General features: G+C 66.7%; 50 protein-coding genes and 2 pseudogenes (1 of these 52 only partly in view). 27 read left to right on the plus strand and 25 right to left on the minus strand.

Going from position 1 to position 56,862, the window contains the following annotated elements; all coding sequences use genetic code 11:
- Window positions 1–381: 381 nt before the first annotated feature.
- The 4 genes and pseudogenes from KY389_RS15855 to KY389_RS10965 all read right to left on the minus strand — a co-directional run.
- Window positions 382–789 (minus strand): annotated as a pseudogene (locus KY389_RS15855) (hypothetical protein); the annotation flags it as partial.
- A gap of 185 nt (window positions 790–974) precedes the next feature.
- A complete protein-coding gene (locus KY389_RS15650; protein WP_281426529.1) occupies window positions 975–1,484 on the minus strand; it encodes an aldose epimerase family protein in 510 nt (169 codons plus the stop codon).
- Between the two features lie 46 nt (window positions 1,485–1,530).
- Entirely contained in the window at window positions 1,531–1,818 is a 288-nt protein-coding gene (locus tag KY389_RS15655; protein WP_219831000.1) for an aldose epimerase family protein, read from the minus strand.
- A 211-nt stretch (window positions 1,819–2,029) separates the two neighbouring features.
- Window positions 2,030–2,974: a DMT family transporter gene (locus KY389_RS10965; protein ID WP_343222942.1), complete on the minus strand. Its 945-nt coding sequence runs from the start codon at window positions 2,972–2,974 to the stop codon at window positions 2,030–2,032.
- A gap of 533 nt (window positions 2,975–3,507) precedes the next feature.
- Here KY389_RS10965 and KY389_RS10970 point away from each other — a divergent pair.
- The 8 genes from KY389_RS10970 to KY389_RS15660 all read left to right on the plus strand — a co-directional run bounded on the left by KY389_RS10970 (window position 3,508) and on the right by KY389_RS15660 (window position 12,768).
- Window positions 3,508–5,265 carry a sensor histidine kinase gene (locus tag KY389_RS10970; RefSeq protein ID WP_219831001.1) on the plus strand — a complete coding sequence of 586 codons (1,758 nt, stop codon included), beginning with the start codon at window positions 3,508–3,510 and terminating at the stop codon, window positions 5,263–5,265.
- A 4-nt stretch (window positions 5,266–5,269) separates the two neighbouring features.
- Window positions 5,270–6,577, plus strand: a complete 1,308-nt coding sequence (locus KY389_RS10975) for a sigma-54-dependent transcriptional regulator (RefSeq protein ID WP_219831002.1) — start codon at window positions 5,270–5,272, stop codon at window positions 6,575–6,577.
- A gap of 192 nt (window positions 6,578–6,769) precedes the next feature.
- Window positions 6,770–7,726: a TAXI family TRAP transporter solute-binding subunit gene (locus KY389_RS10980; RefSeq protein ID WP_219831003.1), complete on the plus strand. Its 957-nt coding sequence runs from the start codon at window positions 6,770–6,772 to the stop codon at window positions 7,724–7,726.
- A 63-nt stretch (window positions 7,727–7,789) separates the two neighbouring features.
- Window positions 7,790–9,901: a TRAP transporter permease gene (locus tag KY389_RS10985; RefSeq protein ID WP_219831047.1), complete on the plus strand. Its 2,112-nt coding sequence runs from the start codon at window positions 7,790–7,792 to the stop codon at window positions 9,899–9,901.
- The gene (locus tag KY389_RS10990; RefSeq protein ID WP_246588077.1) at window positions 9,901–10,269 is read left to right on the plus strand and encodes a DUF1850 domain-containing protein; all 369 of its coding nucleotides are present in this window, start codon (window positions 9,901–9,903) and stop codon (window positions 10,267–10,269) included. The genes KY389_RS10985 and KY389_RS10990 overlap by 1 nt, the downstream gene beginning before the upstream one ends.
- Before the next feature lie 411 nt (window positions 10,270–10,680).
- Complete coding sequence (locus KY389_RS10995; RefSeq protein WP_219831004.1) at window positions 10,681–12,153, plus strand: phospholipase D-like domain-containing protein; 1,473 nt, start codon at window positions 10,681–10,683, stop codon at window positions 12,151–12,153.
- 81 nt (window positions 12,154–12,234) lie between these two features.
- Entirely contained in the window at window positions 12,235–12,585 is a 351-nt protein-coding gene (locus KY389_RS11000; RefSeq protein WP_219831005.1) for a hypothetical protein, read from the plus strand.
- Window positions 12,586–12,633: 48 nt separating this feature from the next.
- Window positions 12,634–12,768 carry a hypothetical protein gene (locus tag KY389_RS15660; protein ID WP_281426530.1) on the plus strand — a complete coding sequence of 45 codons (135 nt, stop codon included), beginning with the start codon at window positions 12,634–12,636 and terminating at the stop codon, window positions 12,766–12,768.
- A gap of 6 nt (window positions 12,769–12,774) precedes the next feature.
- Here KY389_RS15660 and KY389_RS11005 read toward each other — a convergent pair whose 3' ends face one another.
- The 16 genes and pseudogenes from KY389_RS11005 to KY389_RS11075 form a co-directional block, all read right to left on the minus strand.
- Complete coding sequence (locus KY389_RS11005) at window positions 12,775–13,509, minus strand: sulfotransferase (protein WP_219831006.1); 735 nt, start codon at window positions 13,507–13,509, stop codon at window positions 12,775–12,777.
- A 66-nt stretch (window positions 13,510–13,575) separates the two neighbouring features.
- Window positions 13,576–14,757 (minus strand): polysaccharide pyruvyl transferase family protein, encoded by a 1,182-nt coding sequence (locus KY389_RS11010; RefSeq protein ID WP_219831007.1) that lies wholly within the window; start codon window positions 14,755–14,757, stop codon window positions 13,576–13,578.
- 1 nt (window position 14,758) lies between these two features.
- Window positions 14,759–16,036, minus strand: coding sequence for a glycosyltransferase (locus tag KY389_RS11015; RefSeq protein ID WP_219831008.1), 1,278 nt, complete (start codon window positions 16,034–16,036; stop codon window positions 14,759–14,761).
- Window positions 16,033–17,598 carry a hypothetical protein gene (locus KY389_RS11020; protein WP_219831009.1) on the minus strand — a complete coding sequence of 522 codons (1,566 nt, stop codon included), beginning with the start codon at window positions 17,596–17,598 and terminating at the stop codon, window positions 16,033–16,035. The genes KY389_RS11015 and KY389_RS11020 overlap by 4 nt, the downstream gene beginning before the upstream one ends.
- A gap of 34 nt (window positions 17,599–17,632) precedes the next feature.
- Complete coding sequence (locus KY389_RS11025) at window positions 17,633–18,187, minus strand: hypothetical protein (protein WP_219831010.1); 555 nt, start codon at window positions 18,185–18,187, stop codon at window positions 17,633–17,635.
- 13 nt (window positions 18,188–18,200) lie between these two features.
- Window positions 18,201–20,825: a glycosyltransferase gene (locus KY389_RS11030; RefSeq protein WP_219831011.1), complete on the minus strand. Its 2,625-nt coding sequence runs from the start codon at window positions 20,823–20,825 to the stop codon at window positions 18,201–18,203.
- Window positions 20,822–21,804 (minus strand): annotated as a pseudogene (locus tag KY389_RS15415) (DUF6212 domain-containing protein). Before KY389_RS15415 ends, KY389_RS11030 begins: the two are co-directional and overlap by 4 nt.
- Window positions 21,753–22,127, minus strand: coding sequence for a hypothetical protein (locus tag KY389_RS15420; protein ID WP_246588079.1), 375 nt, complete (start codon window positions 22,125–22,127; stop codon window positions 21,753–21,755). The pseudogene KY389_RS15415 and the gene KY389_RS15420 overlap by 52 nt, the downstream one beginning before the upstream one ends.
- A gap of 406 nt (window positions 22,128–22,533) precedes the next feature.
- Entirely contained in the window at window positions 22,534–24,006 is a 1,473-nt protein-coding gene (locus tag KY389_RS11040; RefSeq protein WP_219831012.1) for a mannitol dehydrogenase family protein, read from the minus strand.
- A gap of 71 nt (window positions 24,007–24,077) precedes the next feature.
- Window positions 24,078–25,082: an ABC transporter ATP-binding protein gene (locus tag KY389_RS11045; protein WP_219831013.1), complete on the minus strand. Its 1,005-nt coding sequence runs from the start codon at window positions 25,080–25,082 to the stop codon at window positions 24,078–24,080.
- Between the two features lie 9 nt (window positions 25,083–25,091).
- On the minus strand, window positions 25,092–25,922 hold the full coding sequence (locus KY389_RS11050; protein ID WP_219831014.1) for a carbohydrate ABC transporter permease: 831 nt from the start codon (window positions 25,920–25,922) through the stop codon (window positions 25,092–25,094).
- 12 nt (window positions 25,923–25,934) lie between these two features.
- Window positions 25,935–26,807 (minus strand): carbohydrate ABC transporter permease, encoded by an 873-nt coding sequence (locus KY389_RS11055; RefSeq protein ID WP_219831015.1) that lies wholly within the window; start codon window positions 26,805–26,807, stop codon window positions 25,935–25,937.
- 131 nt (window positions 26,808–26,938) lie between these two features.
- A complete protein-coding gene (locus KY389_RS11060; protein WP_219831016.1) occupies window positions 26,939–28,255 on the minus strand; it encodes an ABC transporter substrate-binding protein in 1,317 nt (438 codons plus the stop codon).
- A gap of 107 nt (window positions 28,256–28,362) precedes the next feature.
- Window positions 28,363–29,334 (minus strand): sugar-binding transcriptional regulator, encoded by a 972-nt coding sequence (locus KY389_RS11065; protein ID WP_219831017.1) that lies wholly within the window; start codon window positions 29,332–29,334, stop codon window positions 28,363–28,365.
- Window positions 29,331–29,984: an HAD family hydrolase gene (locus KY389_RS11070; RefSeq protein ID WP_219831018.1), complete on the minus strand. Its 654-nt coding sequence runs from the start codon at window positions 29,982–29,984 to the stop codon at window positions 29,331–29,333. The genes KY389_RS11065 and KY389_RS11070 overlap by 4 nt, the downstream gene beginning before the upstream one ends.
- Window positions 29,985–30,019: 35 nt before the next feature.
- Window positions 30,020–30,712, minus strand: a complete 693-nt coding sequence (locus KY389_RS11075) for a hypothetical protein (RefSeq protein WP_219831019.1) — start codon at window positions 30,710–30,712, stop codon at window positions 30,020–30,022.
- A 438-nt stretch (window positions 30,713–31,150) separates the two neighbouring features.
- Here KY389_RS11075 and KY389_RS11080 point away from each other — a divergent pair, with 438 nt between their 5' ends.
- The 11 genes from KY389_RS11080 to paaZ all read left to right on the plus strand — a co-directional run bounded on the left by KY389_RS11080 (window position 31,151) and on the right by paaZ (window position 42,691).
- The gene (locus KY389_RS11080) at window positions 31,151–32,455 is read left to right on the plus strand and encodes an AAA family ATPase (protein ID WP_219831020.1); all 1,305 of its coding nucleotides are present in this window, start codon (window positions 31,151–31,153) and stop codon (window positions 32,453–32,455) included.
- Window positions 32,452–33,561 (plus strand): ParB/RepB/Spo0J family partition protein, encoded by a 1,110-nt coding sequence (locus KY389_RS11085; RefSeq protein ID WP_219831021.1) that lies wholly within the window; start codon window positions 32,452–32,454, stop codon window positions 33,559–33,561. Before KY389_RS11080 ends, KY389_RS11085 begins: the two co-directional genes overlap by 4 nt.
- Before the next feature lie 297 nt (window positions 33,562–33,858).
- Window positions 33,859–34,701: a PaaX family transcriptional regulator C-terminal domain-containing protein gene (locus KY389_RS11090; protein WP_246588080.1), complete on the plus strand. Its 843-nt coding sequence runs from the start codon at window positions 33,859–33,861 to the stop codon at window positions 34,699–34,701.
- A gap of 145 nt (window positions 34,702–34,846) precedes the next feature.
- Entirely contained in the window at window positions 34,847–36,052 is a 1,206-nt protein-coding gene (gene pcaF, locus KY389_RS11095; protein WP_219831022.1) for a 3-oxoadipyl-CoA thiolase, read from the plus strand.
- A 14-nt stretch (window positions 36,053–36,066) separates the two neighbouring features.
- Entirely contained in the window at window positions 36,067–37,053 is a 987-nt protein-coding gene (paaA, locus tag KY389_RS11100; protein ID WP_219831023.1) for a 1,2-phenylacetyl-CoA epoxidase subunit PaaA, read from the plus strand.
- A 58-nt stretch (window positions 37,054–37,111) separates the two neighbouring features.
- Window positions 37,112–37,396, plus strand: coding sequence for a 1,2-phenylacetyl-CoA epoxidase subunit PaaB (gene paaB, locus KY389_RS11105; protein ID WP_219831024.1), 285 nt, complete (start codon window positions 37,112–37,114; stop codon window positions 37,394–37,396).
- The gene (paaC, locus tag KY389_RS11110; RefSeq protein WP_219831025.1) at window positions 37,396–38,253 is read left to right on the plus strand and encodes a 1,2-phenylacetyl-CoA epoxidase subunit PaaC; all 858 of its coding nucleotides are present in this window, start codon (window positions 37,396–37,398) and stop codon (window positions 38,251–38,253) included. The genes paaB and paaC overlap by 1 nt, the downstream gene beginning before the upstream one ends.
- Window positions 38,254–38,257: 4 nt before the next feature.
- Window positions 38,258–38,776, plus strand: coding sequence for a 1,2-phenylacetyl-CoA epoxidase subunit PaaD (paaD, locus tag KY389_RS11115; RefSeq protein ID WP_219831026.1), 519 nt, complete (start codon window positions 38,258–38,260; stop codon window positions 38,774–38,776).
- Between the two features lie 12 nt (window positions 38,777–38,788).
- A complete protein-coding gene (gene paaE, locus KY389_RS11120) occupies window positions 38,789–39,865 on the plus strand; it encodes a 1,2-phenylacetyl-CoA epoxidase subunit PaaE (RefSeq protein ID WP_219831027.1) in 1,077 nt (358 codons plus the stop codon).
- Complete coding sequence (locus KY389_RS11125) at window positions 39,855–40,604, plus strand: Phenylacetic acid catabolic protein (protein ID WP_219831028.1); 750 nt, start codon at window positions 39,855–39,857, stop codon at window positions 40,602–40,604. Before paaE ends, KY389_RS11125 begins: the two co-directional genes overlap by 11 nt.
- Before the next feature lie 32 nt (window positions 40,605–40,636).
- Window positions 40,637–42,691 carry a phenylacetic acid degradation bifunctional protein PaaZ gene (paaZ, locus tag KY389_RS11130; RefSeq protein ID WP_219831051.1) on the plus strand — a complete coding sequence of 685 codons (2,055 nt, stop codon included), beginning with the start codon at window positions 40,637–40,639 and terminating at the stop codon, window positions 42,689–42,691.
- Window positions 42,692–42,736: 45 nt separating this feature from the next.
- Here paaZ and KY389_RS11135 read toward each other — a convergent pair whose 3' ends face one another.
- The 4 genes from KY389_RS11135 to paaG all read right to left on the minus strand — a co-directional run bounded on the left by KY389_RS11135 (window position 42,737) and on the right by paaG (window position 46,003).
- A complete protein-coding gene (locus tag KY389_RS11135) occupies window positions 42,737–43,336 on the minus strand; it encodes a TetR/AcrR family transcriptional regulator (RefSeq protein ID WP_219831029.1) in 600 nt (199 codons plus the stop codon).
- 108 nt (window positions 43,337–43,444) lie between these two features.
- Complete coding sequence (paaK, locus tag KY389_RS11140) at window positions 43,445–44,755, minus strand: phenylacetate--CoA ligase PaaK (protein ID WP_219831030.1); 1,311 nt, start codon at window positions 44,753–44,755, stop codon at window positions 43,445–43,447.
- Between the two features lie 32 nt (window positions 44,756–44,787).
- Complete coding sequence (gene paaI, locus KY389_RS11145) at window positions 44,788–45,213, minus strand: hydroxyphenylacetyl-CoA thioesterase PaaI (protein WP_219831031.1); 426 nt, start codon at window positions 45,211–45,213, stop codon at window positions 44,788–44,790.
- Window position 45,214: 1 nt separating this feature from the next.
- On the minus strand, window positions 45,215–46,003 hold the full coding sequence (gene paaG, locus KY389_RS11150) for a 2-(1,2-epoxy-1,2-dihydrophenyl)acetyl-CoA isomerase PaaG (RefSeq protein ID WP_219831032.1): 789 nt from the start codon (window positions 46,001–46,003) through the stop codon (window positions 45,215–45,217).
- Between the two features lie 149 nt (window positions 46,004–46,152).
- On the opposite strand from paaG, the gene paaN reads away from it, so the two are divergent.
- The 7 genes from paaN to KY389_RS11185 are packed head-to-tail and all read left to right on the plus strand — an operon-like array spanning window position 46,153 to window position 54,223.
- Complete coding sequence (paaN, locus tag KY389_RS11155) at window positions 46,153–47,766, plus strand: phenylacetic acid degradation protein PaaN (protein ID WP_219831033.1); 1,614 nt, start codon at window positions 46,153–46,155, stop codon at window positions 47,764–47,766.
- A 24-nt stretch (window positions 47,767–47,790) separates the two neighbouring features.
- Window positions 47,791–48,927, plus strand: a complete 1,137-nt coding sequence (locus KY389_RS11160) for an ABC transporter substrate-binding protein (protein ID WP_219831034.1) — start codon at window positions 47,791–47,793, stop codon at window positions 48,925–48,927.
- 52 nt (window positions 48,928–48,979) lie between these two features.
- A complete protein-coding gene (locus KY389_RS11165) occupies window positions 48,980–49,852 on the plus strand; it encodes a branched-chain amino acid ABC transporter permease (protein ID WP_219831035.1) in 873 nt (290 codons plus the stop codon).
- 2 nt (window positions 49,853–49,854) lie between these two features.
- Entirely contained in the window at window positions 49,855–50,811 is a 957-nt protein-coding gene (locus KY389_RS11170) for a branched-chain amino acid ABC transporter permease (protein WP_219831052.1), read from the plus strand.
- Window positions 50,808–51,590 (plus strand): ABC transporter ATP-binding protein, encoded by a 783-nt coding sequence (locus tag KY389_RS11175; RefSeq protein ID WP_219831036.1) that lies wholly within the window; start codon window positions 50,808–50,810, stop codon window positions 51,588–51,590. Before KY389_RS11170 ends, KY389_RS11175 begins: the two co-directional genes overlap by 4 nt.
- The gene (locus KY389_RS11180) at window positions 51,577–52,278 is read left to right on the plus strand and encodes an ABC transporter ATP-binding protein (protein WP_219831037.1); all 702 of its coding nucleotides are present in this window, start codon (window positions 51,577–51,579) and stop codon (window positions 52,276–52,278) included. The genes KY389_RS11175 and KY389_RS11180 overlap by 14 nt, the downstream gene beginning before the upstream one ends.
- A 1-nt stretch (window position 52,279) precedes the next feature.
- The gene (locus KY389_RS11185; RefSeq protein ID WP_219831038.1) at window positions 52,280–54,223 is read left to right on the plus strand and encodes a 3-hydroxyacyl-CoA dehydrogenase NAD-binding domain-containing protein; all 1,944 of its coding nucleotides are present in this window, start codon (window positions 52,280–52,282) and stop codon (window positions 54,221–54,223) included.
- Here KY389_RS11185 and KY389_RS11190 read toward each other — a convergent pair.
- Window positions 54,213–54,650, minus strand: a complete 438-nt coding sequence (locus KY389_RS11190; protein ID WP_219831039.1) for an Lrp/AsnC family transcriptional regulator — start codon at window positions 54,648–54,650, stop codon at window positions 54,213–54,215. The genes KY389_RS11185 and KY389_RS11190 overlap by 11 nt on opposite strands.
- A 128-nt stretch (window positions 54,651–54,778) precedes the next feature.
- Between KY389_RS11190 and KY389_RS11195 the strand changes: the two genes are divergently transcribed.
- Window positions 54,779–56,862, plus strand: the 5' portion of a protein-coding gene (locus tag KY389_RS11195; RefSeq protein ID WP_219831040.1) for an indolepyruvate ferredoxin oxidoreductase family protein. Its footprint extends 1,336 nt past the window's final position; the window shows 2,084 of its 3,420 coding nt (coding positions 1–2,084); its start codon is at window positions 54,779–54,781; the stop codon falls past the right edge of the window.

The raw sequence follows: 56,862 nt of genomic DNA on the forward strand, positions 1-56,862 counted from the left end.
CACACCGCAGCGGCCGCCTAACCATGAGCCCGGCAACGCTGCCCCGACCCGATTTCAACATTCATCGGGACATCCCCTTCCTCGTCTCGGTCCTCGATCAGCTGAGGTGATGCAGAAAGCCGCACTCGCGGGCTCCGAAGCCAACATCGCAAACCGTGAAATACCAGTCGCAACAACTGCGCCATCATGTGTCTGAAGGTAGCCGTTCGGTCTGACCACGACGCCTGGCGAGGAGCGCGGGCTTGCCCGCACGAAACCCTCCGGTGGGGGGCGACCGAGCCAGGGCCCGCGGGGCCCGAACGGCAGGTGGGCACGGATCGCGTTCACGGTCTGGGCCTGCTGCCTCACAAGAAAGTCCCGTGCCTTGTGCTCCAGCAGCGCCGCCTGCCGCTCGGCCGATTTCACCGGCACGAAGCGCATCGTCGGCCGCGTGACCGCCTCGCAGATGGCTTCGGCATCGTTCGTCGGCTTGCGCGGCTGCACCGCAGCCACGGTCCTCCTCACCATCTATCTTCCCGCGCGTCACGGACCCCGATATCCTGGTCGTCGATAACGGCCCGGAACTGCGCGGGCGGGCGCTGGATGGATGGACCGATGATCACCGCGTCCAGGGTTAGCGCCCGAACACGCCTCTATCCCGACAAGGCACGGCCCGAGACGTGCGAAGACCCCCAGCACCTGCGACCGGCGCAGCCGACGGCGGACGATCATGCGCCTCTCTGCATCGACGCCGTGCATCTGGAAAACGCCCTTGGCCAGATCGAGGCAAAGGGTGACAGGCTGATCCATGGATCGCCCCCTCAGGGGAATGCTCCGCGGCGCCCACCCCGGCACATCGCGATGCCGCAAGCGGGGCCATCCACATCATCAATGGCGCTTGCGCCTCACCCGCTTGTCCGTCCAAGCCGCTTCGTCCGGCGCGCCACGCCATCACCATGGTGTCCACCATCGGTGGTGGACACTGTCCGGCTATCTCAGCCCGTGGCGGAGCGGTCAGGCCGGGCGGTTAGGTCGAGGCCAAGCAGCAGGGAAGCTTTCGTCCGGCAGGCTGACAGGGCCACCCGGATGGAGAGGTTTTCCGTGCGCGCCGGCCGTCGATGTCTGTTCTCCCGAGTTCCGAGGCGGCTGCGCGGGCAGCGAACGAAGTGACCTAAGTGTGCGCCAGCACGGCCTTCCGGGCGCGGCGCCATGCTCGCCCGAACCAGGTGCCGTTCACGGCGGTCAGGCGGGGCGGGACCGTGCGACGGACAGAAATTGTGATCCAGCCCCCTGGCCTCGCCCCCCAATCTGTCGGCGCGGAAATCCAGGGGCGTGCCGGCGAGGTGCAGGATCCGGCCGTCGGGGATGAACTGCGCATCGACGGGCAGGTAATCCTCGGCCACGATCCGCAGGTGGTAGCCCCGGATGTCGCCCTGACCGTCAAGGTCGAAATAGCCATGGTGGGTCAGGCTGCACGGGGTGGCCTTGTCCGTTCGCGCCGACAATGTGACGCGCAGCGTCCGGTCGGTCAGCGCGATGCCCGCGGTGATGTCAAGCGGCCCGGAAGGCCCATAATCCGTCGGGCAGAGACAGGCACAGCGTGACCGAGGCGGGCTCCAGCGCGCTGATCAGCCAAAGCATCGTATCGGTTCCCTCGCTGTCGCCATGCAACATGCGGCGGCCGAGGAAATTGGCGTCCAGTGCGTGGCTCTGGCCGTCCAGGACCACCCGCGCGCCGCCGATGCGGTTGGCATAGCGGCCGACGATGGCGCCGATAGAGCGGCCGCGCCCCAGATATTCCGCGGGCGTGGCAGCCCGGAACCGGCGGATGGGCGACACCCTCCATCCTCAGATCCTGCACGATCGCACCCCGTGTCAGAACGCGCGCCCGCAGCCCGCCCCCGGCCAGCGTCATGGCCTCGATCTTGCGGCCGTCGGGCAGGGTGTTGAATTTCGCCCTCTGCTCGGCCTGCGGCGTGCGGGTCATGGGTTGGGCTCCGTCACGGCTTTGCCTGTTCAGATGCCGGATGCAGGGCTTCCGCAAGCCCGTCTAGCCCTGGGGCGTGCTGGCCTTGCGCTGCGCGGCGCGTTCCAGGCCCAGCTTGCGTTCGCGCCAGATGATCATGATACCGGCCAGGATCACGATGGCGGCCCCCAGGATGACCGGCAGGCCCGGCACTTCGGCAAAGAACCACCAGCCGATGCCGACGGCCAACAGCATCGAGACATAGTCGAACGGCGCGATGACCGAAGCGTCGGCATGGCGATAGGCCGAAGTCAGCAGGATCTGCCCCACCCCGCCCAGCAGCCCCGTCGTCACCAACAGCGCCAGCGTCGGAAGGTCTGGCAGCACCCAACCGAAGGGCAGCGTCAGCAGCGACAGACCCGACGCCGTGATCGAGAACCAGAAGACAATGGCCGAGGTGCGCTCGACCTGGACCAGCTTGCGAACGAAGATCATCGCCAGCGCCGTGCAGATCGCGCCGGTCAACGCGACCACCGCCCCCAGCATCCGCGCCGGGTCGGCGTCCCCCGCGCCCGACCCCAGCTGTGGCGACAGCACGATCAGCACTCCGCAAAGCCCAAGCGCGACCATGCCCAACCGAAAGGCGCGCACATCCTCGCCCAGGAACATCCCCGCAAAGACCACCACCAGCAGTGGCGAGGCATAGCCGATCGCCGTCGCCTCGGGCAGCGGCAGAAGCGCCAGCGCCCAGAAGCCGAAACCCATCGCCGCCGTTCCCGCAAGCCCGCGATAGACGTGACCCATGGGCCGCACGCTGTGAAGCCCGCCGCGCCATTCCCGCCGCCAGACCAGCCAGGCCAGGATTACCGGCACCGCAAAGAGCGACCGGAAGAACACTTGCTGGCCCGGCGGCACGCCGATCTCGGGCGCCGAGGTCGCCTTGACCAGCGCGGCCATCACCGTGAACACCGTGACCGAGGCGCATTTCAGCAGGATGCCCCGCAGCGGAGAAGATAGCCCGGATGTCACGTCGCACGTCCCTGGTTCGTTGCCGCGAACTAGCCAGAATTTGCAGATCGTGTAAATCCCCCGACCCCATTGCTCGTGCGTTTCGCTTGCACCTGATGGTGAGACCGCCTTACATGCAGAAAGAGAACCGTTATGTTCCGTTTTTGATCGTGCAGGGCCGTCAGGGCGCAGCGCGCCTCAGGGTTCTTTCCGCCGCTTGTCGGGATGATCGCGATGTATTGCACCTGCTGCGGCCACGAGGCCGACCCCGATTGTGCAACCTGTGTCGGTTGCGGGGCACGCTGGTGCCGCCAGCCTGCCGGAATGACGGTGGGTCTGCGATCATGCAGATCGCGCGGCGGCGCTGGTCGCCCTTTGGCGCCGGCTCGGCATTGTGGCGCAAGGCGTGGCGCCCGAAAAACTGAGGGCCAGCCGAGCGGTGCGGATCTGCCTTGATGCGGATCAAGGGCCATTCCCGGCCTGAACGGCATCGTCCCGCCAGCGTTCAAGACCGGGGCTTTTGCCGGCCCCCTCTTGCGTGGCATGGTTGCGGCATGAAGCGTTTTCTTTCCCGCCATCTGCCTCTTCTGACCATGCTGATCGTTCTGGTCGCGGGATTGAGCCTGGCGGCCGGTTCCGTCGCGCGGCAGGCGGGCCTTGCACGTCTGGATGAGGAATTGCAGGGCCGTGTCGCCCTGGCCCGTCACGCCATCGTCACCCAGATCGAGCGCTATCGTTACCTGCCCGCCATCATCGCCGAGGATGCGCGTATCCAGGATCTTCTGGCCACGCCGGACGGGTCGGCAGAGGCGGCCAACAGCTATCTTCGGGTCGCGCGCGATCTGTCGGGCGCGGACGAGATTTATCTGCTGGATGTGCGCGGGGTGACGCTGGCGGCCAGCAATCATGCCGAACCGAGCAGTTTCGTCGGCCATGATTATTCCTTCCGCCCCTATTTCGTTGACGCGATGCAACTGGGCGAGGGGCGCTATTACGCCGTCGGCGTGACGACAGGCGTGCCCGGTTATTTCCTGGCCTCGCGGGTGGGGGATGCGGAAGCGCCGCTTGGCGTGGCGGTGACCAAGGTGGACATGGCGGGACTGGCCGCTGCCTGGGAGGGCGCCGGGCAGGATATCGGGCTGGCTGATGATCTGGGCATCGTCTTTCTGGCCGGGCGTGCGGATTGGGTCTATCGCCCGCTGGACCCCCTGCCCGAAACCGCGCTGGCGCGGATCGCGGCCGAGCGGCGCTATGACGGGATGGAGATCGCCGCCGCCCTGCCGCTGCGAGAGGCGATGGACGGGGGGCTGCATCTGGCCGAGGGACTGCTGGAGTCCGATCGCTGGCGGATCATCGCCGGACTGCCGACGGCGCCGGTCGATGCTCAGGCGCGGCTGGTCGCGGCGGCGACCGCGCTGGCGGGGTTGCTGGCCTCGGCGCTTGGGCTGGGCTTGTGGCAGCGGCGTCAGCTGATCCGGGTGCGGCTGAACCAGAATGCCGAACTGGAGCGGCGCGTGGCCGAGCGGACCGAGGCCCTCGCGCGCGAGATCGACGAGCGCCGCCGCGCGCAGGAGGATCTGCGCCGCACCCATGAGAGCCTGGTCCATGCCGCAAAGCTGGCCGTGCTGGGGCGCATGTCCTCGACCATCGTGCACGAGGTCAGCCAGCCCCTTTCGGCGCTGGACAGCACATTGGCGGCGGCCGAACTGCACCTGGCGGCAGGGCGGGACGACCGGGCGGCGGCAAGCCTGGGCTCGGGGCGGGCAATGCTGGTGCGGATGCAGAAGATGGTGCGCAATCTCAAGCGGTTCGGCGCAAGGCAGCGCCCCGAGCCGCCCGAGTCCGTCGATCTGGCGCAGGTCGTGACCGGCAGCGCCGAAATTCTGGCGCCCCGGCTGCGCGAACTGGGCCAGAGCCTCGTGCTGGACCTTCCCGCTGGCCTGCCTGCGGCGCGCGGCCATGCGATCCGGTTCGAGCAAGCGGTAACGAACCTGATCCTGAACGCAGCCGAGGCCAATGCCATCCAGGGCAGCGTCGAGCCGATCCGTGTCGCGCTGGCCCTTGGGCAGGACGGGTTGCGCCTGGTGATCGAGGATCGCGGACCGGGTATCGCGCCGGGCATGGAAAGCCGCATCCGCGAGCCCTTTTTCACCACGCGCCTGTCGGGCGAAGGCCTGGGTCTGGGCCTCTCGATCACGCAGGGCATTCTGGATCAGGCAGAGGGGCGGCTGCGCTTTCATCCCCGACCGGGCGGCGGCACCGTGACCGAGGTCGAACTGCCCCTGTTCCGCCCTGAGCGGCTGGCGGGCTGATCTCATGCAGGGCAATCGCGGCAGGATCATCTTCATCGACGACGAGGCGGGCCTGTGCGAGGCCGCAGGCGACTGGCTGGAGGCATCGGGCTTCGTCGTGCGGACCTTTACCGACCCCGTTGCCGCGCTGGCGGGTCTGGACCTGCCCGGCTGCGATTGCGTCGTCACCGACCTGCGGATGCCCGGACTTGACGGGCAGCAGGTTCTGGACGCGCTGAGGCTGCGCGACCCCGATCTGCCTGTCGTGCTGCTGTCGGGCCATGCCGACGTGCCGGTCGCGGTTGCGGCCATGCGGACCGGCGCACATGATTTTCTCGAAAAACCCTATCGCGCCGAACATCTGGTCGAGGTTCTGGACAATGCCGTCGCCTTGCGCCGCGCGCGGCGGCAGGCGCGGGCGGGCGGGCCTGCGCTGATGTCGGAACGGCTGGAGGCGCGGTTGCCGGGCAGCAGCGCGCAGGTCCGCTACCTGCGCCAGCGGGTGCGGGCGCTGGCCGATCTGCCGGTCGATCTGATGCTGTCGGGCGAGCCGGGGACGGGTCGGCTTGCGCTTGCCCGCTGTCTGCACGATCTGGGGCGGCGGGCGCGCAAGCCCTTTGTCGCGCTGGACGCCCATGCACTGACCGGTCCGGGGGCCGAGGCCGAATTGTTCGGGCTGGATCGCGGGTCGGGCGGCGCCGGCCGGGCGGGCCGGGTCGAACAAGCCAGCGGCGGGACGCTCTATATCGCCTCGATCGAGGCGCTACCGCTAGCCTTGCAGGCGCGGCTGATGGCGGTGCTGCGCGAAGGCGAGGTGATGCGCAGCGGCGGCCTGACGCCGCGTCCGGTCGATCTGCGCCTGATCGCGGGGACCGGGCCGGAACCCCAGCGTGCCGTGGCCGAAGGTCGGCTGCGCGCTGACCTGTTTCATCACCTGTCGGCCGCCGCGCTGCCGCTGCCACCTCTGCGGCACCGCCGCGAAGATCTGGCCGAATTGTTCGCCGCCTGCCTGCTTGAGGCCGCGCGAAGGCTGGGCTTACCCGCCCCGGACCTGCGCGCCGCGGATCTGGACCGACTGATGGCGCATGACTGGCCGGGCAACTTGCCGGAATTGCGCGCCGCGGCGCAGCGTCTGCTTCTGGCGCCCGAACCTGCGCCCCTGCCCGACCCCGCCCCGCCCCTGCCCGAGCGGCTGGCCGCGATCGAGGCCGCGATGATCGCCTCGGCCCTGGCCGAGGCCGGGGGTGTGGCCGCGCAGGCCGCCGAACGTCTGGGCCTGCCACGCCGGACGTTGAACGAAAAGATTGCGCGCTATGGCCTGCGCGACGACTGATCGGGCGGTTTCTTGCCAGACAATTTGCAAACCTGGCGGAATGACGCCAGGTCTCTGTTCAGGTAGAGAGTAATTTCACATGAAAACAAATTCTTAAAGAAGTTCGCTCAATGTCACGCCGTCGTGAATTCTGCGTGGGTTCGAGAGGCCTCGGCTGCTAGCCTTCCCGCCAGAACATCATGGGAGGATCGCATGTTCCATCGCATCGCAGCCGCCATTCCGGTGGCCGCCCTGTCGGGCATTCTAGCGACCGCGCCGCAGGCGCAGGCGCAGGATTTCATCAACATTCTGACCGGGGGCACCTCGGGGGTCTATTACCCCCTTGGCGTGGCGCTGTCCGAGATCTACGCCGCGGGCATCGACGGGTCACGCACGCAGGTCCAAGCCACCAAGGCCAGCGTCGAGAACCTGAACCTGCTGGCCCAGGGCCGGGGCGAGATCGCCTTTGCGCTTGGCGACAGCGTCAAGATGGCGTGGGAGGGCAACGAGGAAGCGGGCTTCCCCCGTCCCCTGTCCGAACTGCGCGCCATCGCGGCGATCTATCCGAATTATATCCAGATCGTGGCCGACGCTTCCTCGGGGGCGGTGACGCTGGACGATCTGCGCGGCAAGACGCTGTCGGTCGGCGCCCCGGCCTCGGGGACGGAGCTGAACGCGCGGGCGATCTTTGCCGCAGCCGGAATGAGCTATGACGATCTGGGCCGGGTCGAATACCTGCCCTATGCGGAATCGGCCGAACTGATCAAGAACCGCCAGTTGCAGGCCACGCTGCAATCCTCGGGTCTGGGCGTGGCCTTCATCCAGGACCTGTCGGCCACCCACGACATTACTATCGTCGAGATCCCCGAAGAGGTCGTGACCGCCATCGGCGAACCCTTCGTGCCCGCGACCATCCCGGCGGGCACCTATGCGGGGATCGATCAGGACATCGCCACGGCGGCGGTGGGCAACATGCTGATCACCCATGAGGGCGTCAGCGAGGAAACCGCCTATCAGATGACGAAGCTGATGTTCGACAATCTCGACCGGATGCGCAGCGCCCACGGCGCGGCGGCGGCGATCACCCCGGAAACCGCGCTGGACGGCCTGCCCATCCCGCTGCATCCGGGGGCCGAGCGGTATTACCGCGAGATCGGCCTGATCCAGTAAGCCGAACGGCCAGCACCCCTGCGCGGGCCGTCCCCCTACCCGGAGAGCGCCGTGAGACATCCCATCCCCGCCGGCGGGACCGCGCCGGCCCACCATCCCCGTCTGGACCCCCATGCCGAGGCCGAGGTCAGCGAGGGCCTGCCCCCCGGCTTCGGACAGGGCATCCCCGGCCGCATCGCCTTCTGGCTGGCCGTCGTCTTCTCGCTGTTCCAGCTTTGGGCTGCGGCCTACGGCACCCTGCCCAGCCAGATCGTGCGGGCGATGCATGTGGGCTTCCTGCTGCTGCTGGGCTTTGTCCTGATCGGCAATCTGGTCGCGAAAACGCGGGCGGGTCAGGCGTTCTTCTGGACGCTCGGGATCCTGGGCTTTCTGACCGGGATCTATCAATGGGTCGAATATGCGCCCCTGATCCGCCGCACGGGGTTCCTGACCCAGATGGATCTGGTCATGGGCACCATCCTGATTGTGCTGGTCTTCGAGGGCGCGCGCCGCCTGATGGGCTGGCCGCTGGCGGTGATCGCGGGGATCTTCCTGGCCTATTGCTTTCTGGGCCAGCATCTGCCTGCGCCCTTCATCCATCGCGGCTACGGCTTCGACCAGATCGTCGAGCACTTCGCCTTTGGGACCGAAGGCATCTATGGCAGCCCGATCTATGTCAGCAGCGCCTATATCTTCATCTTCGTGGTCTTTGCGGCGTTTCTGGAACGCGCGGGGATGCTGAACCTGTTCAACGATTTCGCGCTTGGCATGGTGGGCCATGTGCGGGGCGGGCCTGCGCAGGTGGCCACGCTGTCATCGGCACTGATGGGCACGATCTCGGGGTCGGGGGTGGCCAATGTAGTGGCCTCGGGGCAGTTCACCATCCCGATGATGAAGAAATCGGGCTTTCGCCCCGCCTTCGCGGGCGGGGTCGAGGCCACGGCCTCGATGGGCGGGCAGATCATGCCGCCGGTCATGGGCGCGGTGGCCTTCATCATGGCCGAGACGCTGAACGTCCCCTATGCGCAAGTCGTCAAGGCGGCGATCGTTCCGGCGATGCTGTATTTCGGCGTCGTGTTCTGGATGGTCTGGCTTCAGGCCGGGCGCGACAATCTGCGGGGTCTGCCGCGCGAGACGCTGCCCAATCCCTGGCACGCGGTGCGCGATCAATGGCCGCTGGTCCTGCCGCTGGCGGCGCTGGTCTATCTGCTGTTTGCGGGCTACACGCCAATCTTCGCGGGCACGATGGGGCTGGCGCTGGTCACGGTGCTGATCCTTGCCACGCCGCTGGCTGCGATGATCGGGCCTTTCGCCTTCCGCATGGTGTTCTGGGTGGCGATCGGCCTCGCGGCGGCCAGCTTCATGCGCTACGGCGTCAACCTTCTGGCCATTGTGATCGCGGGGTTGATGATCGCGTGCCTTCTCCTGAAAGGGGCAAGACCCACGGTCGGCATCGTGCGCGACGCGCTGGCGCAAGGGGCACGCAATGCGCTGCCGGTCGGCATGGCCTGCGCCATCGTGGGCATCGTGATCGGCACGCTGACGCTGACCGGGATCGCTTCGACCTTCATCGGCGCGATCATCGCCATCGGGCAGAACAACCTGTTCCTGTCGCTGCTGCTGACCATGCTGACCTGCCTTGTGCTGGGCATGGGCATCCCGACGATCCCGAACTACATCATCACCTCGTCGCTGGCCGGCCCTGCCCTGCTGGAGCTGGGCGTGCCGCTGCTGGTCAGCCATATGTTCGTCTTCTATTTCGGGATCATGGCCGACCTGACGCCCCCCGTCGCGCTGGCCTGCTTTGCCGCGGCCCCCATCGCCAAATCGACCGGGCTGAAGATCTCGATGCAGGCGATCCGGCTGGCGGCGGCGGGCTTCATCATCCCCTTCATGGCGGTTTATACGCCATCACTGATGCTACAGGATGGCGGCGCCATCGCCGAGGCCTGGGGCTACCCGGTCGAGGTCGCCTACGTGCTGCTGAAAACGGTGCTGGGCGTCGGTCTCTGGGGTGTCGCGGTGGTGGGCTACCTGCTCGACCGCACCACCCTGCCCGAGCGACTGCTGGCTCTTGCGGGCGGCGTCTCGCTGATCCTTGCGATGCCGGGTTCGGATGCGGCGGGCTTCGGACTGGCGCTGGCCTTCCTGGCCGTGCATGGGCTGCGTATCCGCCGCCGGCGGGCGGCCGCCTGATGCTGTGCCTTGCCGCCGGCGCCACGGTGCTGACGCTGGCGGCGGGCGAATTCACGCTGGAATGGACGCATTCCGTCAGCCGGACCCTCTGGTGGGAACGCTGGCAGATCAGCGCCGAAGGGCTTGCGCCCGTCGAGGCGCGGCTGACCGGCGCAGGTGCCGGAATGGAGCCGCCCCCCGATGCGATCTGGCGCAACGGCGCCTGGCACTACACCCCCCGTGTCGCGCCGCAGCGCGAGATCTGGCTGGCCGCTTCCGGCGCCACGGCAGGCTGGCGGCTATGCGCTGGCGCGCAATGCCACGATCTTTCGGGGACGGGCCAGCCGCTGCGACTCTGGACAGGCGCCGAGGACTGCGGTCCGCCATGACCCCCGGTCCAGCGGTCGGCCCAGCCCAGCAAAAGCCGAACGATCCGCCGATGCCCCTCTTGCCGCGGCGCTGCCTCTGTGCCGGGGCTCTGACGCGGAAACCGGCTGATGGCCAGACCGCCCCACGGCTGCCGTGATGACGACGTTATGCCTGCAAGCACCCGGTGCGCCTGCGCCCGTGGGGTCAAACGGCTCGTGCGGTCCCGGCCACCACTGGATTCGCAAGATACGCTGGCCGGATCTGTGCGGCACAGCCGCTGGCGGACAACGACCTGAAGCCGGCGATCGCCCCGGAAGACACGGCTTTCTTCTGTCCTCTCGATGCGGAACGGGGTGCGGGGCAGCGACGTTTCGGTGTCACGCCCGGTTCTGACCGGACGGCAAGGAACACGGAAGGGGACATCTCGGCACATGCACGGCACGGACGAACGTCTGACCCGACCGGGGCAGAATTGCTGGCGCGTCGAGCGGTCCGGCCGGTTTACCGTCATCCGCGACGGCGACGCCTATTTCACCGCGGTCAGGCAGGCGATGGCGCAGGCCCGGCGCAGCATCCTGCTGATCGGCTGGGATTTCGACGCACGCATCAATCTGGGCGACCCCGCCGCCGATGGCGGTCCGGCCCGGCTTGGCGATTTCGTGCTGTGGCTGGCACGCAGCCGACCCGACCTGCATATCCGTCTGCTGCGTTGGGATACCGGCGCCATCAAGTCGCTGTTTCGCGGCACGACCATTCTGACCATCCTGCGCTGGAAGCTGCATCCGCGCATCACCTTGCGGCTGGACGGGCATCACCCGCTGGCCAGTTCGCACCATCAGAAGATCGTTGTCATCGACGACTGCCTGGCCTTCTGCGGCGGGATCGACATGACCGAGGGCCGGTGGGATACCCCCGAACACCGCGACCAGGAACCCCGCCGCACCGACCCGGCAGGCCGCCCGGTCATGCCCTGGCACGACGCCGCCGCCGCCTTTGACGGGCCGGCTGCCCGCGCATTGGGCGATCTGGCCCGCGAACGCTGGCGCATCGCCACGGGCGAGCAACTGCCCCCCGTCGCCGATATCCGGGATTGCTGGCCCGATAGCCTGAAGCCCGCCTTCCGTGGCGCGACCCTGGCCATCGCGCGGACCCGGCCCGAGATGAAGACCGTCGAGCCGATCCACGAGATCGAGCAACTGTCGCTGGACCTGATCGCGCGGGCACGACGCTTCATCTATGCCGAAAGCCAGTATTTCGCCTCGCGCAAGATCGCACAAGCCATCGCGCAGCGCCTGACCCGGCCCGAGCCGCCCGAAATCGTTGTCATCAACCCCATTGGCGCACAGGGCTGGCTCGAGCCGCTGGCCATGGACACCGCCCGCGCCCGGTTGGTCGAGGCTCTGCGTGCATTGGACCGGCAAGGCCGTTTCCGGCTTTACCATCCCGTGACCGAGGCCGGTTCCGAAATCTATGTCCATGCCAAGCTGATGATCGTGGACGATCTGTGGCTGCGTGTCGGATCATCGAATTTCAACAACCGCTCGATGCGGCTGGACAGCGAATGCGACGTGCTCGTGACGGCGGAGCACGAGGACCGGATCGAGGACCGGCACAGCATCGCCGCGCTGCGCGAGACCCTTCTGGGCGAGCATCTGGGCCTGCCCCCAGAGCGGATTGCCTCGCTGATCGACCGCCATGGCGGGCTGATCCCGATGATCGAAGCGGCGCGGCGCCCACCCGGCACCGGTCGGACCCTGATCCCCTACGAATTGCCGCAACTGACAGGCTTCGAGGAATGGCTGGCCGAGAACGAGATCCTCGACCCCAATGGCGCCGACCGCATCTTCGAGCCATTGAGTCGCCGCAGCCTCTTTCGCGGTTGGCGCTGGCGTCGCCCGGGGTGAAATGATCGTCGGGCTTGAATCGGCGCCGCAAGGTCTTATCCTGGCCCGATGCCGGACCCGACCGGCCTTTTGCGAACCTCCATGCCTGTCCTGACACCGCCCTTGATCCTGCTGCGCCGCGCCTGCCTGATGCTGGCGGTGCTGTTGGTCATGTCGGCGCCGGGACCAAGGCTGCCGGACGCACTGGCCGGTCCGGGCCATGCCATGCTGTCGGACGGCGCGCTGCCGATCGCCTCGGCCCTGCCCGAACGGTTGACCCCGCAAAGCGGCCCCGAGAGCGATCCGGCCCTGTTCGCCCGCAGGGCCGATCCGCCCCAGGCCATACCGGGCCGCATCAGGGCGGCCGTTCTTGCGCGGCCCCTGCCCCTGTCCGGGCCAGGTCCGCAGGCCCATGGTGCCCGGGCGCCCCCGGTGATGGCCGACAGAACCTGACCGCCCCGCGGGGCGTGACATTTCATCGCACTCACCAAGGACAAGAGAATGACCGACCAGACCGGCCCCGAAACGCGGGCCCGGACGTCGCCTGATGGGCGTGCGTTCCAGACCCTGATGCACTGGCTGCTGCTGACCGCGATCATGACCGCCCTGATCGGCGGCGCGGCCTGGCTGTTCTAGCCCGACCTAATGCGAGAGGCTGCGCGCCAGTGCGGCCTCTATCGCGGGGCGGTCCATCTGCTCGCCCAGGAAATCAAGGATCTCGGCGACGTAATCCGCGCCCTCGCGGTAACGCTCGTGCCGGATCGCGAAACATGCTTCAGGCTGCGCCGCGGCGTAATCGGCAAAAAGCTCCTCGGCGCGACGCAACTGCGCAACCACCTGCTCGCGCGGCTGCTGCGCCCACCATCCCGACCGCACCACCGCCTCCAGGTTGCGGGTCTGAAACAGAAACCGTGTTCCTGCGAAGCTGTCGCGCAAAATGTTCAGATAGGTGGCGAAGAAGTCCGGATCCTCGTGAAACCGAATCTCCTTGAACCCCGAAACGCGGCAATCCGGGCCGGGGCGCAGCACTTCGCGGGAAAAGACCTCCATCAAGCCACGGCGCAGCGCGTCCGGGTCCACGTTCTCGGCGCCCGCCCATGGGTCATGCGGCTGGCCGATCAGAGGCGCCAGATAGGCATCGCGCTGCCCGGCCGGCAGCGCCGCGTCCCGCCTGCGACCGGCGAACATCTCGTGGCGTTGCACCAGATCGACCGCCCGCGCCAGGAACCAGGCCAGATTGCCGTTCTCGCCCCGGATCTGATAACCAGGCAGCGTGTTCAGCAGGCTCTGCGTCAAGGTCGAGCCCGACCGGCCGTAGGTCACGATGAAAACATGGGCGCGGGGGGTCGGCAGGACATCATGCGCCCGCTTCTGCATCGGCGCCAAACCTGCTCTTTCTGTCTGCTCGATCATGGCGATGAAGTCGGGAAAACCGAACAGATGCTACTCTGCTGGATCAGCCACAGGCGGCCTGGCGGCAGTCGCAAGGTCCAGCAGATACGCCTTCGGCTTCAGGCCAGCCTGCGTGAGGAAGCTGACGTAGCGCGCGGCCTTTTTCGCCCGGTGCTCGTCATGGGCCGCACCGTCGAACCTGATTGCCTCCTTCAGGCTCGTGCGGGTGATCGGGAAGGTCAGCTCTGAAGCCCGCAGAAAGGGCACGCCTGTTTCGCAGCACATCTCCTCGGTTCGGGTGTCGATTGTCACGGTGCAGGCCATTCGTTCGGCCTGGATCGCCAGTTGCGCGCCATGGAAGCGCGGTCCGATCAGCAGGTCATGGCGGCGCAGTTCGTCCATCCATGCTGTCACGTCATAATAGGACCGCGCGTAATTCAGCGCCCACTGACGGAACTCGGAATGCGTATAGTGCGGCACCGTGTGCTGGTGGATCCGATCAAGCTTGTCGGGCTCGATCTCGTCGAACTCGCCGCGGGAGATGCGAATCATCGCCCCCATGGACTGCACGATGTAGCAACCGGGAAACATCGGGTCCATCATCAGCGCAATCAGCTGCTGCTCGATGCGCCGGGTCTCGCGCCAGCTTTCGTGCCCGCCGGCAACCGCGATCCGTCGCGGCAGCGGCGCGCTTTCCCAGTTTGCAGCAATACGCCTCCCCAGGTCGGGGTCGGGATTCATGAAATGCGAAGGGCAGCCGCCGGCCAAGGTGTCTGCCCCCGTCAGTCTGGCGATCTGTTGCGTCGTGTATGGCCCACGGGTGTAGATGTTCTGGATACCGTGACGCGCCCCGTTGGCGATCAGCTCGTCCAGCCAGGCGCGCGTGCCGTCCGACAGCTCCACATCGGCCCCGAATTCTTTGGCCTGCGCGCCCAGCCCGATGGCGATCACCGGCAAGGTCACATCCTTCAGCAGCTTGGCCAGCCCACCCAGGTCGGTATGCCTGCCCAGCTGGTTCGCGCAGGGAATGACCACCACATCGCAGCTTTCGTTCAGCACCGAAGCCTGGCTATGCCAGGGGAAGTGAAGGATCTCGCCCTCGATCTGCGTGCGCACGGCATGAACAAAGGCAAGGTTGCCGTTGTTGTGACCGATCTTGCGATAGAGCGTGTCAAAGTCCGATGTCGCATACATGCCGCAGTCGGAGCTCTCCCAAAGCAGTCCGATCTTCATGTTACTTTCCTTTCCCATGGTGAAGCTGCCGCTTGGGCGCAAACAAGGCAGGTGCCGAAGAACGATGCCCGCAGAGCCGGTGCCATTCGGCGTCGAACCCCGCCATGTCCAGCGGCGGCTCGATGCGGGCGATGTGTTCGGCAAGAATCTCGGGGCGGTCATGGACAGACAGGATCGTGGCGGCCAAGGCGGCAGGGTCGCCGACGGGAAACTGGATGCCCCAGCCTTCGGTCTTTTCCGCCATGCCTCCGATATCCGAGGCGATCATCGGCGTGCCGGCGGCCCGCGCCTCCTGGATCACGACGGGCGAGTTCTCCCACCAGATCGAGGGGATGATGATCCAGCCGAAGCGCCCCATGATCGAGACGCAATCCTGCGGCCTGTAACGGCCGCGGAACTGCATCCATTCGGGCGGCTTCAGCCCCGGCCACAGGGCGGCAAAAGCCTCGGCAGTCACGCCATAGAGCTCCAGTGTGATCGGATTGGCAGGCGGGGCGGCCTCGATCAGTTCGGCCGCGCGGACAAGGACGTTCAGCCCCTTGGTCGGCGTCGCCTGCCCGAAGAAGGCAAAGCGGCGGCTGCGATACAGAAGGCTTTCGGGAGTCGTCTCGGGCCGGGGCTCCAGATGATCGAGGCCGTTCTCGATCACCGAAATCCGGCCCGGCGGGATGCCCCAGGCCTCGAAACGGTCGGCCAGAAAACGGCTGGGCGACAGCAGCACGTCGAACAGGTCCAGCATCTCGGCCATGCGGGAACGGCGCAGCGCGAAATCGACCGGCGGGCGGTTCAGGCAGGCCGCGCAGGCGACATCGGAAGCGGCGTGGCACAACTCGCCCGAGGTCTTGAGCATCTGGCCGTGATTGGCGCAGATCGCGGTCATCTCGTGAAGGGTGCAGATCATCTGCGCCTCGGGGCGAAGCCCGCGCAGGCGGCGGATCGTGCCCGCGCCGATGTTCCAGAAGTGGTGAAAGTGATAGATGTCGCCCTGAAGCGAGAACAGGAAATCGAGGATCCAATCCTCGTCCTCGATGCGCGGATGCTCCATCGAGAAACTGTCCATCCCCATGCCGCGCAGGCAGAAATCGCGCTCGGAGAAACTCAGCAGCCGCTGGCCGGGGCCGAAGAAGCGCGCCGCGTCCTCGGGGCCGATGGTCGAGCCGACAAACCAGGCATCCTTGTCCTGCGACAGCAGGTGTTGGAACTGACGATAGGCCGCGACTTCGCCGCCGCCATAGCGCAGCGCCGGGTGGGAATGGGATACGATCACGATGCGGGTCATGCGGCCTCGGTCAGCAAAAGGGCCGAACGGGCATCGAAATCGTGCCAGCCCACGCTCTCGATCAGGCTCTGGCAGAAGGGGCCGCGATTGCCCGCCAGAAAGCCCTGGGCGGGGGCGGCGATGAGGCGCGCCTCGTCCTGCGCCAAGGCGCGCAGCGCCAGCGCACGCCAGCCTGCCTCGGGCGTCAGATAGGCCGAGGGTAACGCAAAGGACGCCAGCAGCGCCGGTGCGCTGCCGCAGCACGCAAAGGGCGGGCGGTCGGCGGCGAAACGGCGCCGCAGCGCGGCCTCGTCCCCGCCGCCGGGCAGAGCGGCCACCGGGTCCAGCGTCACGATCAGCAGCGTCTTGTCCAGCGGCTCCAGCAGGATCTCGGGGTCGAGATGGAAGAGAACCGAGGACCGCGCGAAGATCGCCAGCCCCTTGTGACCTGCCGGTTCGGGAGGGGTCAGCGCGCAGCCTGCCAGCGTCACGGCTGCCGCCGCCTCGCGCGACGCGCCGGCCAGCGCGTGATCCAGCGCGGGCGTCAGCGCGGGGCGCAACAGGTGGACCGCCAGCGGGCGGTCCAGCACGGCGGTGACACGGCGCAACACGTCGCGCAGGTCGATATCGTTCAGATCATGGTCCAGCACCAGCAGGACAGGCGCCTCGCGGTCGGCGGCCAGGTTCAGGACCGGCGCCACAGGCAGTTCGGCCGGCAGGGCTTTGCGGTGCAGGCGGCGGGCCAGCGCCTGATCCTCGAGCCCCTGCCCGGTTTCCAGGATCAGACGGGCGACCTTGGCGGGTTCGACCATATCCAGCGGTGCCAGGTGGCCGGAATGATCCAGATGGCCCGGCGGCATCAGCAGAAGGCGCGGCTGCGCCTTTGGCGCCTGCGGCAGCCGGAACGAGGCCGCCCAGCCATCGCGTCCGCTGAACGCATAGCGCGGCGCATAGGCCGCCAGATCGGGGCGCGGCAGGCTGGCCTGCATCAGATCGACCGGCGTGATGCAGCCATCGCAGATGACCAGAGCGGTCATCGTTTCGGCCTGCCGGGTCGCCCCGAGAAACCAGCCCGTGGCCGCGCCCTGCCCGTCAGGACCGATCAGCGCCCTGTCGATGCCAAGCACGTGATCCTGGCTTTCGCGTTCCAGCCGGGGGGCGGCCAGAATGCGGTTCACGACCTTGCGGGCGGTCGGTTGCGCGGGTCCGGTGATCTCGCGCCGCGCGATCATGCGGACATAGGCAAAGAACGCCTCGTCCACACCGATCTCGACCAGTCTGGCCAGGTCCGAGGCCAGCCGGTCATTGGCGATCGGCACATATTCCTTGCCCATGCCCAGAAACAGATCCTCGGAGGGATCATTCGCGCCGGGTTCCTCGGACAGGTCGAACAACGCCAGAAAACCCATCGGAGACAGGGATCGCAGATCACGGCGCGGAAACCGCCGCATCAGCACCGGCAGGACCGAGACATGGCCCACATGCAGGACGATCTCGGGCTGGGGCCGGGGCGACCAGCCCGCAGCCAGAACCTTGTCCGCCGATATGGAAAAACAGAAATCGAGATGCAGCTTCAGGTCCACTGGGATCGTCCGTTCGGCAAGGGGCGCGGCGTTTTCAGACGACCGTCAGGGCAAGGTTCTCGATCAAGAAACGCAGCGGCGGCTGGCGCAGGTGGATGATGACCCGGCGGCCGGTCACGCCCTTGGCGCTTGGCGGCAGCGTCAGGCTGCACAGCGCCTCGCGATGCGCACCCAGCACCCATTCCTGATGCAGGCTGTCGATGATTCTGCCATCCGCCTTGAATTCACGCAGAAAGACATCGGCGATGACGGGCGCGGGAAAGGTCGCGCGGGCATCCAGATAGCAGGTCCGCTCGGCTTCGGTTTCGGGCAATTGGCCCTCGAACGTCATCCAGGTCATGCCGGAATTGCGGAATTCCAACCCCTTTCCGTCCTCGGACTGCGCGAATTCGGCGCGGGCATCCTCGGGGATGCAGATGCCAAGCCTGGACGCAAGAGCGTTGTAACCCTCGTCCAGCAGCCTCTTGGGTTTGCCGTCCAGGCAGCGTCCCGCCTCGGCGACAAGATTGATGCGCTGCTGCTGCAAGGTCATCAGCACGGCGGCGGCAGCTTCGAAGCTGCGAACGGCACAATCGTAAATGGTCGGCATCTGGTCAATCCGTTCAGGTGAGGTGGAGGGAAAGAGGTTGCCGGGCGGCAACCGGAGGCGAAAGCAGCAGACGTTCCTGCAGCCAGCCGCGCAGGGTCGCGGTCGCGTCGCGCCAGGTGCGGCTGTGGCCAGCCGTCCGGGCGCTGATCTCGGCCAGCAGCTCGCGGTCGCGGTCCAGGGCCAGGATGCGGTCGATGATGTGGCGTTCGCATTCGTCCTGGGGAACGATGAAGCCCGTCCGGCCGTTCTCGATCGCCTCGTGCAGGGCGCCCGCCTCGGCGGACAGCACCACGACACCGCAACGCTGCGCCTCCAGCACCGATAGCGGCAACCCTTCGAAATAGGACGGCAGGACAAGGATGTCGGTCTGCGTCAACAGCCGCGTCAGCGCCTCGGGGCCAGACACCGGACCCAGGAAACGGACCTGCGGCGGCCAGCTCAGCTGCTGGCCCTGATCTTCGACCACGGCACGCCCTGCGATGGTCAGATGGATCTGCGGCAGCCTTTCGGCCAGCACGTTGTAGATTGTCGAAAGCCTGCGGATACCCTTTTGCCGGTCGAAGCGCCCCAGGAACAGCACCCGCAGGGGCGCGCGGCGGCCGTGCGGATTGCCGCGAAAGCCGGTGATGCAGCGCTGTTCGGCCGCGCTCATGGGATAGCCCGGCGCATTGGGCACGGCGATCAGCTTCTGGGCCGGGATGCCGTTGGCGTGCATCCAGAGCCGCAGCGTCTCGGAGCAGGTCAGGAACAGGTCATAGGCCTGCTCATAGGCCAAGGCCAGATGCGGCGGGCCATAGCCGCGGCCATAGGTGCTCTGCTCGACCAGATGCTCGTGGTCGATCATCAGCACGCCCCGCCGCCGCAGCCCGTCGGCCACCTTGTGCAGGGCCGCCGAATGCGCGTTGATCACCGCATCCATCGAGGCCAGCAGCCCCATCAGGTCGGGCGCCTGCATTCCCTCGCCCCAGGCGGGTTCGGCGGTGCCCATATATTCCTCGCCGCTCCAGTCGAGGGCGTCGGCGTCGGGCAGCCAGTTCAGTGTCGAGAAGGGCTCCAGCGCCCAGGGTTCGGCATGGATGGGGCGGTCGCTGATGACGAACAGATGCAGCCGGTAGCCATCGGCCCGCAATTCGCGCGCGATGTTGGCGGCGACCTTCTCGACCCCGCCAAAGCTGAAGATCGGCAGAACGATACCGATATCGCGCACATCGTCACGTTTCAGCAGCGGCATGGCGATACCGCCATCGACCGCGCCGCGGGGGATCTGGGCGACCCGATCGCGCCGGATCGCGCCGCCGGGGGCACGCCAGTTCCATTGTTGTCCCAGCGCGCCGCGCCAGGGGCTGCGCACCAGCGACAGCAGAGCCGCGCGCATGATTTCGGCCGCGCCGGTGCTGCCGCCGTTATCGGGTAGCCAATGCGGGCAGCGGATCGCCCAGCTTTCGGTCTCGCAAGGCAGCGGCAGGCTGTCCAGGCGGCGCAGCCAGTCCTCATCCGGGTGGCGCACCATCCTCTCCAGCGCCGAGATGGGCAGGCAGATCGCATCGGCCGGGCGTTCGGGATTGCCGCCATCAGTGACCAGCGACAGGCTGCCGTCATCGCTGTGATCCAGAAAGAACAGATCCATGTCGCGGCCCGACCGCTCGACGCGGCGTTCGCATGTCCAGAGCATCGCATGGATCAGGCGCATCTGCGTCAGATGCGGGGCGACGCCTTCGCGCAGAAAGACAAGATAGGCGGGCGCGTGATTGGCATGGGGATCGGCCAGATGGGCGATGATCATGCGTTCCAGCGCGCGCCAGTCGCTGAGCCTGGGTTCCAGCGGATCGACGCATAATGACACCTTGCGCGCCTCGCCCTCGATCAGGGCGTAGCGCGGGAAATTCTCGGCCTCCAGCGCGACCAGCCTGGGCAGGCGGTAAAGCCAGTCATGCTTGCGGTGCAGATAGGGGCGCAATTCGCCATCCTGCGCGTGAGATCGGCTGAGCATACTGACCGGGCGCTTGCGGTAATGCAGCAAGGGCTGGCGCGCCGATTTTCCCCGAAAACCCAGGCGAGCGGCCTGAAGCCAGAAATCCCAGTCCTCGTAGCCCTGCCTCATCCCTTCGTCGAAGCGCACACCCGCATCCAGAACCCGGCGACGGATCAGGCTGCCTGCATCGCAGGGATTGGCCTCGGCGGCCAGAAGCAGGTCGAATTTCGGTTCCGTGATGAAATGGCCATTCTGGCCGAAGAAGTCGAATTCGGGATAGAACCAGTCGGCCTCTTTCCAGCCCGACAGCAGATGGCCCATCCGCGCCCCGGCGCCTTCGGCCAGCACGTTGTCGGCATCCAGCAGGAAGATCGCGTCAAGATCGGGGTCCAGATCCAGCGCCGCCGCGATCCCCCGGTTGCGCGCCCGGCTGAGACCGCCATTCTCGGTATGCAGCACCATCATCGAGACTCCCAGCAGCGCCTGCCAGGCGGCCAGGGCGCGACGGGTTTCGTCATGGGGGCAGCCATCATCGACCACGATCAGGCGGCGGATCACTCCGGCCTCCAGTTCGCGTTCGACCGAGGCGATGGCATCGTCGATCAGCACCGGATGCCCCTTGGCGGGGATGATCACTGTCACATGCCAGGGGCGGGCGGGGGTCATTCCTCGGCCTCGTCCAAGGGGGCGCCGGTGACGACCCGCAGGCCGCGGAACAGCGCCCAGCTGAGGTCGTTCGGCCCGTCATGGGCCAGCGAGGCGGCCAGAAAAATGTCGGCGCGGTCGCGGATCGGCTCGGAGGGGACGCAATGCGCCTGTGCCCAGCCAAGCGCGGGCAGACCGTGGACCCAGGGACCGATCCGGCCCTGCCAGAAGCCGTCGCGCCCGACCAGCCCGGCCGGGGCCACGCCCACGGCAAGGTTCAGGTTCGGCGCCTGCGGATGGCCCACCGTGACGACGGCGGTGATGTGGCTCAGCCTGGGCAGCCCACATCGCGCAGGACCGCGCAGACCGGGCCGCTGCGCGAGGGATGGACCAAGATCGCATCCTCGTTTTCCCGGTAATCGGCGGTGACGTAATCGGTGGCCGAGGCGGGCTTGGCGAACAGTTCCGGCCTGGGCAGTTCGCCCGCCGACAGGAACCGCGCATGGCGCCCGTCGCCCAGAGGCGAATGCAGGACCAGCGGCTCGTCCGGCAGCGAGGCGCCCGCGACCGCCTTCCAGACGCGCAGCGCCAGCACCATATCGTTGTCGAAGCCGTCGCCCTTGGCGGCAAAGCGCGGATCGGGCACACGCGGACCCATCCCCACCGCCAGACGCGCCGCGCCCGTATAGCGTAGCATCAGCGCGCAGTTGCGCGGATCGCCCGGCAGGGGCGCATCCAGCAGATAGCGCACCCAGCCCGTCCGCGTTTCCTGGCCGCCATAGGCCTCGGTCATCTCCAGCGTTTCGCCATTGGCGTCGATCACGGCGACGGTCAGGCCCAGATCGCGGTTGCGCGGCAGGTCGGGCAGCCACAGATCGACCGCCGTGATGCTGACCGCGTCGATGGGCAGGCGTTGCAGCAGCACGCTGTCGCGCGTCATGTGGCCGATCACGCCGGTCGGTTCCCAGCACAGGCTGCGCGCGATCTGCGGCTCGCCCAAGGTATAGAGAAAGCTCTCGATGGCGCGAAAGCGGATCTTGTCGGACTGCCCTCGCGGCGCAACATCGCCGAGGCGGCGCGCATCTCGCCCAGTTCACGCTCGGCCGCAAGCATCCGCTCGCCGAGCAGCCCGAACAGGCTCTGGCTGGCGTGTTCGGGCGCTGCGGGATCGACCTCGATCACCGGCAGTTCGGCAAGACCCCTTTCGCGCAGACGCTGCCGCCAGCCGGGCGCATTCCCGGGCAGGACCAGGGCCGCCAGACAGGAGCGGCCCGGCGCAGGTGCGGGCTCATTGCCATCCTTGACATCGGCCAGAACCACCATGCCATCGGGCAGCAGATTGCGGCAATCGGCGGGAATATCGGCATCGACGAACAGCGCCTAGTTCTGAGCTTCGACACCCATCGCAGACCGACCTTTCCAATCAACATGCCTGCCCCGGAACCGGACAGATCGGTGGCCAGACAACGCTTTCTCCAAGGCGCACCCGGCCCAAGCCTTATGTCTGCGCCCGTGCTCCGTCAACAAAAACAATACTGATCTGTTCAGTTTGGATCGGCAGCTCCGGAAGCCGACGTTACAGGTCTTGCATGACAAAGGGATCACGGCCCCGACCGATTCCCAAGGGAACAGTCGAGGCCGTTGCGCGATTGGCAGCATCGGTCATGAGGATGCCCGGCAAACATCCGCCATTGACCGAAAGGCGGGCAGAACTGGAACGGGTCGCGCCTCAGCGGCTGCGGCAATAGCGGGTCAGGGCGGCGCGCACCCCACCCTGTCGCAGCAGGCCAAGCTGCGCAGCAAAGGCGGCGCGCAACGTCGCATCGGCGCCAAGATCGCCAAACACCGCGACATTGCCCAGGAAAGCGGCCGGATCGTCCCGCGCCGCGATTGCGTGGCGGCGCAGGGTCTCGTGGGCGTCGTCATTCGGTGCGATGGGTTGGCCTGCCTCGGTCGCGCCCTCGCAATAGCGGCACCACAGCGCGACCTCCAGCGCCAGCCCCTCGACCGGCAGGCCCGCCGCCAGCCGGTCGCGCAGCGTCGGCAGGATGAATTTCGGCTGCCGGTTCGACCCGTCCAGACACAGGCGCGGGATCGTGTCGCCGATCCGGGGGTTGGAGAAGCGGCTGACGATCAGATCCAGATAAGCGCCGTAATCCACGCCGGGAATCGGGGCAAGGGTCGGGATGATCTCGCGCGTCTCCAGCGCGACCAGCCAGTCGCGGATGTCGGCGTCGGCCATCGCGTCATGCACGAAGTGATGCCCCAGCAGTGCCGAGGCATAGGCGATCGCCGCATGGCCGCCATTCAGGATGCGCAGCTTCATCAGCTCGTGCCGCGCCACATCGGCGACGAATTCGACGCCCACCCTCTCCAGCGCGGGGCGACCCTGGGGAAAATTGTCCTCCAGCACCCATTGCCTGAACGGCTCGCAGACGACGGGGGCGGCGTCCTCGATCCCGAAACACTCGCGCACCAGTGCCCTTTCGCGGTCGCTGGTCGCCGGGGTGATGCAATCGACCATCGAGTTGGGAAAGGCCATATGCGTCTCGATCCAGTCGGCCAGCGCCGGGTCGGAAAGCCGGGCAAGGCCGGTCAATGTGCGGGCCGCGACATGGCCGTTCCCGGGCAGGTTGTCGCAAGACAGGACCGTGAAGGGCTCAAGCCCCCCTGCCCTGCGCGCGCGTATCGCCGCCAGCATCATGCCAAAGACCGTGCGCGGCGCATCGGGATGGGCCGCGTCATGGCGGATCTCGGGATGGGCGGCGTCGAAGCCGTCGGTCAGTGCATCGACGAAATAGCCGCCCTCGGTGATGGTCAGCGAGACGATGCGGATGCGCGGGTCCGACATGGCCGCGATGACCGCGCCCGGTTCCACAGCGCCAAAGTCGATCATCGGCCCCAGGATGCGCGCCGACAGACCCGCCGGGTCCAGTTCGACCAGCGTGCTCAGCCAGTCCTGCCGCGCAAGCCGATCCCGCATCGCCTGATCTCCCGCGCGCACGCCTGCACCGACCAGCGCCCAGTCATGCCCCTCGCCCAGGGCGAACAGCCGGTCCAGATACCAGGCCAGATGAGCGCGGTGGAAATTGCCGACACCCAGATGCAGGATGCCGGGCGACAGATGGGCGCGGTCATAGCCGGGGCGCGCAACGTCGGGTGGCAATTGGGCCAGAGCGGCCTGGGTCAGGGGAATGGCCATGGTCGGACCTTTCGTCATGCGGCACCGGGCCGCTGCGGCGGCCGGGCCTGGGTTTGCGGGACGCAGGGCGGTCAGGGCAGCCGCAGGCCCCCGTCGTCAAAGCGGTGCAGTTTCGAGACATCGGGCGTCAGCCAGACCGTGTCGCCGTGATGCAGGTCGATCTCGCCGCCCGCGCGCACGGTGATCGTCTTGGCCAGACCGGTCTCCTCGACATGGAAGAACGTGTCGCTGCCCAGATGCTCGCTGACGCCGATCCGGCCCTTCCACGCGCCCTTGGTGGCCGAGATGCCGATATGTTCGGGCCGAATGCCGATCGTCGCGGCACCATGTTCGGCGGCAACCGGCCCGCTGAGAAAGTTCATCCGGGGGCTGCCGATGAAGCCCGCGACGAACAGGTTTCCGGGCGCGCGATACAGATCCATCGGGCTGCCGACCTGTTCGATCCGGCCCGCATTCAGCACCACGATCTTGTCGGCCATGGTCATCGCCTCGACCTGGTCATGGGTGACATAGACCATCGTGGTCTTCAGCCGGTTGTGCAGCTCGCTGATCTCGAGCCGCATCCCCACGCGCAGCGCCGCGTCCAGGTTCGACAGCGGTTCGTCGAAGAGAAACGCCGAGGGCTCGCGCACGATGGCCCGCCCGATGGCGACGCGCTGGCGCTGGCCGCCCGACAGCTGGCCGGGGCGGCGGTCCAGATAGGCGGTCAGGTTCAGCGCGCGGGCGGCGGCCTCGATCCGGCGGTCCTGTTCGTCCTGCGCGATGCCCGCCATGCGCATCGGAAAGGCGATGTTCTTCCTGACCGACATATGCGGATAAAGCGCGTAGGACTGGAACACCATCGCCAGCCCGCGTTTGGCGGGCGGCAGGTCGGTCGCGTCCTCGCCGTCGATCAGGATGCGCCCGCCCGACGTGTCCTCGAGCCCCGCGATCAGCCGCAGCAGCGTCGATTTCCCGCAGCCCGAGGGGCCGACGAAGACGACGAATTCACCGTCATTGATGTCCAGATCCAGGGGCGGGATCACCTCGACCTCGCCGAACTTCTTGGTCACGTTCTCAAGGGTGATGCGTCCCATGATGGCCCCTCATTTCACCGCGCCGAAGGTCAGGCCGCGGACAAGTTGCTTCTGGCTGAACCAGCCCAGGATCAGGATTGGCGCGATGGCCATGGTCGAGGCCGCCGAGAGTTTTGCGTAAAACAGCCCCTCGGGCGAGGAATAGCTGGCGATGAAGGCGGTCAGCGGCGCGGACCGCGCAGCCGTCAGGTTCAGCGTCCAGAACGCCTCGTTCCAGGCCAGGATCACGTTCAGTAGCAGCGTCGAGGCGATGCCGGGGATCGCCATGGGCGTCAGCGCATGGATGATCTCCGCGCGCAGCCCCGCCCCGTCCATGCGCGCGGCTTCCAAGATCTCGCCCGGGATCTCGCGGAAATAGGTGTAGAGCATCCAGACGATGATCGGCAGGTTGATCAGCGTCAGCACGCCGACCAGCAGGATGCGCGTGTCCAGCAGCCCGGTGTCGCGCGCCAGCAGGTAGATCGGCACCAGCACGCCCACGGCGGGCAGCATCTTTGTGGACAGCATCCACATCAGGATGTCGCGCGTCCGCCGCCCCGGCACGAAGGCCATCGACCAGGCGGCGGGAATGGCGATGACCAGCCCGATCAGCGTCGATCCGAACGAGATCACGACCGAGTTCCAGAAATGCCGGAAATAGTTCGAACGCTCCTGCACGGTGACGTAATTGGCCAGCGTCCAGTCGAAGTTCAGGAATTTCGGCGGGATCGCGATGGCGTCGGACTCGGACTTGAAGCTGGTCAGCACGGTCCAGAGGATCGGAAAGAAGATCAGCAATCCGATGGTCCAGGCGATCAACGTGGTCGCGGCCTTGCGGCGGGTGGTGACAGCGCGGGGCATGGGTCTTCCTCCTTACGCGTCGAGATTCTTGCCGATCATCCGCATCAGGAAGATCGCCACGATATTGGCCAGGATGATCGCCACGACCCCGCCTGCCGATCCTAGCCCCACGTCGAATTGCAGCAGCGACTGCATATAGACCAGAAAGGTCAGGTTGGTGCTGGCCGTGCCCGGACCGCCATTCGTCGTCACCAGAATCTCGGCGAAGATCGACAGCAGAAAGATCGTCTGGATCAGGATCACCACCGTGATGGCGCGCGCCAGATGCGGCAGGGTGATGAACCAGAACCGTGCCAGGGGCCCTGCCCCGTCCATCTCGGCCGCCTCCATCTGCTCGCTGTTCAAGGATTGCAGCGCGGTCAGCAGGATCAGCGCGGCAAAGGGCAGCCATTGCCAGGCCACGATGCCGATGATCGAGGCCAGCGGCGCATGGGTCAGGAAGTCATAGGGTTGCAGCCCGACGCTGCGCGCCAGCCAGGCGAAGACCCCGTTCACGGGGTTCATGAACATGTTCTTCCAGACCAGCGCCGAGACGGTCGGCATCACGAAGAAGGGCGCCAGGACCAGCAGCCGCACGATCCCCTGCCCCCAGAACGGCTGGTCCAGAAGCAGCGCGATCAGGATGCCGCCGATCACCGTGATGGTCAGCACGCCCCCGACCAGCGCCAGCGTGTTGCGCAGCGCGGCCATGAAGGCGGGATCGGTGAAGAAGTAATGGTAGTTCTCGAACCCCGCCCAGCTTTCCATGCCGGGCATCAACAGGTTGTAGCGCAGGAACGAGAAATACAGCGTCATCGACAGCGGCACGATCATCCAGCCGAGCAGCAGGATCACGGCGGGCGAGATCATCAGCCTTGCGGCCGTGCGTGAAGCCTTGGTTGACATGCGCTTGCACCTTTGCCGGGGCGGCCGCCTGCGGGCGGGCCGGTCATTTGCGTCAGGGATCGTCTGCGTCAGGGGTGGGGGCGCGCTTGGAGAGATGAGGGCGCGCGCCCCCTTCAGGCGTCTTGGTGCGCCTATTTCGGATAGCCCGCTCGGGTCATCTCGCGCGCGGTCAGGGCCTGGGCATTGGCCAGCGCCTGCTCTGCCGTGGCCTGTCCGGCCAAGGCGGCGGCGAATTGCTGGCCGACCGCCGTGCCGATCCCCTGGAATTCGGGAATGGCGACGAACTGCACGCCGGTATAGGGCACCGGATCGACCGTCGGGTTGGTCGGATCGGCGGCGTTGATGCTGTCCAGCGTCATCCGCGCAAACGGAACCGAGGCATATTCCGGATTGTCGTAAAGCGACTGACGGGTGCCCGGCGGCACGTTGGCCCAGCCCTCGCGCTCGGCGACCAGCGCGGTATATTCCTTCGAGGTCGCCCAGGCCACGAATTGCTTGGCGGCCTCGACCTTCTGGCTGCCCGCCGGAATGCCAAGCGACCAGGCCCAAAGCCAGTTGCTGCGCTTGCCCAGCCCGTTATCGGGCGCCAGCGCAAAGCCCACGCTGTCGGCGACGGTCGAATCGGCGGGGTTCGTCACGAAGCTGGCCGCAACCGTGGCGTCGATCCACATGCCGCACTTGCCCTGCTGGAACAGGGCGAGGTTCTCGTTGAAGCCGTTATTCGCCGCGCCCGGAGGGCCGTATTCCGTCAGCAGCATCAGGTAATCGTCCAGCGTCGCGCGCCATTCGGGGCTGTCGAACTGGGGGGTCCATTCCTCGTCGAACCAGCGCGCGCCATAGCTGTTGGCCATCGCGGTGATAAAGGCCATGTTCTCGCCCCAGCCCGCCTTGCCGCGCAGGCAGATGCCATAGACCTCGGCATCGCGGTCGGTCATCGCGGCAGCGGCTTGCTTGATGAAGTCCCAGCTGGGCGCGTCGGGCATCTCAAGCCCCGCAGCCTCCATCAGGTCGCGGCGATACATGACCATCGAGCTTTCGCCGTAGAAGGGCGCGGCGTAAAGCTCGCCATCCACCGTCAGGCCGTCCCGGATCGCGGGCAGCAGGTCGTCGGCATCCCATTCTTCGGGCAGGTCGTTCAAAGAGATCAGCCAGCCCTGCGCCCCCCAGATCGGAACCTCGTAGGTGCCGATGGTCATCACGTCATACTGCCCGCCGCGCGTGGCAATATCGGTGGTGACGCGCTGGCGCAGGACGTTTTCCTCCAGCGTGACCCATTCGACGGTGATGCCGGGGTGCTTTTCGGTGAAATCCGAGGTCAGCGCCTGCATCCGGATCATGTCGCCATTGTTCACCGTGGCCACGGTCAGCGTCACATTCTCCTGCGCGGCGGCGCCGCTGGCCGCGCATAGCGCCGTCGCGCCCAGAAGGGCGCGGAATGTCGTCTTCATGCTATCCTCCCTCTCCGATGGGCATTTGCCCTTTTGGTGGGCAAATATTCATCAGGCGCGCGCGACTTGTCAACGCCCTCTTTCGGCGCCATGCAGAAGATGCCGTGTCAGGCCGGGTCTGACAGAAGCTGCTCGGCCGTGGCTTCAGAGGTGATGAGGCCGTTGACCAGCCTTCCCCGCAGGGCCGCGCGGATCGCGGCCAGCTTGGCCTGACCGGATGCCATGGCCCAGACCGGGCGCTCGGGCGCGCTCGGCAGCGGGGCCGAGGCAACGCGCCGGTTATAGGCGCAATCCAGCAATTGCCCCTGGCTGTCATAGACCCAGGACGTGATCTCGCCCACCGCACCCGCGCGGGTCAGCGCCTCAAGCTCGGCCGATGACAGGAAGCCGTCCACATGCAGCGGCGCGCTCGAATCCATCTGCCCCACGCCGACCAGCGACAGATCGGCCTTTTCGCACAGCATGATCGTGTTGCGCGCACCGGGCTGGGCCTGCATCGCGGCCAGTGACTGCGGATCGGGGGCCAGAACCGGCAGCGGATAGGGGTAATGCGGCGCCCCGATCCGGTCGGCCAGACGGATCGTCGCATTATAGGCGGTGGCCGAGCCGTCCTCCATCATGTTGCCAAGGCGCGAGACGACGACATGCTGCGGGCAGGACATGCGGGGCACCTGCTCGACCATGGCGCGCAGGTTGCGCCCTGTGCCAAGGCTGATGACCCGGCGCTCGGGCAATTTCAGCACACGCTCCAGCAGGGCGGCGGCGGCGATGGCAAGGCCGGTCAGCAGGTTCGGCGCCTCGGGATCCGAGGGCACGACCTCGCATCCCTGAAGCTCGAACCGGTCGATCAACCTTGCGGCCAGATCCATGCAGCGACCGATGGGATGATCCAGCCGCACCTTGATCAGCCGTTCGGCCATGGCCATGGCGACCAGCCGCTGCGCGCTCTGGCGGCTGACGCCCAGCTTGCGCGCGATCTCGTCCTGGGTGTTGCCCGCGACGTAATACAACCAGCCCGCACGCGCGGCATCGTCCAGGCGCGCGGCTTCGGGCGTGAATCTGGTCGGTGGCTGGGTCATGGCGCCTCCAACTGCGCGAGGATGGTATCAAGGGCCGTCCAGTCGCTGAAGCTGCAAATGCCTTCAGGCGGCGCGACCCCGGCCAGATGGGCGCCGCCGCCGTAATGCAGCACCGCCATGCCGGCGGCGCGCGCGGCTTGCAACCCGGGAGGGCTGTCCTCGATCACCAGCACACGGTCGGGACTGGCCTGCATCCGTGCGGCCGCATGAAGAAACAGGTCCGGAGCCGGCTTGCCCCGCGCCACTTCCGAGGCCGTAAAGACATGCGCGCCAAAAGCGTCGCTCAGCCCCAGGACCGCAAGCGTGCGCGCCACACGCGGCGGGCTGGACGAGGTCGCCACACAGAAGCGCCGCCCGAGCCCGGCCAGCATCGCCGAAAAGCCCGGCGTCTCCTTCAGATCGGTCTCGAAGCGTTCAAGCAGGCGCGCGCGGTAGCTGGATTCGAAATCGTCGGGCAAGGGATGGCCCGACCGGGCGCGGATGCCGGCAGCCACCGTCGGGAAACTGCGCCCCAGAAAATCACGGCGCACATCCTCAAGCGTCATGGCGATGCCCAGATCGGCCAATTGCGCGATCAGCACTTGGGCCGACAGGATTTCGCTGTCGGCAATGACGCCGTCGCAATCGAAGATGATCAGGTCAAACCGCATGGCGAAGATCCGGCACCCCTGCCCTGCCTCGCATGTCACGGTGCCTCGATCCGCAATCCGCGCAGGGATGGGTCCAGCCTGCGACCGGCCGTTTCCAGTCGCGTCAGCAGATGCGTGCGCAGATAGGTGGCGTGAAAGCGCGAGGGCGCAGCAAGGGTCAGGATGCCCTCGGCCTGCTCGATCTCGATGAGGGGTGCGAACCAGGCACCATAGATCACCGGATCTTCGGCATTCAGAATCATGCGCATACGGCCCCACAATCCCGGTTCGGTGGCGGGGACGCTCCGGCGGAACGGAACGACATTTGCGTCCGCTGAGGGAATGGCGTTGCCCTCGCCGCCGCGCTCGGCCATCCGGGCGACGTAATCCTCGCCGATATTCGGCCAGGCTGGCCGCGTATCCAGCAGGATCCGCTCAAGATCAATGCCCAGAACCGACACCCTGCCCCGCGCGCCCTGTCGCTTGACCCTGATCCAGCCCATCGCGCGCAACTGTGCCATCTCGCGCTTGACGGTGCGTTCATCCACACACCAGAGCCGCGCTATCTCGCGCTGCCCCATGCATAATTCGTCGCGCTGCCAGTTGTATCGGGTCGTGATCAGAGCCATCAGGCGCAGCACCAGCCGCTGCGCAACCGCGCCTTGAGCAAAGGCATGGGCCATCAGCGCCGACAGGATGTCGTATTTTTTCGCCGCGGCGTCACGCCCGACGGGTTTGATGACCTGCATCTCTGCTCCTGCCCGCTGGCCGGGTGATCCCCTGGCCGGTTAGTGCTGCGGCGATCTGCGCTGTGTGACCAAACGTCTTTCATCGCTCGTCGCCCATTAGCGTCCTGAAACACGATTCTGTCAAGCGGATTGGCGAGACGAGCGCGTTGGCGGCGGCAAATACCAAAGAAGCCCGGTATCAATGGTATTGGGTGACGGGCATGATGTCCCGCAATCCTTGTGAAATGGCCCCTTGTGCGGGCGTGCCTGCCGATCTTGTCCCCCATTCGGGCGCTTGTGCCGTGCCGCCTGATCCGGACAGCGCGCGGGGCGATTCGCGCAGCAATGGCTGGGAAACCTGTCATCCGCATTTGATGTAACAACGCTTTTGCCAAAAGCGCAAATAAGTCGTAAAAGGAAAGCCGGCAGTAATTTGCGTCCTCTGAATACAGGCAAATCATGTTTACCCATCAAGACCTCTCGCGACTGCAGGCTCAGTCGCTGAAGATGCAGGGCTGGATCCGGCGGCAGACCTTCAGCCCGTCGAACGAAAAGACCCTGCGGCGCTTTTCGAGCTGGGAGGTGGCCGAACTCATCTTCCGGATGAATCAGTCCACCTTTCGCGGCAAGCTGGCCGCTGATCCGAATCTTCCCCTCGGGGAAGTCGAGGAGGATGGCCGTCAGCGTTGGTTCAGCCTGGAAGAGGTGAATGAATTGCGCCGCCGCATCCGTGTGAACAGGAAGTCGCTGATGCCGCCCCGCCCCGAGGGCAAGCGCGCCTTCCGGGCGGCGATCGCCAATTTCAAGGGCGGCGCCGGCAAAAGCACGGTGGCGCTGCACTTCGCCCATGCGGCCGCGCTGGATGGCTATCGGGTGTTGGTCGTCGATTTCGACCCCCAGGCCACCTTGTCCCACGCGATGGGTCTGACCGATGTCGGCGAAGATCACACCGTCTGGGGCATCATGGCGCGCGACCTGGAGCGCGAAACCGACCGGATGAACGCCGCCAGCGCCGGCGCCGAGTCCGGGACCGCCCTGCCCCAGCGCAAGCTGCCTGCCTCGATCAGGGATATGGGTCTCGGGTCGTTGCGTGCGGCAGATTTCATCAAGCCCACGGCCTGGGCAACGATCGACATCGTGCCCAGCTGCGCCAATGCGGCCTTTGTCGAATTCGCCAGTGCGCAGTATCGGCATCTGAACCCGGAATGGACCTTCTTCGGCGCGGTGTCCCGTTTTCTCGATTCGCTTGCGGATGACGCATATGATCTGATCCTGTTCGACTGCCCCCCGGCCATCGGATACCAGTCGATGAACGCCGTCTTTGCGGCTGACATGCTTTATATCCCCTCGGGCCCCGGCTATTGGGAATACGATTCGACGACCAGTTTCATCGGCCAACTGGCCGAGGCGCTTGAGGATCTGTCCCATGGGTTCGAGAACTTCCCCACGGGGAAGATCGCGCTGCCGAAGGTCTTTGCGGATATCCGGTTCCTGATGACGCGCTACGAGCCCTCCAACGAATTGCACCAGGCGATGTTCGGCGCGTTTCGGCAGGTCTTCGGCGACCGCGTGGCCCGGTATCCGATCGAACTGACCCGAGCGGTCGAACAGTCGGGGCGTTTTCTCAGTTCGATCTACGAGATCGACTACAGAGAGATGACCCGGGGGACGTGGCGTCGCGCGCGTGCCACCTTCGATCAGGCCTACGAGGAATTTCGAGGTCACGTTCTCAACGCATGGATCGGGCAGGAGGGGCAATCATGAGCCGCAAGCGTCGCATGTTCGATATCGACCTGCCGCAGGATGATGCGGCAGACTTCCCCGCGGGGAAGGGCGACGTCTCGGCGCGCGCCGGACAGCGCCGAGGGCCGATGGCTGCAGCGATCTCGGAAACGGTGGAATCGGTGCGTGACCGGGCCGAGATCGAGGCCAGGATCCGCGCCGAGAACGATGCGCTTGCCCAAGAGCATGTCCGGCTGAAGCGGGCAGGGCTGATTACGGACATGATCCCGCTGGATGCGATCGACACACAGAAGTTGATCCGCGACCGCCGACCGATCGCGGATTTCGAACTGGCCGAACTTGTCGCGTCAATCCGCGAAATCGGCCTGTCAAATCCGATCCGTGTCGAGCCAACCGAAGATGGCCGCTACGAGCTGATTCAGGGCTGGCGGCGGCTGTCGGCTTACCGGCAGTTGCTGGAGGAAACCGGAGACGCCGAGGCTTGGGGCCGGATTCCGGCGGGGATCGCGGCACGCGGGGATGCGCTGGAAAATCTCTATCGCCGGATGGTGGATGAGAACATGGTCCGAAAGGATGTCTCGTTCGCAGAGATGGCGCAGCTTGCGCTGCATTATGCGATGGACCCGCTGACGTCGGAGAACGATCCCGAAAAAGCGGTCGCGATCCTGTTCAAGTCGGCGGGCTATCAGAAGCGAAGCTATATCCGCAACTTCATTCCGCTGGTCGAAAGGCTGGGCGAGACCTTGATGTATCCGCAGGAAATCCCGCGGTCGCTCGGTCTGGCCCTTGCGCAGCGCCTGGAGGACGTGCCCGGCATTGTCGCTGCCATCAAGTCCGAACTGCGAGATTGGGATACGCGCTCGGTCACGGACGAATTGGCGGTCTTGCGGCGCTATGCGGGGCAGGGGGGGGATATGCCCAAGGGTGTCGCGCCCCGGAAGGCCGGCCCGGAACCGCGTGAAGCCGTCAAGGCCAAGACCAGCTTTCAGCTGCAAAGGGCACAGGGAACCGCAAGATGCATCGCCGCCGACGGGCGTCTGGAGATCCGCCTGGCGCGCGATTTTTCGACCATCGACCGGCGCAAGCTGGAAGCCGCAGTCGCTGCGATGCTCGACCAGATCGAGTGATCCTTCCCCGCGGGGAAGCCCCGGCGGCCGATCCGCCGGGGCAGAGATATGTGCCGACGCAATCGTCCTCTGGCTGATCCTCTGACGTTCAGGCAAAAATAATCGTTCTATAACAATAAGTTAATAATGTTCCGTCCTCGTGGTGGGTCGGCCGGCAACCTGGGCAGCCCGCTGCAATCCCCAGGATCGCCGGCGCAATCGCGAATTCGGGGTCTTGCAACAGGCAGGCCGGTCCTTGCGGTTGTCCCGCTGCGCGCGATAGGCCAGAAGCGGTCCGAATGATTGACGGAGACGCCGATGGATATGCCGGATCGCTTTTGCGGCGCCTCTCTGGCGCAGGCGCTGGATGTCGCCGCGCCGGGCTTCATCGTGACCGTCTATGGCGATGTCGTCGTGCCGCGCGGCGAAGTCCTGTGGATGGGAAGCCTGATCGAGATCTGCGCCCGGCTTGGCATCAGCGAGAACCTGGCCCGCACGGCAGTCTCGCGGCTGGTCGCCTCGGGGCGGTTGCAGGGCGAAAGGCAAGGGCGGCGCAGCTTCTATCGGCTGGCCCCCACGGCGCGAGCGGAATTCGCGGCCGCCACGCGGCGGCTTTATGATCGGACGGCACGGCCTCGGGGGTGGATGTTGCTGGCGGTCGATGACGTGCCCGATCCGATCCGGCGGCGGTTTCACATGGCGGCGGCAGGGGGCTCGTGCTGGCTGGCGCCGGATTGGGGCACCATGCCTCCGGGAGCGCGACTGATCCTGCGCGTTCCCGATGACGCGCCCGAGGCGATGCCGGGCCTGGCCGATTTCTGGGATCTGGCCGGACTGGCGGCGCGTTACGAGGCATTCCTGGCGCAATTCGCGCAGGTGGCGGACGGGCTGGCAGGCCGCGACGTGACGGCGGCCGAGGCGCTGACGCTGCGGCTGCTGCTGGTCCATGCCTACCGGGGCGCGGTGTTGCGCGATCCCTTCCTGCCCGAGGCGCTCTTGCCTGGGAACTGGTCAGGCCGCGCCGCGCGGCGTCTGTTCCGCGACCTTTATCTGAGGCTGACGCCCATCGCCGGACCCGCCATCGCCGCGCTAGAGGGGATGGCAGGCCATCTTGCCGCAGAGACCGAGGAAAGTCTTATTCGGATCAATATGTTGCGCTGATACGTCCCCCGCCCTCAGGCAACCGCGCCTTGAAACATTACGACATTCCTCCAAATTTGCTTTGACATGTAATGTTTCCGGTGTATCACTGACCGTGCGGTCGATGAATAATCGCCGCCGGGGGACGAATCGGAGGAATACTGGAATGCAAGACGCCTTCATCTGCGACGCTGTGCGCACGCCCATCGGGCGCTATGGGGGGGCCTTGGCCTCGATCCGGGCGGACGATCTGGCCGCGCTGCCGCTGCGCGCGCTGATGGAGCGCAATCCCGGCGTCGATTGGTCGGCGGTGGACGACCTGATCTATGGCTGCGCCAATCAGGCGGGCGAGGATAATCGCAATGTGGGTCGCATGGCCGTGCTGCTGGCGGGGATGCCGGTCGCTGTTCCGGGCACGACCGTGAACCGTCTGTGCGGGTCGGGAATGGACGCGGTCGGCATGGCCGCGCGCGCAATCAAGGCGGGCGAATGCGATTTCGTCATCGCGGGCGGGGTCGAGAGCATGACCCGCGCGCCCTTCGTGATGCCCAAGGCCGAAAGCGCCTTTTCCCGCGCCAATGCGGTCTATGACACGACGATCGGCTGGCGCTTTCCCAATCCGGCGCTGAAGAAGGTTTACGGCACCCATTCCATGCCGGAAACTGCCGATAACGTGGCTGCCGATTACGGCATCAGCCGCGCCGATCAGGACGCCTTTGCGGCCCGCAGCCAGGCCCGTTGGGCCGCTGCGCAAGAGGCCGGGATCTTCGCGCAGGAAATCGTGCCTGTTCATGTGCCGCAGAAAAAGGGCGATCCGGTCATTTTCGACACGGACGAACACCCGCGCCCCGGCACCACGGTCGAACAGCTGGCGCGCCTGAAAGGGGTGAACGGCCCCGATCTGACGGTGACGGCCGGGAATGCCTCGGGGGTGAATGACGGCGCGGCGGCGCTGGCGATCCTGTCCGAACAGGGCGCCCGCGCGCAGGGCCTGACGCCCAAGGCGCGGATCGTCGCCATGGCCGCCGCGGGCGTCGAACCGCGCGTGATGGGGGTGGGCCCCGCGCCGGCCGTGCGCAAGGTTCTGGCGCGCGCGGGCCTGACGCTGGACCAGATGGATGTGGTGGAATTGAACGAAGCCTTTGCCGCGCAGGCGCTGGCCGTTCTGCGCGATCTGGGCCTGCCGGATGATGCGCCTCATGTGAACCCTCATGGCGGCGCCATCGCCCTGGGTCATCCGCTTGGCATGTCGGGCGCCCGGCTTGTCACCACCGCCATGTATCACCTGCACCGCACCGGCGGGCGCTATGCGCTTTGCACCATGTGCATCGGCGTTGGTCAGGGAATCGCCATCATCATCGAACGGGTCTGAAGGGAACGCACGTCATGTATGCTCAGCTTGTCAAATCCGAAGGCGTCAAGTCGCGCGACGAGATGTCCCCCGAAGAGATCGCCTTTCAGGAGCGCATCGACCGGGGCGAGAAGATCGAGCCCAAGGAATGGATGCCCGAGGGCTATCGCAAGACGCTGATCCGCCAGATCGGCCAGCACGCCCATTCCGAGATCGTAGGCCAGCTGCCCGAAGGCAACTGGATCACCCGCGCCCCCACACTGGAACGCAAGGCGATCCTGCTGGCCAAGGTGCAGGACGAGGCCGGGCATGGCCTCTATCTCTATTCCGCGGCCGAAACGCTTGGCGTCAGCCGCGACGAGCTGCTGGAGCGGCTGCATAGCGGCAAGATGAAATATTCGTCGATCTTCAACTATCCCACCCTGACCTGGGCCGATATCGGTGCGGTGGGCTGGCTGGTCGATGGCGCGGCGATCATGAATCAGGTGCCGCTGCAGCGCACAAGCTATGGCCCCTACAGCCGGGCCATGATCCGCATCTGCAAGGAGGAATCGTTCCACCAGCGGCAGGGCTACGACATCATGATGAAGATGTGTGCAGGCACGCCCGAGCAGAAGGCCATGGCCCAGGATGCGCTGAACCGGTTCTGGTATCCCGCGCTGATGATGTTCGGCCCGTCCGACAAGGATTCGGTCCATTCCGCGCAATCCATGGCGTGGAAGATCAAGATGAATACCAATGACGAACTGCGGCAGAAATTCGTCGATCAGACTGTCCCGCAGGCCGAATATCTGGGCCTGACCATCCCCGACGAGAACCTGAAATGGAACGAGGAGAAGGGCGGCTATGACTTCAGCGAACCAGACTGGTCCGAGTTCTTCGCCGTCATCGCCGGCAACGGCCCCTGCAATGCCGAACGGCTTGGCGCCCGCGTCAAGGCCTGGGAGGATGGCGCATGGTTCCGCGAGGGCCTGATGGCCCATGCCGAAAAGGCCCGCAGCCGGCGCATCGCTGCCGAATAGACGCCGAACAGAGACGGGCGCGCGCCGCCGCTCTTTGCCAGATCACCGGGAGGAACCCATGTCCAGCGAATGGCCCCTTTGGGAAGTTTTCATCCGCGGCCAGCACGGCCTGAACCATCGTCATGTCGGCAGCCTGCACGCGCCTGACGCCGAAATCGCGATCCGCCACGCCCGCGATGTCTATACGCGCCGCAACGAGGGCGTCTCGATCTGGGTCGTGCCGTCGAATGCGATCACGGCCTCGAGCCCGTCGGACAAGGGCCCGCTGTTCGAGCCGTCGAATGCCAAGGTCTATCGTCACCCGACCTTTTTCGACATCCCCGAAGAAGTGGGGCATATGTGATGCCGTCGCTGCCTGACGTGATGACGCCCGAAATCGAAAAGCTCGCCGCCGCGCAGGCGGGGCAGGGGGCTTCCGCGCCACAGGACCAGACCCGCGACGCGCTGTTCGAATGGCTGCTGCGGACGGGCGACAACGCGCTGATCCTGGGCCACCGCGTGTCGGAATGGTGCGGCCACGCCCCCGCGCTGGAGGAAGATATCGCCCTGGCCAATCAGGCGCTGGACCTGATCGGGCAATGCCAGCTTTGGCTGGGCCTGGCCGGAGAGGTCGAGGGCAGGGGGCGCAGCGCCGACAACCTGGCCTATCTGCGCGATGCCGGCGCCTTCCGGAACCTGCTGCTGGTCGAACGTCCGAACGGCGATTTCGGCCATACGCTGATGCGGCAATTCCTGTTCGACGCCTTCCATATAGAATTGCTGGATGCCGCCGCTGCCTCGCCTGATGCGCGCATCGCCGAGATTGCCGCCAAGGCGAAAAAGGAAGTGGCCTATCATCTGGAACGCTCGGCCGATCTGGTGATCCGGCTTGGCGACGGCACCGCCGAAAGCCATGACCGGATGCAAAAGGCGCTGGACGCGCTGTGGTCCTATACGGGCGAGATGTTCCACGACGACGCCCATGACCGCGCGCTGGCCGAGGCGGGGGTGATCGCTCTGCCGTCCAGCCTGCGCGCCGCGTGGGACCGGACCGTGGGGCAGGTCATGGCCGAGGCGACGCTGCGCCTGCCCGGCGATGTCTGGCAGCACGGCCTGACCGGTGCGGGGGGCGGCAAGCGCGGCGTTCACAGCGAGCATCTGGGCTATATCCTGGCCGAGATGCAGTTCCTCCAGCGCGCCTATCCGGGCGCGACCTGGTAACGCCATGCAGGTGCTGCCCGATACCGCACAGGTCTGGGATTGGCTGGCCCAGGTGCCGGACCCCGAGATCCCGGTCATCTCGCTGACCGATCTGGGCATCATCCGCGATGTGGCCTGGCAGGGGGACACGCTGGTCGTCACGGTCACGCCCACCTATTCGGGCTGTCCGGCCACCGCGGTCATCAATCTCGACATCGAGACCGCCCTGCGCGCCCGCGGCATCGAGAAGCTGGAGCTGAGACGCCAGCTTTCGCCGCCCTGGACGACCGACTGGATCACGCCCGAGGGCCGCGAAAAGCTGCGCGCCTATGGCATCGCGCCTCCCATCGACGGGACGGCGGCGGATGGGCGGCTGGCGGGGCGCATCTCGCGTCTGGCGGGCAGGTCCAATCTGGCGATTGCCTGTCCGCGCTGCGGATCGAACGCGACGGAAAAGGTCAGCCAGTTCGGCTCGACCCCCTGCAAGGCCAGCTACCGCTGCACCGACTGCCTGGAACCTTTCGACTATTTCAAATGCATCTGAGGAACGCACCCGATGGCACGCTTCCACCCCCTGACAGTGACCGAGGTGCGGCGCGAAACGCGTGACGCCGTGGTCGTGACGCTGGAGCCCCGCCCCGAGGACCGCGCGCTGTTCAGCTTCACCCAAGGCCAGTATCTGACCTTTCGCCGCGATTTCGACGGCGAGGAACTGCGTCGCAGCTATTCGATCTGTGCGGGCCTGGACGAGGGCTGCCTGCGGGTCGGCATCAAGCGTGTCGAGGGCGGCGCCTTCTCGACCTGGGCCAACGAGTGCCTTGCGCCTGGCGACCAGATCGAGGCCATGCCGCCGATGGGCCGCTTCTTTACCCCGCTGGATGCCGAAACCGCGCGGCATTATCTGGGCTTTGCCGGCGGGTCGGGCATCACGCCGCTTCTGTCGATCATCAAGACCGTCCTGGCGCGCGAGCCCCGGTCGCGATTCACGCTGGTCTATGCCAACCGCCAGATCAGCACGATCATGTTCCGCGAAGAGCTGGAGGATCTGAAGAACCTCTATCTGGGCCGCCTGTCGGTCATCCATGTCCTGGAACAGGAAGGACAGGAGATCGACCTGTTCACCGGACGCATCGACGCCGAGAAGATGGCGCATCTGTTCCGCGTCTGGATCGACCCGAAATCCGTGGACACGGCCTTCATCTGCGGTCCCGAGCCGATGATGCTGACCATCGCGGCCTCGCTGCGTGAGCACGGGCTGAGCGACGAGCAGATCAAGTTCGAGCTGTTCGCCAGCAGTCAGCCAGGCCGCGCCAAGGCCCGTGCGGTCTCTGCCAGGGCCATTCCCGAAGGCGAGGCCGTGCAGGCCAGCATCACGCTGGACGGCACGACGCGCGCGCTGAGCCTGCCGCGTTCGGGCCAGACGATCCTGGACGCGGCTCTGGCCGCCGACATGGACGCGCCCTATTCCTGCAAGGCGGGCGTCTGTTCCACCTGCCGCTGCAAGGTGCTGGAGGGCGAGGTCGAGATGGCCGTCAATCACGCGCTGGAGGATTACGAGGTCCGCGCGGGCTATGTCCTGTCCTGCCAGGCCTTCCCCGTCAGCCAAAAGGTGGTGGTCAGCTATGACGAGTGACGCGATGCAGGTCCAGGATTACCTGGCCCAAGGGGGCGTGCTGACCGCGCCGGGCAATGTGCCCGCGCGCTATCGGGGCGAATTGCTGCGGCTGATGGGATCCTTCGTGGACAGCCAGCTTGCGGCCTCGGCCGGATTTGCGGGCGCGATCAACTGGGCGCCCGGCATCAAGGAACGCATCGCCGCCAGCCGGATCACGCTGGAAAAGGCCGATCACGCCGAACGTGTGCTGGCCGTCATGGGCGATTTCGGCACCGACACCGCCCGCTATCAGCGCCAGCATGACTGGGCCGCGCGCGTGGCCCGCGACGCCGATCTGGGGCCCGCGCGCCAGTCGGGCGACATGCGGCTGTCGGTCTTTCACTATCCGCTGTCCGGCTGGACCGATGCGGTGGTGATGAACGTGCTGCAGGGTCTGGCGACGGGTGTGCAGATGACGGAACTGACCCGCATCTCCTATGCCCCGCTGGCCGAGACCTTCCGCGAGATCGCCCCGCGTGAGGCGCGTCATGCCGCGCTTGGCCTTGAAGGTCTGGCGCGTCTGGCCGGGACCGACCCAGAGGGCGCGCGCGCCAGCATCGCCTATTGGACGCCGCGCGTGGCGGCGGGCTTTGGCCTGTCGGGCTCGGCGCGCTTTGCGACGCTGGCGCAGATGGGCCTGCGGCGGCGCGACAATGACACGCTGCGGGCTGAATGGCAGGCGCTGCTGGGCGAAAAACTGGCCGAATGCGGCCTGTAAGACGATACGGAAAAAAGGACAGGACCATGAGCATGACAGCCCCCCGCCGCCTGGAAAGTCTGATCGGTGGCCGCTGGGTCCGGGGCGACCGCGAGGGTCAGCCCCTTCTGGATGCGGCGACCGGCGAACTGGTGGCTTATATCGACGCGACGGGTCTGGACATGGCCCATGCGCTGGATTGGGGCCGCCGCACGGGCGGGCCTGCCCTGCGCGCCATGTCGTTTCACGAGCGCGCCGCGATGCTCAAGGCGCTTGGCCTGGCGCTGATGGCGCGCAAGGAAGAGTTCTACACCGAAAGCTACCGCACCGGGGCGACCCGCGCCGATGGCTGGGTGGATATCGAAGGGGGTATCGGCACCATGCTCACCCTCGCCTCGAAGGGGCGGCGCGAATTGCCCAATACGCGCGTTCTGACCGATGGCGATGTCGAGCCGCTATCCAGGGATCACAGCTTTTCGGCCCAGCACATCCTGACGCCGTTGCAGGGTGTGGCGGTGCATATCAACGCCTATAACTTCCCGGTCTGGGGGATGCTGGAAAAGATCGCGCCCGCGCTGCTGGCCGGGATGCCCTGCATCGTCAAGCCCGCATCCCAGACCGCCTATCTGACCGAAACGGTCGTCCGCGCGATCCACGAGACCGGCATCCTGCCCCAGGGTGCGCTGCAACTGATCTGCGGATCGGTGGGCGACCTGCTGGATCATGTGACGGGTCAGGATGTCGTGACCTTCACCGGCTCGGCCTGGACGGGGCGCAAGCTGCGGACGCACAAGGCGATTGTCGAGAATTCGACCCGCTTCACGATGGAGGCGGACAGCCTGAACGCCTCGATCCTGGGGCCGGATGCGGGGCCGGGGACGCCCGAATTCGACCTGTTCGTGCGCGAGGTCGCGCGCGAGATGACGACGAAGGCCGGGCAGAAATGCACCGCAATCCGCCGCGTGATGGTGCCCGCTGCCCATATCGACGCCGTGCAGGACGCGCTGGTCGCGCGGCTGGCCGGCGCGACCCTTGGCCTGCCCGCCGCCGAGAGCACGCGGATGGGGCCGCTTGCCAGCCGCGATCAGCGCGACGAGGTCCGCGCCCGCATCCGCGAATTGCAGGCGGTTGCGCGCATCGTGGCGGGCGACCCCGATGCCGTGCCCGCAGGCCTGGAGGCCGGAGCCTATCTGGCGCCCGTCCTGCTGCGCACCGACGATCCGCTGAACGCATCGGCGGTCCATGATTGCGAGGCTTTCGGTCCCGTCGCCACGCTGATGCCCTATGAGGGCACGGAACAGGCGGTCGCGCTGGCCGCGATGGGCAAGGGGTCGCTGGTCTCGTCGCTGTTCACCAATGATCCGACAGTCGCGCAAGAGGTCGTGCTGGGCCTTGCCCCTCATCACGGGCGGGTGCTGATCGGAAACCGCGTCTCGGCCAAATCCTCGACCGGGCATGGCTCGCCGCTGGCGGCGCTGGTCCATGGCGGACCGGGCCGCGCGGGCGGGGGCGAGGAACTGGGCGGGATGCGCGCAGTCAAGCACTACATGCAGCGCACGGCGGTTCAGGGGGCGCCCACGCTGCTATCGGCCGTGACCGGGCGCTGGTCCGAAGGGGCCGAGGCGCGGTCGGACATCCATCCTTTCCGCAAGTCGCTGGCCGAATTGCGCATCGGCGATCAGATCGTGACGGCCGCGCGCGCGGTCACGCAGGAGGATGTCGAGCATTTCGCGCATTTCACCGGCGACACGTTCTACGCCCATATGGACAGCCAGGCCGCCCGCGCGAACCCGTTCTTTGACGACCGCGTGGCGCATGGCTATCTGATCGCGTCCTTCGCGGCGGGGCTGTTCGTCGATCCGGCGCCGGGTCCGGTTCTGGCAAATTACGGCGTGGACAACCTGCGCTTTCTCGCGCCGGTCTATTTCGGCGACACGCTTCAGGTCCGGCTGACCTGCAAGGAGATCAACCCCCGCGCCAATGCCGAATATGGCGAGGTGCGGTGGGATTGTCAGGTGACGAAGCAGGACGGCACCGTGGCCGCGCAATATGACGTTCTGACCATGGTCGCCAAGACCTGGGGCCAGCGCGCGCAGGCGGCCGAATGAAACTCCGGTCGCGGACGGAATGCGACGGAAGGGTGGAGCGGGGCCTCAGCGCACCGCCTTGATCCCTTCCAGAATCAGGGTGGTGGCCATGTCGGCATAATCCTCGCGCGAGATGGGGCCGCCATCCTTGAACCACATATAGACCCAGTTCATCATGCCGAAGAGCGACATCGTAACCGGCATCAGAAGCGGCCTTTCGCGGTTGTTCAGGCCCGGATTGATCTGGTCCAGCACCTGCGAAAAGCGCCGCACGATGGCGCGTTCCAAGGCGGTGATCGCGGCCTTCTGATCGTGCGACAGCGCGGCGGTGGCGTTCAACTGGACCTTGTGTTGATTATCCGCGCCCCGGTAATTTTCCAGCACCGCGCCGACCAGGCGGCGCAGACGCTGATCGGGGGGCAGGGCAGGGTCGTCCGCCGCGTCGATCGCGGCTTCCAGTTCTTCCAGATGGGTGGTGATGATCGCGAAGATCAGCGCATCCTTGCCGGGATAATAATGATAAAGCAGCGCCTTCGAGACCTGCGCCCGGGCCGCGACCTGCGCCATCGAGGCCTTTTCCATGCCCTGTTCGGCAAAGACCTCGGCGGCTTTGTCGAGAATGACGCGTTGCTTTTCTTCGAAATCCTGTGCGCGTGTTCGGGCCATGACGGTCAGCGTCCTCAAGGATCGTCGCAGAAGAAAGGGGGCGTTCGGCCCCCTTTGCGGATTTAGCCTGTGGCCGGGGCGGTGTCACCCGCCCCGGTTGCCCGCGGTTCAGACCTTGGGCCGGTTGTCCAGAACGCGCCTGGCCTTGCCTTCGGAACGGGCAATCGCATTCGGGTCGCGAACCTCGATCCGGGTCGAGACGCCGACCACCGACTTGATGTGATGGGCCAGTTCCTTGGCGGAGGTGGCGCGGGCATCCTGGGTCGCCATGTCCGGGTTGCATTCGACATGGACGATCATGCTGTCCATGCGACCCGTGCGTGTCAGTTCGATCTGGAAATGGGGGGCGAGGCCCTGGCATTTCAGGATCTGCTCTTCGATCTGGGTCGGAAAGACGTTGACGCCGCGCAGGATGATCATGTCGTCGCTGCGGCCGGTGATCTTCTCGATCCGGCGCATGGACCGCGCGGTGCCGGGCAGCAGCCGCGTCAGATCGCGCGTGCGATAGCGCACCATGGGCAGACCTTCCTTGGTCAGCGTGGTCAGGACCAGCTCGCCCATCTGGCCGTCGGGCAGCACCTCGCCCGTCACCGGGTCGATGATCTCGGGGTAGAAGTGGTCTTCCCAGAGATGCAGCCCGTCCTTCGTCTCGACGCATTCCTGCGCGACGCCCGGTCCCATCACCTCGGACAGGCCGTAGATGTCCACGGCCTGCATGTTGAAGGCCTGCTCGATTTCCTCGCGCATGGCGTTGGTCCAGGGTTCGGCGCCGAAGATGCCGACCTCGAGGCTGCTTTCGCGCGGGTCCAGGCCCTGGCGGCGGAACTCGTCCAGGATCGACAGCATGTAGCTGGGCGTGACCATGATGATCCGAGGCTTGAAATCGTCGATCAGCGTGACCTGACGTTCGGTCATCCCGCCCGAGATCGGCACGACCGTGCAGCCAAGCCGCTCGGCGCCGTAATGCGCGCCAAGACCGCCCGTGAACAGCCCGTAGCCATAGGCATTGTGCAGGATGTCGCCCGGACGCCCGCCTGCCGCCCGGATCGAGCGTGCGACCAGGTTCGCCCAGTGCTCGATATCGGCGGCCGTGTAGCCCACGACGGTCGGCTTGCCGGTCGTCCCCGATGATCCGTGGATGCGCACCAGCTTTTCGCGCGGGACGGCGAACATGCCAAAGGGGTAGGTGTCGCGCAGATCCTGTTTCACCGTAAAGGGGAACCTGGCGATGTCGTCCAGCGCCTTCAGATCCTCGGGATGGACGCCATGCGCGTCAAAGCGCGCGCGGTAGAAATCCGAGTTCTCGTAGCAGTGTTTCAGCGACCGCTTCATGCGGTGGAATTGCAGCGCCTCGATCTCATCGCGCGAGGCGATCTCGATCGGGTCGAGGCTGTCTTTCGGCGGTGTCAGGTTCTTCACGATATCCTCCCTGGAGAATGGCGCGCGGGGCATCAATCGCCCAGCAGGCGGCCCTTGACGGTGCGGGAATGTCCGCGGAATTCGGCGATATGGGTGCCGTTCTGATTGGTCACGGTCACGTCATACAGCCCGCTGCGGGTCTGGCGGGCGCGCTCGGTCGCGGTGGCGGTCAGCCGGTCGCCTGCGAAGGCCGGGGCCAGATAGGTGATCGCGGCCTGTTGTCCCACCGTGCGCTGATCATGCGTGTTGCAGGCGAATGCGAAGGCGCTGTCCGCCAGCGCGAAGATGTAGCCGCCATGCGCGGTGCCGTGGCCGTTCACCATCGCGGGCGTGATCTCCATGCTCAGGACCGCCGCACCGGGGGCGACGCTCTCCAGCACCATGCCAAGGCGCTGCGAGGCCAGATCCTCGGCCCACATGGCATCGGCACAGGCGCGCGCCCTGTCTTGATCGCTCATCTCATTGCCCCCGGAACACGGCTGGACGCTTTTCAAGGAAGGCGGTCACGCCCTCGGCGTAATCGCGGCTGCGGCCGGCCTCGCGCTGGCAGTCGCGTTCCATGTCGAGCTGGTCATCAAGGCTGTTCGTGGCCGCCGCCTGGATCAGACGCTTGGTCAGGCCCAGGCCGCGCGTGGGGCCCGCGGCCAGCGACAGGGCCAGTGCGCGGGCCTGATCCATCAGCGCGTCATCGGCGACCGCCTGCCAGATCAGCCCCCAATCGGCGGCCTGCTGGGCGCTGACGGGTTGGGCGGTCAGGGCCAGCGCCTTGGCGCGCGGCTCTCCCAGGATGCGGGTCAGGGACCAGCTGCCGCCGGCATCGGGGACCAGCCCGATCTTGGCGAAGGCCTGGATGAAACGCGCCGATTGCGCCGCCAGCACGATGTCGCAGGCCAGCGCGATATTCGCGCCTGCGCCTGCGGCCACACCATTCACCGCGCAGATCACCGGCTTTTCCAGGCTGCGAATCAGCCGCAGGGTCGGGTTGTAGAACGTCTCCAGCGTGGCGCCCAGATCGGGGGCCGGGCCGCCCTTGCGCGGATCGCGGTCGCCCAGATCCTGACCCGCCGAGAAGCCGCGCCCCGCGCCCGTCAGCAGAACCGCCCGCACCTCTGCATCGTCATGCGCGCGTTGGAAGCCCGCGCGCAGGGCCAGGTGCATGTCCTCGTTGAACGCGTTCAGCTTGTCGGGCCGGTTCAGGGTCAGCGTCAGCACGCCATCGGCCAGATCGACCAGAACAGTGTTGGTCATGTGATTCCCCCTCTGGACCGGGATTTCGGCGCAATATCCGAAAAGGTTCCCGGCTTTCCGAAAAAACTTGTTGCATAGACCGACCGGTCGGTCAATGATAATCGCATGTCGAGAGGACGGCCGCTTCGGGCCGCGACAGGAGGGGGATGATGACCGGTTTCTTCGATCGCCACGAGGCGCTTTTGCTGGATGCGCTGAACGCGCTTGCCAACCGTGGCTATTGGGCGCCGTTTCAGGAGATTCCCAGTGAAAAGCATTATGGCGAAGGGTCGCGCGCAGCCGGAGAATCTGCGTTCCAGGCGCTGAAGGGCCAGCCCTTCGACCTGCCGGGCCACCCCGAATCGCACCGCGTGGGGGCCGAGGAATCGCCCTTTGGCGGGGCGCTTGGCGTGACCTACCCGACCGCCGATCCCGCCGCCCTGATCGCAGCTTCTTGCGCTGCCGGTCCCGCCCTGGCCGCGGCCAGCCCCAAGGCGCGTGTGGGCACCCTGATCGAGGCATTGGTGCGGCTGAACGCGCAATCCTTCCTGATCGCCCATGCGACTCAGCACACGACGGGGCAGGGCTTTGCGATGGCCTTCCAGGCGGGTGGTCCCCACGCGCAGGACCGCGCGCTGGAGGCCGTGGCCCTGGCCTGGCAGGAAATGACCCGCTTTCCCGACCGCGCCATCTGGGAGAAACCGCAGGGCAAGGCCGCGGCCCTGCGGCTGGAAAAGCATTGGACGCTGGTGCCTCTGGGCGTGGCGCTGACCATCGGCTGCAACACCTTTCCGACCTGGAACGGCTATCCTGGCATCTTCGCCAGCCTGGCGACCGGCAACCCGGTCATCGTCAAGCCGCATCCGCGCGCGATCCTGCCCTTGGCGATCTCGGTCCGCATCCTGCGCGAGGTCTTTGCCGAGGCCGGTCTGCCCGCCGATGCGATCCTGCTGGCCGCCGATGCCCCGCAAGCGCCGATCACGCAGGCGCTGGCCACCGATCCGGCGGTGCGGATCATCGACTATACGGGCGGTCAGGCCTTCGGCGGCTGGCTGCGCGAGAATGCGCGTCAGGCGCGTCTGTTCACCGAAGAGGCGGGCGTGAACACCGTCACCATCCTTGGGGCCCCGGATTTCACGGGGATGTGCGACAACCTCGCCTTTTCGCTGGCCCTCTATTCGGGGCAGATGTGCACCTCGCCTCAGACCATCCTGGTCCCCGAAGGCGGGATCGAGACGGATCAGGGTGCCATGACGCCCGATCAGGTTGCGCAAGGCATCTCGGAGGCGCTGGACCGGCTGCTGGCCGATCCGGCCCGTGCCGAGGGCGTCCTGGGCGCCATCGCCAATCCCGCGACCCGCGCCCGGCTGGAGGATGCCCGCGCCAAGGGCCGCGCCATCCGTGACGGCCTGCCGCTGCTGCTGGCCGATGCGGGCACGCTGGCCGAAAGCGAATGTTTCGGCCCCATTGCCTTTGTCATCCGGACCAGGGATGCCGATGCCGCCATCGCGCAGGCGACGCGGCTGGCGCGCGAGAAGGGCGCGATCACCGCCGCGCTTTACGACACAGACGAGGACCGCATCGCGCGGGCCATCCCGGCCTATGCGGCGGCGGGCGTGAACCTGTCGATCAATCTGACAGGCACCATCTTCGTCAATCAATCCGCCGCCTTCAGTGACTTCCACGTCACCGGCGCGAACCCGGCGGGCAATGCCTGCCTGACCGACCCTGCCTTTGTCGCACCGCGCTTTGCCCGCGCGATGTGGCGCCGCCAGATCACCTGACACCATCTTCGGGAGGAGACCCAGATGAAGACCACCACCGCCCTGGCCACGCTGATGATGCTTGGCCTGACCACCCCTGCCTTGGCCGAGATCCGGATCGGCGCCAGCATCTCGGCCACCGGCCCGGCCGCCTTCCTGGGCGATCCGCAGGTCAAGACGCTGGAAATGCTGGTCGAAGAGCTGAACGCCAATGGCGGCATCAATGGCGAGACCCTGCGCCTGATCCATTACGATGACGGCGGCGACCCGAACAAGGCGCGCACCTTCGCCACCCGCCTGATCGAGGATGACGAGGTCGTGGCCATCATCGGCGGCACCACCACCGGCGCCACCATGTCGATCCTGTCGGTCGCCGAGGATGCGGAAATCCCCTTCATCTCGCTGGCGGGCGCCATCGAGATCATCGACCCGGTGCGTCCCTTCACCTTCAAGACGCCCCATACCGACCGCATGGCCTGCCAGAAGATCTTCGAGGATATCCAGGCGCGCGGCTTCTCCAACGTCGCCATGATCTCGGGCACCGACGGGTTCGGCGCCTCGATGCAGGCCCAGTGCAAGGAAGTGATCGGCGATTACGGCCTGACGCTGGTGGCCGACGAAAGCTACAACCCCACCGATGCCGACATGACCGCGCAACTGACCAAGATCCGCAACACGGCGGATGTCGAGGCGCTGGTGAATCCCGGCTTCGGTCAGGGCCCCGCCATCGTGACGCGCAACTATGCCCAGCTTGGTCTGGATATCCCGTTCTACCAGTCGCATGGCGTGGCCTCGAACGGGTTCATCGAACTGGCAGGCGCGGATGCGGCCGAGGGCGTGCGCCTGCCCGGCACGGCGCTGCTGGTGGCCGACATCCTGCCCGACGACGACCCGCAGAAAGAAATCGCGCTGGCCTACAAGACCGCCTTCGAGGACAAGACCGGCACCCCGGTCAGCACCTTCGGCGGCTATGCCCATGACGCCTTCCTGATCCTGACCGACGCCATCGGCCGCGCGGGTTCGGCCGAACCGCAGGCGATCCGCGACGCCATCGAGGCGACCGAGGGTCTGGTCGGCACGACCGGCACCTACACCTTCAGCCCCGAGGATCACCTGGGCCTGGACCTGAGCGCCTTCCGGATGCTGGAAATCCGGAACGGCACCTGGACGCTGGTCGAGTGATGTTCCGGCCCCGGCCACGCGCCGGGGCCGCCCCTCAAGCCCCGAGGTTCACATGTCGGAACTGCTGCAATTCCTGTTTTCAGGGGTAACGGTCGGCGCGGTCTATGCGCTGGTCGCCCTTGGCTTCACCATCATCTACAACGCCTCTGACGTCGTGAACTTCGCTCAGGGCGAATTCGTCATGCTGGGCGGCATGATCACCTTCGCCGCCCATGCCGCGGGCCTGCCGCTGCCGCTGGCCGCCATCTCGGCCATCGTGCTGACCGCAGCCCTGGGTGTGGCGATGAACAAGCTGGCCATCGAGCCCGCCCGCGGCGCGCCGGTCGTGTCGCTGATCATCATCACCATCGGTGCGTCCATCTTCATTCAGGGCGCGGCGCAGATCGCCTTCGGCAAGCAGATCCATTCCTACCCGGCCTTTTCGGGCGACACGCCGATCCGGGTCGCGGGCGCCACGATCCTGCCGCAAAGCCTGTGGGTCATCGGCGGCGCGGTCGCGGTCTTCATCGCGCTGTGGCTGTTCTTCACGCGCACGCTTCTGGGCCGCGCGGTGCTGGCCACGTCGAACAACCGGCTGGCGGCCCAGCTTGTCGGCATCAACACCAATTTCGTGATGACCCTGTCCTTCGCCCTGTCTGCGGGGATCGGCGCGCTGGCCGGGGTGCTGGCGACGCCCATCACGCTGACGGCCTATAATGTCGGCATCGCCTTCGCCCTGAAGGGTTTTGCGGGCGCGATGCTGGGCGGCATGGGCAATCCCAAGGGCGCGCTGGTCGGCGGCTTCGCCATCGGCCTGATCGAGGCGCTGACGGCGGGCTACCTGTCCTCGACCTACAAGGATGCGGCGGCCTTCGTCGTGATCCTGGCGGTCCTGTTCTTCATGCCGCAGGGTCTGTTCGGCCGCAAATCCACGGATCGGGTGTGACCATGAAGATATCTGCGAAATCCGCAACGCTTCTGGTGCTTGTGGTCCTGGTCGCGCTGTCCCCGCTGCTGTTTCCGTCGAATTTCTACTATCGCGTGGGCGCGCTGATCTTCGTGAACGCCATCGCGGTGACGGGCATCGTGATCCTGACGGGCTATGCCGGTCAGGTCAGCCTGGGCCATGCGGGTTTTGCCGGGATCGGCGCCTATGCCTGCGCGCTGGCGCCGGTTCATTGGGGCATCCATCCCGGTCTGGCGCTGTTTCTGGGCGCGGGCATCTCGGGCGTGCTGGCCTATCTGGTGGGCCGCCCGATCCTGCGCCTGCACGGCTATTATCTGGGCGTGGCCACGCTTGGCTTCGGCATCCTCGTCGCGATGATCCTGACGAACGAACGCGGCCTGACGCGCGGTCCCGACGGGATCGACGTGCCCGATCTGGGCCTGCGCGCGCTGCTGGGTGAACTGGGCCTGTCGCTGTCGAACGGGCAGTTCTGGTATTTCTTCACAGGGCTCTGCATGATCCTGGGGGCCTGGATCGCGCTGAACCTGCATGACAGCCCGACGGGCCGGGCGCTCCGCGCGCTGCACGGGTCCGAGGTCGCGGCGCGCACCGTGGGCATCGACGTGGCGCAGCTGAAGCTGCGGGCCTTCGTCATCTCGGCCGTCTATGCCTCGATCTCGGGGTCGCTGCTGGCGCTGCAGAACCGCTTCGTGACGCCCGATGTCGCGGGCTTCATGCACTCGATCGAGATGGTGACGATGGCTGTTCTAGGCGGTGTGGGCTCGGTCCTGGGCGCGATCTTCGGGGCGGCGATCCTGACGCTGCTGCCGCAGGTGCTGACGGTATTCGCCGAATACGAACACATGGTCCTGGGTCTGGTGATGATCCTGGTGATGATCTTCCTGCGCGAGGGTCTTCTGCCCTCGATCCTCAAGAAACTGCGGGGCAAGGACGAATGAGCGCGCTTCTTTCCATCGAGGGTCTGGGCATCGGCTTCGGCGGCATCCGCGCCGTCAACGATGTCAGCTTTTCGGTCCGCCCGGGCGAGATCCTGTCGGTGATCGGCCCCAACGGCGCGGGCAAGACCACGTTGTTCAACATGATCTCGGGCGTCTATCGCCCGGATACGGGCCGGGTCGTTCTGGACGGCGAGGACGTGACCGCGATCGAGCCGCATCTGCTGGCCCGTCGCGGCCTGTCGCGCACCTTCCAGAACCTTCAGATCTTCCAGTCGATGACGGTTCTGGACAATGCCGTCGCGGGCTATCACCTGCGCGAAAGCGGCTCGGTCCTGGCGGATCTGTTCTCGCTGCCCGCCTCGCGGCGCCGGGCGCGCGAGGCGCGAGAGGGGGCGCGCGCGCTGCTGGCGCGCGTCGGTCTGGACCGCGCCGCCGAACGCGAGGCCGGGAACCTGTCCTATGGCGCGCTGAAACGGCTGGAGATCGCGCGGGCCCTGGCGCTGAACCCCAAGGTGCTGCTGCTGGACGAACCCGCCGCGGGCTGCAACGCCGTCGAGACCGAAGAGATCGACCAGCTGATCGCCGAGGTCGCCAGATCCGGCGTCGCGATCCTGCTGGTCGAACATGACATGAAGATGGTCATGCGGATCTCGAACCACATCGTCGTGCTGGATCATGGCGAAAAGATCGCCGAGGGCGATCCTGCCACGGTCAGCCAGAATCCGGCGGTGATCGCCGCCTATCTTGGCTCCGAGGAGGCTGCCCATGCTGACGGTTGAAGGGCTGCGGTCGCGCTATGGCCGCATCGAGGTGCTGCACGGGATCGACCTGCAGGTGAACAGCGGCGAAATCGTCACCGTGGTCGGCGCGAACGGCGCGGGCAAGACGACGCTTCTGCGCTGCCTGTCGGGGGTCCAGCCGGTCTCGGGCGGGACAATCACGTTCCGGGGCGAGCAGATCACGACGCTGGCGGCGTGGAAACGCCCGGCGCGCGGGCTGACCCAATCGCCAGAGGGTCGGCAGATCTTCACCAACCTGTCGGTCGAGGAGAACCTGCGCCTTGGCGCCTATGGCTTCGCCGATGACCGCGTGGATCGGGACATGGAGGACGCCTTTCAGATGTTCCCGATCCTGCGCGAGAAACGGAACCTTTCGGCCGGGGGGCTGTCTGGCGGCCAGCAGCAGATGCTGGCCATGGCGCGGGCGCTGATGGGCCGGCCGTCCTGCCTGCTTCTGGACGAGCCGTCGATGGGTCTGGCGCCGATCATCGTGGCGCAGATCTTCGACACGGTGCGCGGGTTGAAGGATCTGGGCGTCACGGTCCTGCTGGTCGAACAGAACGCCTTCGGCGCGCTGAAGATCGCGGATCGGGGCTATGTGATGGAAACCGGGCGCATCATCATGGAGGGCGCGGCCGAAACGCTGATCGCCGATCCGCGCATCCGCGAAGCCTATCTGGGGATCTGACATGGCACTGACCCGCATCGAACGCGATGGCGAGATCGCCATCTTGACCATCGACAACCCGCCCGTGAACGCCCTGTCGCAGGCGCTGCGGCAGGAATTGTGGGACGCGGTCGCCACGCTGGACGCCGATCCTTCGGTGGCCGCCGTCGTGCTGACCTGCGCGGGTCGCACCTTCATCGCGGGCGCGGATGTGACCGAATTCGGCAAGCCCCCTCAGCCGCCGCATCTGCCCGATCTGGTGGACCGGATCGAGGGCGCGGCCAGGCCATGGGTCGCCGCGATCCATGGCAGCGCCCTGGGCGGCGGGTTCGAGATCGCGATGGGCTGCCGCTTTCGTGTCGCGGCGCGCGCGGCCTCGGTCGGGCTGCCCGAGGTGACGCTTGGCGTCGTGCCGGGCGCCTCGGGGACGGTGCGGACCCCGCGTCTGGCCGGACTTCGGGCGGCCGTGACGATGGTCACGACCGGCAAGCCCGTGCGGGCGTCCGCCGCGCTGTCGATGGGCCTGGTCGATGCGCTGGCCGATGATCTGGTGCCCGAGGCCGTGGCCTTTGCCCGCGACGCGCTGACCCGGCCCTTGCCCGCGCCCGTCTCGGCTCGCGCCATCGCGCCGGTCGAGGACAGTTTCTGGACCGAGGCCGAGGCTGCGACCCGCAAGGCCGCCCGTGGCGCCGAGGCCCCCTTGCGTGCGCTGGCCTGCCTGCGTCGCGCCGCCGAGGCGCCCTTTGCCGAGGCCATGGCCTTTGAACGCCAGACCTTCCTGGACCTGCGCGGATCGGATCAGGCGGCGGCCCTGCGGCATGTGTTCTTTGCCGAACGCGCCGCCCTTCGTCCCGCGCGGCTGCGCGACGTGGCCCCGCGCAGGGTTGCGCATGTCGGCGTGATCGGCGGCGGCACGATGGGGGCGGGGATCATCGCCGCCTGTCAGGATGCGGGTCTTGCCGTGACCCTGATCGAACGCGATGACGAGGCGCTGGCGCGCGGTCTCGGCAATTTGCGCGCGATCCTTGACGGGTCGGTCTCGCGCGGGCGGCTGACGGCCGAAGCCGCCTCGGCCCGGCTTGAATCGCTGACCGTCGGCACCGACTATGCCGCCATCGGCACCTGCGATCTGGTCATCGAGGCCGTGTTCGAGCAGATCGAGGTCAAGCGCGCGGTCTTCGATGCGCTTGGCCGCCATGCGCGCCCCGACGCGGTGCTGGCAACAAACACCTCTTATCTGGACCCGCGCGCCATCGCCCGCGGCCTGCCGCGCCCGGAACGCTTCATCGGCCTGCATTTCTTCAGCCCCGCCAATGTGATGCGCCTGCTCGAAATCGTGCCGATCCCTGAGACCGCGCCCGATGTGCTGGCCACCGGCTTTGATCTGGCGCGCCGTCTGGGGAAGATCCCGGTCCAATCGGGCATCTGCGACGGCTTCATCGGCAACCGTATCCTGAAACGCACCCGCGCCGAGGCCGAGGCCCTGCTGCGCGAGGGGGTGCCCATCGCCGCCGTCGATGCGGCGATGCGCGCGCATGGCATGGCGATGGGTCCGTTCGAGGCGCAGGATCTGGGCGGTCTGGACATTGCCTTCCTGCAACGCGAGGGCGCGCGCGCGGCTGGACAGGACATCCCCGAGACGCTTGGCGACATTCTTGTGCGCGCGGGCCGCAAGGGACAAAAGACCGGCGGAGGCTGGTATGATTACGCACCCGGCCAGCGCAGGCCCATGCCCTCGGCCGCAGTGGCCGCGTTGCTGGCGCCTCATGTCGCGCCCGATCCGGGTCTTGCGCCCGAGGCCATTGCCCGGCGCATCATCGACGCCATGGCCGCCGAGGGTCAGGCCATCCTTGACGAGGGCATCGCCGCCAGCGCTTCGGATATCGACCTGGTCAAGATCCACGGCTATGGCTATCCGCGCTGGCGCGGCGGGCCGATGTTCCAGAAGTCGCGTATCAATCCTTGATCGTCTTGAGGATCAGATAGGTCTGCGCGCCCTTCACCGCCGGAAGCGACAGAAGATGGTCGTCGAGAAAGCGGTTATAGGCGTGAAGGTCGCGGCAGGTCACATGCAGGTGGTAATCGGCCTCGCCGGTCGTCGCATAGCAGGCGCGCACGGCCGGGGTCGTGCGCGTCATGCGGATGAAGTCGCTGACCAGTTCCTGATCGTGGCGGACAAGGTTCACGTGGACGATGGCCTTGAAGCAATCGCCCAGCACTTCGTCATCCAGATCGACCGTATAGCGGCGGATCGCGCCGGATTCCTCCAGTGCGCGGACCCGGCGCCAGCAGCTTGACGGCGACAGCCCGACCTTTTCGGCCAGCGCCGCGTTGGGGATGCGGCTGTCGCGGCGCAGCTCGGCCAGGATTCGGGCGGTGATATCGTCTGACATGGCGTTCCGTGATATGGCGTGATCCTGACAGAATAATTCGATTCTGGCGCAAGATGCCAATGATATGGTCGGTTTTTTCGGTTCTTTTGGGCTAGACTATCCCCTTCGGTGCAGGGGAGGGCCACGACATGACGCAGCATCAATCCCGTTTCGACAGCTATCGGCTGGAGGATCGCTACGACCGCCGGACGGGCCGGGTCTTTCTGACCGGCACGCAGGCCCTGGTGCGGATCATGCTGGATCAGGCGCGGCGTGATCGGGCGCGGGGCTGGACCACGGCGGGGCTGGTCTCGGGCTATCGCGGATCGCCGCTTGGCGGCCTGGATCTGGAGATGTGGCGCCAGAAGGCGCGGCTGGCCGAGGCGGGGGTCGAGTTCCTGCCCGCCGTCAACGAGGATCTGGGCGCGACCGCGATCCTTGGCGCGCAGCAGGCGGTGCTGGACCCGGCCTGCACGGTCGAGGGCGTGTTTTCCATGTGGTATGGCAAGGGGCCGGGGGTGGACCGCTCGGGCGATGCGCTGAAGCACGGCAATGCTTATGGCAGTTCGCCCAAGGGGGGCGTGCTGGTCGTGGCGGGGGACGATCACGGCTGCGTCTCCTCGTCCATGCCGCATCAGTCGGACGTGGCCTTCATGTCCTGGTTCATGCCGGTGCTGAACCCGGCCTCGGTCGGGGAATACCTGTCCTTCGGCGAATACGGCATCGCGCTGTCGCGGTTTTCCGGCACCTGGGTCGGGTTCAAGGCGATCTCGGAGACGGTCGAATCCGGGCAATCGGTGGACCTGCCAAAGGATCGCGTCTTTGTGCAGCCCGAGTTCACCGGCCCGCCGGGCGGCATCCATGTGCGCCTGTCGGACCTGCCCAGCCCCGAGATCGAGACGCGGATCGCCCACAAGCTGCGCGCCGTCGAGGCCTTTGTCGAGGCGAACCCCATCGACCGCCGCATCTACGACATCCCGGACGCGCGCTTCGGCATCGTGACCACCGGCAAGGCGCATCTGGACACGCTCGAGGCGCTGCGCCTGCTGGGCCTGGACGAGGGGGCCTGCCGCCGGCTCGGCATCGACATCTACAAGGTCGGCATGGTCTGGCCCTTGGCGCGCCGCGACGCGCTGGCCTTCGTCACCGGCAAGGAAGAAGTGCTGGTGATCGAGGAAAAGCGCGGCATCATCGAAAGCCAGTTCAAGGAATATTTCTACGACTGGCCCGGCGCCAAGCCGCGCAAGATGGTCGGCAAGCACCGCGCGGCGGGCGACCCGCTCTTGCCCTGGACCGGCGAACTCGGCCCGCTGATGCTGGTCCCGGTCCTGGCCGAGCGCCTGTCGCGGTTCTTCCCGGACGAGGGGCTTGAGGCCCGCGCCCGCGCCCTGACCGAGACCCCCGCCCCGGTCCTGTCGGTGCCGGGCGCGACGCGGACGCCCTATTTCTGTTCGGGCTGCCCGCATAACACCTCGACCAGGCTGCCCGAGGGCAGCCAGGCGGCCAGCGGCATCGGCTGTCATGTCATGGCGGGCTGGATGGACCGCCAGACCCTGGGCTATGCGCAGATGGGCGGCGAGGGCGTGCCGATTGCCGTGGCGCAGCGTTGGAACGGGGGTCGGCACATGTTCCAGAACCTGGGCGAGGGGACGTGGTATCATTCCGGCTCGCTGGCGATCCGGCAGGCGGTCGCGGCGGGCGCGAACATCACCTACAAGATCCTCTATAACGACGCGGTGGCGATGACGGGCGGCCAGCCGGTGGACGGCCCGGTCAGCGTGCAGGCCATCGCGCAAAGCTGCAGGGCCGAGGGTGTGGCGCGCATCGCGCTGGTCTCGGACAAACCCGGCGCCTTCGATCTGCGCGACTTCCCGGCGGGGACCACGCTGGATCACCGCGACCGGCTGGACGCGATCCAGCGCGAGCTGCGCGAGATCCGCGGCGTCACCGTGCTGATCTATGAACAGACCTGCGCGACCGAAAAGCGCCGCCGCCGCAAGCGCGGCAAGGCCGAGGATCCCGCGCGCTTCGTGATGATCAACGAAGCGGTCTGCGAGGGCTGCGGCGATTGCTCGGTCGCCTCGAACTGCCTGTCGGTCGAGCCGGTCGAGACGCCCCTGGGCCGCAAGCGGCGCATCAACCTGTCGTCGTGCAACAAGGATTTTTCCTGCCTCGACGGGTTCTGCCCCAGCTTCGTCACCATCGAAGGGGGCCGGCGCCGCAAGCCCTCCCC

Origin of the sequence: Paracoccus bogoriensis (assembly GCF_019431455.1) — a bacterium.
Classification (GTDB): domain Bacteria; phylum Pseudomonadota; class Alphaproteobacteria; order Rhodobacterales; family Rhodobacteraceae; genus Paracoccus; species Paracoccus bogoriensis.

What these genes read in the sequence shown, in the direction of transcription:
- KY389_RS11175 (WP_219831036.1), top strand. Translation starts at nt 50,808, where the DNA reads ATGAGCGCGCTTCTTTCCATCGAGGGTCTGGGCATCGGCTTCGGCGGC.
- KY389_RS11090 (WP_246588080.1), top strand. Translation starts at nt 33,859, where the DNA reads ATGGATATGCCGGATCGCTTTTGCGGCGCCTCTCTGGCGCAGGCGCTG.
- KY389_RS10980 (WP_219831003.1), top strand. Translation starts at nt 6,770, where the DNA reads ATGTTCCATCGCATCGCAGCCGCCATTCCGGTGGCCGCCCTGTCGGGC.
- KY389_RS11085 (WP_219831021.1), top strand. Translation starts at nt 32,452, where the DNA reads ATGAGCCGCAAGCGTCGCATGTTCGATATCGACCTGCCGCAGGATGAT.
- KY389_RS10990 (WP_246588077.1), top strand. Translation starts at nt 9,901, where the DNA reads ATGCTGTGCCTTGCCGCCGGCGCCACGGTGCTGACGCTGGCGGCGGGC.
- KY389_RS11030 (WP_219831011.1), bottom strand. Translation starts at nt 20,825, where the DNA reads ATGACCCCCGCCCGCCCCTGGCATGTGACAGTGATCATCCCCGCCAAG.
- KY389_RS11025 (WP_219831010.1), bottom strand. Translation starts at nt 18,187, where the DNA reads ATGCCGACCATTTACGATTGTGCCGTTCGCAGCTTCGAAGCTGCCGCC.
- paaN (WP_219831033.1), top strand. Translation starts at nt 46,153, where the DNA reads ATGACCGGTTTCTTCGATCGCCACGAGGCGCTTTTGCTGGATGCGCTG.
- KY389_RS11060 (WP_219831016.1), bottom strand. Translation starts at nt 28,255, where the DNA reads ATGAAGACGACATTCCGCGCCCTTCTGGGCGCGACGGCGCTATGCGCG.
- KY389_RS11160 (WP_219831034.1), top strand. Translation starts at nt 47,791, where the DNA reads ATGAAGACCACCACCGCCCTGGCCACGCTGATGATGCTTGGCCTGACC.
- KY389_RS11010 (WP_219831007.1), bottom strand. Translation starts at nt 14,757, where the DNA reads ATGAAGATCGGACTGCTTTGGGAGAGCTCCGACTGCGGCATGTATGCG.
- KY389_RS11080 (WP_219831020.1), top strand. Translation starts at nt 31,151, where the DNA reads ATGTTTACCCATCAAGACCTCTCGCGACTGCAGGCTCAGTCGCTGAAG.
- paaG (WP_219831032.1), bottom strand. Translation starts at nt 46,003, where the DNA reads ATGACCAACACTGTTCTGGTCGATCTGGCCGATGGCGTGCTGACGCTG.
- paaE (WP_219831027.1), top strand. Translation starts at nt 38,789, where the DNA reads ATGGCACGCTTCCACCCCCTGACAGTGACCGAGGTGCGGCGCGAAACG.
- KY389_RS11050 (WP_219831014.1), bottom strand. Translation starts at nt 25,922, where the DNA reads ATGCCCCGCGCTGTCACCACCCGCCGCAAGGCCGCGACCACGTTGATC.
- pcaF (WP_219831022.1), top strand. Translation starts at nt 34,847, where the DNA reads ATGCAAGACGCCTTCATCTGCGACGCTGTGCGCACGCCCATCGGGCGC.
- KY389_RS11165 (WP_219831035.1), top strand. Translation starts at nt 48,980, where the DNA reads ATGTCGGAACTGCTGCAATTCCTGTTTTCAGGGGTAACGGTCGGCGCG.
- KY389_RS10970 (WP_219831001.1), top strand. Translation starts at nt 3,508, where the DNA reads ATGAAGCGTTTTCTTTCCCGCCATCTGCCTCTTCTGACCATGCTGATC.
- KY389_RS10975 (WP_219831002.1), top strand. Translation starts at nt 5,270, where the DNA reads ATGCAGGGCAATCGCGGCAGGATCATCTTCATCGACGACGAGGCGGGC.
- KY389_RS15420 (WP_246588079.1), bottom strand. Translation starts at nt 22,127, where the DNA reads ATGGTGGTTCTGGCCGATGTCAAGGATGGCAATGAGCCCGCACCTGCG.
- KY389_RS11040 (WP_219831012.1), bottom strand. Translation starts at nt 24,006, where the DNA reads ATGGCCATTCCCCTGACCCAGGCCGCTCTGGCCCAATTGCCACCCGAC.
- KY389_RS11125 (WP_219831028.1), top strand. Translation starts at nt 39,855, where the DNA reads ATGACGAGTGACGCGATGCAGGTCCAGGATTACCTGGCCCAAGGGGGC.
- KY389_RS11055 (WP_219831015.1), bottom strand. Translation starts at nt 26,807, where the DNA reads ATGTCAACCAAGGCTTCACGCACGGCCGCAAGGCTGATGATCTCGCCC.
- KY389_RS11070 (WP_219831018.1), bottom strand. Translation starts at nt 29,984, where the DNA reads ATGCGGTTTGACCTGATCATCTTCGATTGCGACGGCGTCATTGCCGAC.
- KY389_RS10995 (WP_219831004.1), top strand. Translation starts at nt 10,681, where the DNA reads ATGCACGGCACGGACGAACGTCTGACCCGACCGGGGCAGAATTGCTGG.
- KY389_RS11065 (WP_219831017.1), bottom strand. Translation starts at nt 29,334, where the DNA reads ATGACCCAGCCACCGACCAGATTCACGCCCGAAGCCGCGCGCCTGGAC.
- paaI (WP_219831031.1), bottom strand. Translation starts at nt 45,213, where the DNA reads ATGAGCGATCAAGACAGGGCGCGCGCCTGTGCCGATGCCATGTGGGCC.
- paaA (WP_219831023.1), top strand. Translation starts at nt 36,067, where the DNA reads ATGTATGCTCAGCTTGTCAAATCCGAAGGCGTCAAGTCGCGCGACGAG.
- KY389_RS11185 (WP_219831038.1), top strand. Translation starts at nt 52,280, where the DNA reads ATGGCACTGACCCGCATCGAACGCGATGGCGAGATCGCCATCTTGACC.
- KY389_RS11075 (WP_219831019.1), bottom strand. Translation starts at nt 30,712, where the DNA reads ATGCAGGTCATCAAACCCGTCGGGCGTGACGCCGCGGCGAAAAAATAC.
- paaZ (WP_219831051.1), top strand. Translation starts at nt 40,637, where the DNA reads ATGACAGCCCCCCGCCGCCTGGAAAGTCTGATCGGTGGCCGCTGGGTC.
- KY389_RS11000 (WP_219831005.1), top strand. Translation starts at nt 12,235, where the DNA reads ATGCCTGTCCTGACACCGCCCTTGATCCTGCTGCGCCGCGCCTGCCTG.
- paaC (WP_219831025.1), top strand. Translation starts at nt 37,396, where the DNA reads ATGCCGTCGCTGCCTGACGTGATGACGCCCGAAATCGAAAAGCTCGCC.
- KY389_RS11045 (WP_219831013.1), bottom strand. Translation starts at nt 25,082, where the DNA reads ATGGGACGCATCACCCTTGAGAACGTGACCAAGAAGTTCGGCGAGGTC.
- KY389_RS11190 (WP_219831039.1), bottom strand. Translation starts at nt 54,650, where the DNA reads ATGTCAGACGATATCACCGCCCGAATCCTGGCCGAGCTGCGCCGCGAC.
- KY389_RS15660 (WP_281426530.1), top strand. Translation starts at nt 12,634, where the DNA reads ATGACCGACCAGACCGGCCCCGAAACGCGGGCCCGGACGTCGCCTGAT.
- KY389_RS11015 (WP_219831008.1), bottom strand. Translation starts at nt 16,036, where the DNA reads ATGACCCGCATCGTGATCGTATCCCATTCCCACCCGGCGCTGCGCTAT.
- paaB (WP_219831024.1), top strand. Translation starts at nt 37,112, where the DNA reads ATGTCCAGCGAATGGCCCCTTTGGGAAGTTTTCATCCGCGGCCAGCAC.
- KY389_RS11135 (WP_219831029.1), bottom strand. Translation starts at nt 43,336, where the DNA reads ATGGCCCGAACACGCGCACAGGATTTCGAAGAAAAGCAACGCGTCATT.
- KY389_RS11005 (WP_219831006.1), bottom strand. Translation starts at nt 13,509, where the DNA reads ATGCAGAAGCGGGCGCATGATGTCCTGCCGACCCCCCGCGCCCATGTT.
- KY389_RS11180 (WP_219831037.1), top strand. Translation starts at nt 51,577, where the DNA reads ATGCTGACGGTTGAAGGGCTGCGGTCGCGCTATGGCCGCATCGAGGTG.
- paaD (WP_219831026.1), top strand. Translation starts at nt 38,258, where the DNA reads ATGCAGGTGCTGCCCGATACCGCACAGGTCTGGGATTGGCTGGCCCAG.
- KY389_RS11170 (WP_219831052.1), top strand. Translation starts at nt 49,855, where the DNA reads ATGAAGATATCTGCGAAATCCGCAACGCTTCTGGTGCTTGTGGTCCTG.